Origin of the sequence: Bacteroides sp. D22 (genome assembly GCF_000163675.1) — a bacterium.
In the GTDB taxonomy this organism is placed as follows: Bacteria; Bacteroidota; Bacteroidia; order Bacteroidales; family Bacteroidaceae; genus Bacteroides; species Bacteroides xylanisolvens.
Genome location: NZ_GG774797.1, coordinates 1 through 47,639 on the forward strand (window position 1 = coordinate 1; position 47,639 = coordinate 47,639).

At 42.8% G+C, this 47,639-nt stretch carries 35 protein-coding genes, 2 tRNA genes, 1 rRNA gene and 1 pseudogene; 32 read left to right on the forward strand and 7 right to left on the reverse strand.

The genetic code is table 11. From position 1 onward, the window contains the following. Positions 1–173: 173 nt before the first annotated feature. The 6 genes from rrf (at position 174) to der (ending at position 4,691) form a co-directional block, all read left to right on the forward strand. Positions 174–284, forward strand: a 5S ribosomal RNA gene (gene rrf / locus HMPREF0106_RS21385). Between the two features lie 205 nt (positions 285–489). Further along, positions 490–1,068: a YceD family protein gene (locus HMPREF0106_RS21380; RefSeq protein ID WP_004313594.1), complete on the forward strand. Its 579-nt coding sequence runs from the start codon at positions 490–492 to the stop codon at positions 1,066–1,068. A gap of 12 nt (positions 1,069–1,080) precedes the next feature. After that, the gene (rpmF, locus tag HMPREF0106_RS21375) at positions 1,081–1,266 is read left to right on the forward strand and encodes a 50S ribosomal protein L32 (RefSeq protein ID WP_004296852.1); all 186 of its coding nucleotides are present in this window, start codon (positions 1,081–1,083) and stop codon (positions 1,264–1,266) included. 87 nt (positions 1,267–1,353) lie between these two features. Further along, positions 1,354–2,361, forward strand: a complete 1,008-nt coding sequence (locus HMPREF0106_RS21370) for a beta-ketoacyl-ACP synthase III (RefSeq protein ID WP_004308623.1) — start codon at positions 1,354–1,356, stop codon at positions 2,359–2,361. Positions 2,362–2,447: 86 nt separating this feature from the next. Then, positions 2,448–3,329: a GTPase Era gene (gene era, locus HMPREF0106_RS21365; RefSeq protein ID WP_009038955.1), complete on the forward strand. Its 882-nt coding sequence runs from the start codon at positions 2,448–2,450 to the stop codon at positions 3,327–3,329. Between the two features lie 48 nt (positions 3,330–3,377). Continuing rightward, on the forward strand, positions 3,378–4,691 hold the full coding sequence (gene der, locus HMPREF0106_RS21360) for a ribosome biogenesis GTPase Der (RefSeq protein ID WP_004308625.1): 1,314 nt from the start codon (positions 3,378–3,380) through the stop codon (positions 4,689–4,691). Between the two features lie 138 nt (positions 4,692–4,829). Here der and lptB read toward each other — a convergent pair whose 3' ends face one another. Beyond that, positions 4,830–5,591 (reverse strand): LPS export ABC transporter ATP-binding protein, encoded by a 762-nt coding sequence (gene lptB / locus HMPREF0106_RS21355; RefSeq protein ID WP_004308626.1) that lies wholly within the window; start codon positions 5,589–5,591, stop codon positions 4,830–4,832. A gap of 75 nt (positions 5,592–5,666) precedes the next feature. Here lptB and HMPREF0106_RS21350 point away from each other — a divergent pair, with 75 nt between their 5' ends. Together HMPREF0106_RS21350 and HMPREF0106_RS21345 are read left to right on the forward strand one after the other, a co-directional pair. After that, positions 5,667–6,410 (forward strand): MlaE family ABC transporter permease, encoded by a 744-nt coding sequence (locus HMPREF0106_RS21350; protein ID WP_004308627.1) that lies wholly within the window; start codon positions 5,667–5,669, stop codon positions 6,408–6,410. Continuing rightward, positions 6,407–7,177, forward strand: a complete 771-nt coding sequence (locus HMPREF0106_RS21345; protein ID WP_004308628.1) for an ABC transporter ATP-binding protein — start codon at positions 6,407–6,409, stop codon at positions 7,175–7,177. Before HMPREF0106_RS21350 ends, HMPREF0106_RS21345 begins: the two co-directional genes overlap by 4 nt. Before the next feature lie 65 nt (positions 7,178–7,242). Here HMPREF0106_RS21345 and HMPREF0106_RS21340 read toward each other — a convergent pair whose 3' ends face one another. Beyond that, positions 7,243–7,488 (reverse strand): RNA recognition motif domain-containing protein, encoded by a 246-nt coding sequence (locus HMPREF0106_RS21340; protein WP_004297160.1) that lies wholly within the window; start codon positions 7,486–7,488, stop codon positions 7,243–7,245. Positions 7,489–8,162: 674 nt separating this feature from the next. Between HMPREF0106_RS21340 and tig the strand changes: the two genes are divergently transcribed. The 12 genes from tig (at position 8,163) to HMPREF0106_RS21280 (ending at position 24,781) form a co-directional block, all read left to right on the forward strand. Next, on the forward strand, positions 8,163–9,518 hold the full coding sequence (gene tig, locus HMPREF0106_RS21335; RefSeq protein ID WP_009038956.1) for a trigger factor: 1,356 nt from the start codon (positions 8,163–8,165) through the stop codon (positions 9,516–9,518). Between the two features lie 143 nt (positions 9,519–9,661). Beyond that, positions 9,662–10,324, forward strand: coding sequence for an ATP-dependent Clp endopeptidase proteolytic subunit ClpP (clpP, locus tag HMPREF0106_RS21330; protein WP_004297164.1), 663 nt, complete (start codon positions 9,662–9,664; stop codon positions 10,322–10,324). Positions 10,325–10,326: 2 nt separating this feature from the next. Further along, positions 10,327–11,571, forward strand: coding sequence for an ATP-dependent Clp protease ATP-binding subunit ClpX (clpX, locus tag HMPREF0106_RS21325; RefSeq protein WP_008641838.1), 1,245 nt, complete (start codon positions 10,327–10,329; stop codon positions 11,569–11,571). A gap of 167 nt (positions 11,572–11,738) precedes the next feature. Further along, positions 11,739–13,919, forward strand: a complete 2,181-nt coding sequence (recQ, locus tag HMPREF0106_RS21320) for a DNA helicase RecQ (RefSeq protein WP_009038957.1) — start codon at positions 11,739–11,741, stop codon at positions 13,917–13,919. Between the two features lie 86 nt (positions 13,920–14,005). Further along, positions 14,006–15,484 carry an IMP dehydrogenase gene (gene guaB / locus HMPREF0106_RS21315; RefSeq protein ID WP_009038958.1) on the forward strand — a complete coding sequence of 493 codons (1,479 nt, stop codon included), beginning with the start codon at positions 14,006–14,008 and terminating at the stop codon, positions 15,482–15,484. 142 nt (positions 15,485–15,626) lie between these two features. Continuing rightward, positions 15,627–17,171, forward strand: coding sequence for a peptidylprolyl isomerase (locus HMPREF0106_RS21310; RefSeq protein ID WP_083787882.1), 1,545 nt, complete (start codon positions 15,627–15,629; stop codon positions 17,169–17,171). Between the two features lie 54 nt (positions 17,172–17,225). Beyond that, positions 17,226–18,071 carry a hypothetical protein gene (locus tag HMPREF0106_RS21305; protein ID WP_009038960.1) on the forward strand — a complete coding sequence of 282 codons (846 nt, stop codon included), beginning with the start codon at positions 17,226–17,228 and terminating at the stop codon, positions 18,069–18,071. Positions 18,072–18,080: 9 nt separating this feature from the next. Next, positions 18,081–19,463 (forward strand): peptidylprolyl isomerase, encoded by a 1,383-nt coding sequence (locus tag HMPREF0106_RS21300; RefSeq protein WP_008641845.1) that lies wholly within the window; start codon positions 18,081–18,083, stop codon positions 19,461–19,463. 22 nt (positions 19,464–19,485) lie between these two features. After that, complete coding sequence (locus HMPREF0106_RS21295; protein WP_009038961.1) at positions 19,486–21,270, forward strand: OstA-like protein; 1,785 nt, start codon at positions 19,486–19,488, stop codon at positions 21,268–21,270. Position 21,271: 1 nt separating this feature from the next. Continuing rightward, entirely contained in the window at positions 21,272–21,571 is a 300-nt protein-coding gene (locus HMPREF0106_RS21290) for a hypothetical protein (RefSeq protein WP_009038962.1), read from the forward strand. A gap of 17 nt (positions 21,572–21,588) precedes the next feature. Further along, positions 21,589–23,490, forward strand: a complete 1,902-nt coding sequence (gene mutL / locus HMPREF0106_RS21285) for a DNA mismatch repair endonuclease MutL (RefSeq protein WP_009038963.1) — start codon at positions 21,589–21,591, stop codon at positions 23,488–23,490. Between the two features lie 103 nt (positions 23,491–23,593). Then, positions 23,594–24,781 carry an OmpA family protein gene (locus HMPREF0106_RS21280; RefSeq protein WP_004314384.1) on the forward strand — a complete coding sequence of 396 codons (1,188 nt, stop codon included), beginning with the start codon at positions 23,594–23,596 and terminating at the stop codon, positions 24,779–24,781. A 162-nt stretch (positions 24,782–24,943) separates the two neighbouring features. Here HMPREF0106_RS21280 and HMPREF0106_RS21275 read toward each other — a convergent pair whose 3' ends face one another. From HMPREF0106_RS21275 to HMPREF0106_RS21265, 3 genes and pseudogenes are all read right to left on the reverse strand, one after another. Then, positions 24,944–25,183, reverse strand: a complete 240-nt coding sequence (locus HMPREF0106_RS21275; RefSeq protein ID WP_083787879.1) for a DNA-binding protein — start codon at positions 25,181–25,183, stop codon at positions 24,944–24,946. Positions 25,184–25,341: 158 nt separating this feature from the next. Further along, positions 25,342–26,047: pseudogene (locus HMPREF0106_RS28195) on the reverse strand (hypothetical protein). Between the two features lie 37 nt (positions 26,048–26,084). Continuing rightward, on the reverse strand, positions 26,085–26,543 hold the full coding sequence (locus HMPREF0106_RS21265) for a hypothetical protein (protein ID WP_009038965.1): 459 nt from the start codon (positions 26,541–26,543) through the stop codon (positions 26,085–26,087). 281 nt (positions 26,544–26,824) lie between these two features. Here HMPREF0106_RS21265 and HMPREF0106_RS21260 point away from each other — a divergent pair, with 281 nt between their 5' ends. Beyond that, positions 26,825–29,248, forward strand: coding sequence for a DUF2339 domain-containing protein (locus HMPREF0106_RS21260; RefSeq protein ID WP_032850994.1), 2,424 nt, complete (start codon positions 26,825–26,827; stop codon positions 29,246–29,248). Positions 29,249–29,342: 94 nt separating this feature from the next. Here HMPREF0106_RS21260 and trpS read toward each other — a convergent pair whose 3' ends face one another. After that, the gene (gene trpS, locus HMPREF0106_RS21255) at positions 29,343–30,437 is read right to left on the reverse strand and encodes a tryptophan--tRNA ligase (RefSeq protein ID WP_009038967.1); all 1,095 of its coding nucleotides are present in this window, start codon (positions 30,435–30,437) and stop codon (positions 29,343–29,345) included. A gap of 426 nt (positions 30,438–30,863) precedes the next feature. Here trpS and carB point away from each other — a divergent pair, with 426 nt between their 5' ends. The 11 genes from carB to HMPREF0106_RS21200 all read left to right on the forward strand — a co-directional run bounded on the left by carB (position 30,864) and on the right by HMPREF0106_RS21200 (position 47,105). Further along, positions 30,864–34,085 carry a carbamoyl-phosphate synthase (glutamine-hydrolyzing) large subunit gene (gene carB, locus HMPREF0106_RS21250; protein ID WP_009038968.1) on the forward strand — a complete coding sequence of 1,074 codons (3,222 nt, stop codon included), beginning with the start codon at positions 30,864–30,866 and terminating at the stop codon, positions 34,083–34,085. A 243-nt stretch (positions 34,086–34,328) separates the two neighbouring features. Then, a complete protein-coding gene (yaaA, locus tag HMPREF0106_RS21245; RefSeq protein WP_009038969.1) occupies positions 34,329–35,102 on the forward strand; it encodes a peroxide stress protein YaaA in 774 nt (257 codons plus the stop codon). Positions 35,103–35,105: 3 nt separating this feature from the next. Then, positions 35,106–35,660: a sugar O-acetyltransferase gene (locus HMPREF0106_RS21240; protein WP_008641864.1), complete on the forward strand. Its 555-nt coding sequence runs from the start codon at positions 35,106–35,108 to the stop codon at positions 35,658–35,660. Positions 35,661–35,972: 312 nt separating this feature from the next. Then, positions 35,973–36,047 (forward strand) — tRNA-Val (locus HMPREF0106_RS21235). A 34-nt stretch (positions 36,048–36,081) separates the two neighbouring features. Further along, positions 36,082–36,156 (forward strand) — tRNA-Val (locus HMPREF0106_RS21230). Positions 36,157–36,298: 142 nt separating this feature from the next. After that, positions 36,299–37,645, forward strand: coding sequence for an adenylosuccinate lyase (gene purB, locus HMPREF0106_RS21225; protein WP_008020410.1), 1,347 nt, complete (start codon positions 36,299–36,301; stop codon positions 37,643–37,645). 74 nt (positions 37,646–37,719) lie between these two features. Then, a complete protein-coding gene (locus HMPREF0106_RS21220) occupies positions 37,720–39,207 on the forward strand; it encodes a pseudouridine synthase (RefSeq protein WP_009038971.1) in 1,488 nt (495 codons plus the stop codon). A gap of 105 nt (positions 39,208–39,312) precedes the next feature. Further along, on the forward strand, positions 39,313–40,716 hold the full coding sequence (asnS, locus tag HMPREF0106_RS21215) for an asparagine--tRNA ligase (protein WP_009038972.1): 1,404 nt from the start codon (positions 39,313–39,315) through the stop codon (positions 40,714–40,716). A 138-nt stretch (positions 40,717–40,854) separates the two neighbouring features. Continuing rightward, on the forward strand, positions 40,855–41,346 hold the full coding sequence (locus tag HMPREF0106_RS21210) for a DUF4488 domain-containing protein (protein WP_004305582.1): 492 nt from the start codon (positions 40,855–40,857) through the stop codon (positions 41,344–41,346). Between the two features lie 257 nt (positions 41,347–41,603). Continuing rightward, positions 41,604–42,812, forward strand: coding sequence for a glycoside hydrolase family 88 protein (locus HMPREF0106_RS21205; RefSeq protein ID WP_009038973.1), 1,209 nt, complete (start codon positions 41,604–41,606; stop codon positions 42,810–42,812). 195 nt (positions 42,813–43,007) lie between these two features. Further along, the gene (locus tag HMPREF0106_RS21200) at positions 43,008–47,105 is read left to right on the forward strand and encodes a hybrid sensor histidine kinase/response regulator transcription factor (RefSeq protein ID WP_009038974.1); all 4,098 of its coding nucleotides are present in this window, start codon (positions 43,008–43,010) and stop codon (positions 47,103–47,105) included. Between the two features lie 308 nt (positions 47,106–47,413). Here the strand turns inward: HMPREF0106_RS21200 and HMPREF0106_RS25620 are convergent. Then, positions 47,414–47,639 (reverse strand): transposase domain-containing protein (locus HMPREF0106_RS25620; protein WP_198138543.1); only part of this gene is annotated, 226 nt, incomplete at its 5' end.

Here is a 47,639-nt window from a genome sequence, read left to right on the forward strand (position 1 = left end):
AAGGTGGTAACATCAAAGCCGAGCATTACTAATTGCCCGTTCACTTTCTTTCAAATATGTACCGGTTGGGTATATACGTTTAGCGGATTACTGATACGGAAACTGGAAACAGGGAACAGAAACATACTAGTAATGAACTTGAGATTTTACTTTTCATCATGTCATAACCTTATTCAGGTGGTTATAGCACGAGGGTTCCACCTCTTCCCATTCCGAACAGAGAAGTTAAGCCTCGTCACGCCGATGGTACTGCGTAACAGTGGGAGAGTAGGTAGCCGCCGTTTTAAAGAAGCCTCGCTTGTCTATTGACGGGCGAGGCTTTCTGTTTTTTATTACTTTGGTATTTATACCGCCCTTTTTAGCAGATACAAACCTCATAATACCTATTAAAAAAGTGAATATTTACTGATAATTTGTATGTTATGAGGATATTTATTTGTATCTTTGTCGCCCGAATTGTAAGCTAACGATTTAAAAAAGAGAGAAGCTTTGGGAAAATTTGATAAATACAAAATTGACTTGAAAGGTATGCAAGCAGACTCTGCTAAGTATGAGTTTGTATTGGATAACCTTTACTTCGCTCACATTGATGGTCCTGAAGTTCAGAAAGGAAAGGTCAATGTTACATTGACTGTGAAAAGAACCTCTCGTGCTTTCGAGCTGAGTTTCCAAACTGACGGAATGGTATGGGTACCATGCGACCGTTGTCTGGATGATATGGAGCTACCTATCAGTTCTTCTGATAAACTGATGGTAAAGTTTGGTCATGAATATGCAGAAGAAGGTGACAACCTGATTGTGATTCCCGAGGAAGAAGGGGAAATCAACGTTGCATGGTTCATGTATGAATTTGTTGCGCTGTCTATTCCGATGAAGCATGTACATGCTCCCGGTAAGTGTAATAAAGCGGTAACTAGTAAATTGAACAAGCATTTGAAAACAAATGCGAATGAGGATAGCGATGATACTTTCGACACAGGTGGAGATGACATCGTAATTGAGGAAGAAGTGGAGGAACAAATTGATCCTCGCTGGAATGAATTAAAAAAAATATTAGATAATAATTAAAGTTTTAAGAAAATGGCACATCCTAAGAGAAGACAATCAAGTACGAGACAAGCGAAGAGAAGAACTCATGATAAGGCAGTAGCTCCTACATTGGCTATTTGTCCGAATTGCGGCGAATGGCACGTTTACCACACTGTATGTGGTGCTTGTGGCTATTACAGAGGTAAGCTCGCTATTGAGAAAGAAGCAGCTGTATAATTAGTACAGTTATACTGAAAACAGCCTGAGGGTAAAGCTCTCCGGCTGCTTTAAGTATTATAGTATTGCTAATTTAAAATAGGTTTGATGGAAAAAATAAATGCAGTAATCACAGGAGTCGGCGGGTACGTTCCCGATTATATCTTAACTAACGACGAGATATCGAAAATGGTGGATACCAACGACGAATGGATTATGACTCGTATCGGAGTAAAGGAGAGACATATTCTGAATGAGGAAGGATTAGGTAGTTCATACATGGCACGCAAAGCTGCCAAACAGTTGATGAAGAAAACTGGTGCTAATCCTGATGACATTGATTTGGTTGTTGTCGCTACCACTACTCCTGACTATCACTTCCCTTCTACAGCTTCTATTCTTTGTGATAAACTCGGACTGAAGAATGCATTTGCTTTCGATTTGCAAGCTGCTTGTAGCGGTTTCCTGTATTTAATGGAGACAGCTGCTAATTTCATCCGTTCGGGAAGATATAAGAAAATTATCATTGTCGGTGCCGATAAGATGTCGTCAATGGTTAACTATACAGATCGTGCTACATGCCCTATCTTTGGTGACGGTGCTGCTGCCTTTATGGTGGAACCGACTACGGAAGATTACGGAATCATGGATTCGATACTGAGAACTGATGGCAAAGGATTGCCTTTCCTCCACATGAAAGCTGGTGGTTCGGTTTGTCCTCCGTCTTATTTCACAGTAGACAATAAAATGCACTATTTGCACCAGGAAGGAAGAACAGTGTTTAAATATGCTGTATCCAACATGTCGGATGTATCTGCTGCTATTGCAGAAAAGAATGGTCTGACGAAAGATAATATCAACTGGATTGTTCCGCATCAGGCGAATGTCCGCATTATCGAAGCCGTGGCTCACCGTATGGAGGTGCCAATGGATAAAGTGTTGGTAAATATTGAGCATTACGGTAACACCAGTGCTGCTACTCTTCCTTTGTGTATCTGGGATTATGAAGATAAACTCAAGAAAGGTGATAATATCATTTTCACTGCATTCGGTGCCGGATTTACATGGGGCGCAGTTTACGTGAAATGGGGTTATGACGGAAAAAAGGAATCGTAACGTAAGTTACTGAACTATAACACTCAAAAACGCATCCTATTTCGATTCGATGCGTTTTTTTGTCTCAACCAATAAAATGAAGAGAAATGCATAAAGCAGGTTTTGTAAACATTGTAGGAAATCCGAATGTCGGAAAATCGACATTGATGAATGTCTTGGTGGGTGAACGTATTTCGATCGCTACTTTCAAGGCGCAGACAACTCGTCACCGGATTATGGGAATCTATAATACGGATGAAATGCAGATTGTTTTTTCTGATACTCCGGGAGTATTGAAGCCCAATTATAAACTACAGGAGTCGATGCTGAATTTTTCTACTTCGGCATTGACGGATGCGGATATCTTGCTTTATGTGACTGACGTGGTGGAGACGCCGGATAAGAATAATGAGTTTATGGAGAAGGTACGCCAGATGACGGTGCCTGTGCTCTTGCTCATCAATAAGATAGATCTTACAGATCAGGAAAAACTGGTAAAGCTGGTGGAAGATTGGAAAGAACTGCTTCCCCAAGCCGAAATTATTCCGATTTCTGCTACATCGAAGTTTAATGTGGACTATGTGATGAAGCGAATCAAAGAACTGTTGCCCAATTCTCCTCCTTATTTTGGAAAGGATCAGTGGACGGACAAGCCTGCCCGTTTCTTCGTGAATGAGATTATCCGGGAAAAGATTCTGCTCTACTACGACAAGGAGATTCCTTATTCGGTGGAAGTGGTCGTAGAGGAGTTTAAGGAAGAGCCGAAGAAGATTCATATTCGTGCGGTGATTAACGTGGAACGTGATTCGCAGAAAGGAATTATTATCGGTAAACAGGGCAAGGCGTTGAAGAAGGTAGCTACCGAGGCTCGCCGCGAACTGGAACGTTTCTTTGGAAAGACTATTTTCCTCGAAACGTATGTGAAAGTGGATAAGGATTGGCGTAGTTCGGATAAGGAGCTGCGTAATTTTGGTTATCAGTTAGATTAAGAGTATTCATGCGACTGTGATAGTCGTGAAAAAACAAGGTATTGAACTATGGGTAATTTAGTTGCAATTGTAGGACGCCCGAATGTGGGCAAGTCTACCTTATTTAACCGTCTGACGAAGACTCGTCAGGCTATTGTGAATGAAGAAGCGGGTACAACCCGCGACAGACAATATGGAAAGTCCGAGTGGCTGGGCCGTGAGTTCTCCGTGGTGGATACCGGCGGATGGGTGGTTAATTCGGATGATGTTTTTGAAGAGGAAATCCGCAAGCAGGTATTATTGGCAGTGGATGAAGCGGACGTTATTTTGTTCGTTGTAGATGTGATGAATGGAGTGACCGACCTGGATATGCAGGTAGCGGCTATTCTGCGTCGTGCTAATAGTCCGGTGATTATGGTTGCCAATAAAACGGACAATCATGATTTACAGTATAACGCTCCCGAGTTTTATAAACTGGGATTGGGCGATCCGTATTGTGTTTCTGCCATGACAGGAAGTGGTACGGGTGATTTGATGGATTTGATTGTCAGCAATTTCAAGAAGGAGTCTTCTGAAATCCTAGATGATGATATTCCTCGTTTTGCTGTGGTAGGACGCCCGAATGCAGGAAAATCTTCCATTGTAAACGCGTTTATTGGGGAAGAACGTAATATCGTGACAGAGATTGCAGGAACTACCCGTGACTCGATCTACACTCGTTACAATAAATTCGGATTTGATTTTTACCTGGTAGATACGGCAGGTATCCGTAAGAAAAACAAGGTAAATGAAGACTTGGAATATTATTCGGTGATTCGTTCGATTCGTGCCATCGAAGGTTCGGATGTTTGTATTCTGATGTTGGATGCAACGAGGGGTGTTGAGAGCCAGGACTTGAATATCTTTTCTCTGATTCAGAAGAACCAGAAAGGATTGGTAGTCGTGATTAATAAATGGGACTTGGTGGAAGATAAATCAGTGAAAGTGCAGAAGACATTTGAGGAAGCTGTCCGTTCACGTTTTGCTCCGTTTGTCGATTTCCCGATCATCTTTGCTTCTGCATTGACCAAACAACGTATTCTGAAAGTGCTGGAAGAAGCACGTAATGTATATGAGAACCGGACGACAAAGATTCCGACAGCTCGTTTGAATGAAGAAATGCTTCCGCTGATCGAGGCTTATCCGCCTCCCTCAAATAAAGGTAAGTATATCAAGATTAAATATATCACACAGTTGCCGAATACGCAAGTGCCTTCATTTGTCTATTTTGCCAACTTGCCGCAGTATGTGAAGGATCCGTACAAACGTTTCCTCGAAAATAAGATGCGTGAGAAATGGAATCTGACAGGTACTCCGGTTAATATTTATATTCGACAGAAGTAAAGTTCACCACAGATTAACACAGATTTCCACAGATTAAAAATAAAAAACGGGCTAATCAAATTACAAGTTTTGTATCATTTGATTAGCCCGTATTCTTTATGAAATATCTGCGGAAATCTGTGTTAATCTGTGGTGAATCTATTTCTCCAACTGGAAATCTTTTCTGCGTAAAACGAAGCTGTTACTCAAGTATTTTTCACGCACAATCTGATTCTCCGATAATTCTTCCGGTGTTCCCTGGAAAAGAATCTTTCCTTCGAACAGCAGATAGGCGCGGTCGGTGATACTAAGTGTCTCCTGTACGTTGTGGTCGGTAATCAGGATTCCGATATTCTTGTCTTTCAGCTTCCAAACAATTTGCTGGATATCTTCTACGGCAATCGGGTCTACACCGGCAAAAGGTTCGTCAAGCATGATGAATTTGGGGTCGATGGCAAGACAACGGGCAATCTCCGTACGGCGGCGTTCACCTCCGGACAACTGGTTACCTTTGTTTTTGCGTACCTTTTGCAGACGGAATTCTGCTATCAGGCTTTCGAGTTTCTCCTTTTGATATTCTTTGGGCTTGTTAGTCATTTCCAGTACGGCGGCGATATTATCTTCCACACTCATCTGGCGGAAAACGGAAGCTTCCTGTGCAAGGTAGCCGATTCCCGTTTGCGCTCGTTTGTAAACCGGATATTTGGTAATCTCCAGGTCGTCGAGGAAAATGCGTCCTTCATTCGGAGTAATCAGCCCTACAGTCATATAGAATGAAGTCGTCTTGCCGGCACCGTTCGGTCCCAGCAAACCTACAATCTCACCTTGCTTCACATTGATGGAAACGTGGCTCACAACGGTTCGTTTACCGTACTTCTTAACCAGGTCTTCCGTGCGGAGCACCATCTTGCTTTCTTCCATATTCTAGTTATTTTGCGGCAAATGTAGTAAAAATAAGCTGAAATAATGTACATTTGCAGACAAATAGTGTGAGTTATGATAAAAGCATTGAGAACCGTCGGGAGATATTTCATGCTGATGGGACGGACTTTTTCCCGTCCTGAACGTATGCGTATGTTCTTCCGGCAATACCTTAACGAGTTGGAGCAACTAGGTGTGAACTCCATCGGTATCGTGCTGTTGATTTCGTTTTTCATCGGCGCGGTTATTACCATCCAAATCAAGTTGAATATCGAAAGTCCGTGGATGCCTCGCTGGACAGTGGGGTATGTGACACGTGAAATTATGTTGCTGGAATTTTCTTCCTCTATCATGTGTTTGATTCTTGCGGGAAAAGTAGGGTCGAATATCGCTTCGGAATTAGGAACAATGCGGGTGACGCAGCAGATTGACGCGCTCGAAATTATGGGTATCAATTCGGCAAACTACCTGATTCTGCCTAAGATTACGGCGATGGTAACTGTGATTCCTATTTTAGTGACGTTCAGTATCTTTGCCGGAATTATCGGTGCCTTTTGCACCTGTTGGTTTGCTGGGGTGATGAATGCGGTCGATCTGGAATATGGATTGCAATATATGTTTGTGGAGTGGTTTATTTGGGCCGGTATCATCAAATCCCTCTTTTTTGCGTTTATTATTGCAAGTGTGTCTGCTTTCTTCGGATATACGGTAGATGGTGGATCGATTGCTGTGGGAAAGGCTTCTACGGATGCCGTAGTATCCAGCAGTGTATTGATTCTGTTTGCGGACTTGATATTAACTAAACTTTTGATGGGATGATTGAGATTAAAGGACTTTATAAATCATTTGATGACAAAACGGTATTGAGCGATATCAATGCTAGTTTTGAAAATGGAAAGACGAATTTGATTATCGGTCAGAGTGGCTCCGGTAAGACGGTATTGATGAAGTGTATTGTAGGATTGCTTACTCCGGAGAAGGGGGAAGTCTTATATGACGGACGTAACCTTGTCTTGATGGGGAAGAAGGAGAAAAAGATGCTTCGCAAGGAGATGGGGATGATTTTCCAGAGTGCGGCTCTGTTTGACTCGATGACGGTGTTGGACAATGTGATGTTTCCGTTGAATATGTTTAGCAATGATACTTTGCGTGAGCGTACCAAACGGGCGATGTTCTGCTTGGATCGTGTGAATCTGGGGGAGGCGAAAGATAAGTTTCCGGGAGAAATCAGTGGGGGGATGCAGAAGCGTGTGGCTATTGCACGTGCGATTGCCCTGAATCCGCAATATTTGTTTTGCGATGAACCGAACTCGGGACTCGATCCGAAAACGTCATTGGTGATTGATGATCTGATCCATGATATTACGCAGGAATATAACATGACGACCATTATCAATACGCATGATATGAATTCTGTATTGGGAATTGGCGAGAAAGTGATTTATATTTATGAAGGACATAAAGAGTGGGAAGGGACAAAAGATGATATCTTTACCTCTACCAACGAACGACTGAATAACTTTATCTTTGCTTCAGACTTGCTCCGTAAGGTGAAGGACGTGGAAGTGCAAGGAATGGAAGGGTAATAAAAAAACTTCTGTCATCGGGTGACAGAAGTTTCTTTTTTTCTTAGCTATATTAGCGTCGGCAATTAAGCTCTAGGTCTAGCTTCTTTAACTACCATTGTACGGCCCATGTATTCAGCTCCGTTCAATTCAGCAATAGCTTTTGCAGCTGCAGCGTCGTCTTCCATTTCGATGAAAGCGAATCCTTTGGATTTACCGGTTTCACGGTCCATAACAACTTTAACTGATGATACTGCTCCGTAATCTTCCATCACTTGTTGCAGATCTCCTTCCTTAACACGGTAGTTAAGGTTTCCAACATAAATGTTCATAATGAAAATGATAAAAAATAAATAAATGAATAAAACTCTCTGGATAGATGGTTACTAATAAAAAGATTAAAACGACAGAGAGTTTACAAATGCGTTTCGTAACGGAAGTAAAAACCTTGTAATCAAATCGAGAAACTAATGGTCCATCAATCCGCAGCAAAGAAAAGAATAATTTTTGGATTAACCATCTTTTTGGAAGGTTAATTTGCGGATTATCAGAAAAAAAGTTCTTTCCTTTTCTCTTGAAAGAAAAGAAAGAACCAAAGAAAAGTTGGAGAAAGCCCTCACGCTCGGTATCCTCAAGCGAGCTTGTGGCTACACTCACTAAATCGGGCTTTTCAAGGCTGACTTTTTTCTCCTACTCGCTTCCTTCACTACGCTAAAGGGCAGAAACTCGCTTCGCTCAAACAGTCTGCCCTTCTTAACGCTTTGTTACGGGCGCTCGCTTGACGGAGAAAAAAGTAGGCCGGGGGACCTGCGGCGTGGTCGTTGCTGATGGTTTATTGTTGTTTATATATGAGGAATTGATGAAATAATTAATAAAAGATGTGTGAAAGATGGGTGGCGTTGCAGAAATAAATCTGCAATGTCTTTTGAAATTTGAAAGATTAGCACTAATTTTGCACCCTCTTTGAGTATAGAACAAAGTATAAATCAAATAAATAATTGTCAGAATGAACGTTTCATTACAAAACATTGACAAAGTAAGCGCAGAGCTTACTGTAAAGCTTGAGAAAGCAGATTATCAGGAGAAAGTAGACAAAGAGTTGAAATCACTCCGTCAGAAGGCACAGATTCCGGGATTCCGTAAAGGTATGGTGCCGACAAGTCTTATTAAAAAGATGTATGGTAAATCGGTGATTGCAGAGGTTGTGAATAAGGCATTGCAAGAAGCTGTTTACAATTATATTAAAGATAATAAGGTGAATATGTTGGGCGAGCCGTTGCCTAATGAAGAAAAGCAGCAGAATATTGATTTCGATACAATGGAAGAGTTCGATTTCGTGTTCGATATCGCTTTGGCACCTGAATTTAAAGCAGAAGTAAGCGCTAAAGACAAAGTAGATTATTATTCTATCGAAGTTTCTGAAGAAATGATCGACAACCAGGTGAAGATGTACACTCAACGCACTGGTAAGTATGATAAGGTAGACGCTTACGAAGATAATGATATGTTGAAAGGTCTGCTGGCACAGTTGGACGAAGAAGGCAATACAAAAGAAGGTGGTATTCAGGTAGAAGCTGCTGTGTTGATGCCTGCTTATATGAAGAATGACGATCAGAAAGCTATTTTTGCTAACGCAAAAGTAAATGATGTATTGGTGTTCAATCCGAATGTTGCTTATGACGGACATGCTGCTGAACTGGGTTCTTTGTTGAAGATCGACAAGGAAATCGCGAAAGACGTTAAGTCTGACTTCAGCTTCCAGGTAGAAGAAATCACTCGTTTTGTTCCGGGTGAATTGACACAGGAAGTGTTCGACCAGGCATTTGGCGAAGGTGTTGTGAAGACTGAAGAGGAATTCCGCGCTAAGATTAAAGAAGAAATTGCAGCAAGATTTGTTGCTGACAGCGATTATAAGTTCCTGATCGATATTCGCAAAGTGATGATGGAAAAAGTAGGTAAGTTGGAATTCTCTGACGCTCTGCTGAAACGTATCATGTTGCTGAATAACGAAGAAAAGGGCGAAGAATATGTTGCTGAAAACTATGATAAGAGCATCGAGGAACTGACTTGGCACCTGATTAAGGAACAGTTGGTTGAAGCAAACGAAATCAAAGTAGAACAGGAAGATGTTCTGAAGATGGCTAGAGAAACAACGAAGGCACAGTTTGCTCAATACGGTATGTTGTCTATCCCTGATGATGTGCTTGATAACTATGCACAGGAGATGTTGAAGAAGAAAGAAACTATCAATAATTTGGTAAGTCGTGTGGTAGAAGTGAAGCTGGCTGCTGCTCTGAAAGCGCAGGTTACTTTGGAAAACAAGAACGTTTCAATCGAAGAATTCAATAAGATGTTTGAATAATCATTCGGTTGAATAGAATATAAAGTCACAGAAACACAGAGTTTTTATAAAATTATAACTCTGTGTTTTTTTGTGTCTCTGTATTCTTTTTCGTTTCTTTGTACTTACGTTTATTTTTAATTTATAAGAAAGGAACAATTAACATGGATGATTTTAGAAAATACGCAACCAAGCATTTAGGAATGAATGGCATGGTATTGGATGATGTGATTAAATCGCAGGCCGGGTATTTGAATCCCTATATTCTGGAAGAAAGACAGTTGAACGTTACTCAACTCGACGTTTTCTCCCGTTTGATGATGGACCGCATCATTTTCCTCGGTACACAAGTAGATGACTATACAGCGAATACGCTTCAGGCACAGTTGCTGTATCTGGATTCTGTTGATCCGGGTAAGGATATCTCTATCTATATCAACTCTCCGGGCGGAAGTGTATACGCCGGACTGGGCATTTATGATACGATGCAGTTTATTTCAAGTGATGTTGCTACCATCTGTACAGGTATGGCAGCTTCAATGGCGGCTGTACTGCTTGTTGCCGGTGCTGAAGGCAAACGTTCTGCGTTGCCTCATTCACGTGTGATGATTCACCAGCCGATGGGTGGTGCGCAAGGACAAGCGTCGGACATTGAAATCACAGCTCGTGAGATTCAGAAATTGAAGAAAGAACTTTATACGATCATCGCCGATCATTCGCATACTGATTTCGATAAGGTATGGGCGGACTCTGACCGCGATTACTGGATGACAGCTCAGGAAGCGAAAGAGTACGGTATGATTGATGAGGTATTGATTAAGAAATAAAAATGGCTGATTCAAAGACAAAGAAAAGGTGTAGCTTCTGTGGACGGTCGGAGAATGAAGTCGGATTCCTGATTACGGGAATGAACGGCTATATCTGCGACAGTTGTGCTACCCAGGCTTACGAGATCACTCAGGAAGCATTGGGCGAAGGCAAGAAAAGCGCGGGAGCTACCAAACTCAATTTAAAAGAACTGCCCAAACCGGTAGAAATCAAGAAATTCCTCGACCAGTATGTGATCGGACAGGATGACGCAAAACGCTTCCTTTCCGTATCGGTCTATAACCATTATAAACGTCTGTTGCAAAAAGACAGCGGGGATGATGTGGAGATTGAAAAGTCGAACATTATTATGGTAGGTAGTACCGGAACCGGAAAAACGTTGCTTGCACGTACGATTGCCAAGTTGCTGCACGTGCCGTTTACTATTGTAGACGCTACGGTGCTGACAGAGGCCGGTTATGTAGGCGAAGATATCGAAAGTATTTTAACCCGTTTGCTTCAGGTGGCAGATTATAATGTACCTGAAGCTGAACAGGGTATTGTGTTTATCGACGAGATCGACAAGATTGCCCGCAAAGGAGATAACCCTTCCATCACTCGTGATGTGAGCGGTGAAGGTGTACAGCAGGGATTGCTGAAATTACTCGAAGGCTCTGTTGTGAACGTACCTCCCCAGGGTGGTCGTAAACATCCGGACCAGAAGATGATTCCGGTAAATACCAAAAATATTCTCTTTATCTGTGGCGGCGCTTTCGATGGTATCGAAAAGAAGATCGCCCAACGGTTGAATACACATGTCGTAGGATATACGGCGTCGCAGAAAACAGCGACGGTGGATAAGAATAACATGATGCAGTATATCGCTCCGCAGGATTTGAAGTCATTCGGACTGATTCCCGAAATTATCGGACGTCTTCCGGTACTGACTTATTTGAATCCGCTGGATCGGAATGCGCTTCGTGCTATCCTCACCGAACCGAAAAACTCTATCATCAAGCAGTACATCAAACTGTTTGAAATGGATGGTATCAAGCTCACATTTGAAGATGCTGTCTTCGAATATATCGTCGATAAGGCGGTGGAATATAAGCTGGGTGCCCGTGGATTGCGCTCTATTGTGGAAACAATCATGATGGATGTCATGTTTGAAATCCCTTCAGAGGACAAAAAAGAGTATAAGGTGACGCTGGATTATGCAAAGATGCAACTGGAAAAAGCGAATATGGCACGACTGCAAACTGCTTAAAATCAAAGAGTAAGGCTGCAAAAGATGATCGTAACTGTATTTTCTTGAAAATATTAGTCGCATTTTGCTTGGTAATTACGAAGTTGTTTATAACTTTGTTTGGCTCTCTTGAAGGAGGAAGCCTACTAAAGTTAAACCATGAACTGAATAAAACAACCTAAGTTAAGATGGCAAGGAAGATTAATTTAACAGATGAACTGAAGAAGTGTTTCGGATTTAATAAGTTCAAGGGAAACCAGGAAGCGATCATTAACAACTTGCTCGATGGTAAAGATACCTTTGTACTGATGCCTACCGGTGGCGGGAAATCTTTATGCTATCAGCTACCTTCGCTCTTGATGGAAGGTACGGCAATTGTAATTTCTCCGCTTATTGCGTTGATGAAGAATCAAGTGGATGCAATGCGCAATTTCAGTGAAGAAGATGGCGTCGCCCATTTTATCAATTCTTCATTAAACAAAGGCGCGATAGACCAAGTGAGGTCGGACATCCTTGCCGGAAAGACAAAATTGCTATATGTGGCGCCGGAATCGCTGACGAAAGAAGAAAATGTAGAATTTTTGCGTTCGGTGAAGATTTCATTCTATGCAGTAGACGAAGCTCACTGTATTTCTGAATGGGGACATGACTTCCGACCGGAATACCGGCGGATTCGCCCTATTATCAACGAAATAGGAAAGGCTCCGTTGATTGCATTGACCGCAACAGCGACACCAAAGGTGCAGCATGATATCCAGAAAAATCTGGGAATGGTAGATGCTCAAGTTTTCAAATCGTCGTTCAACCGTCCGAACCTTTATTATGAGGTACGCGCGAAGACCGCTAATATTGACAGGGATATTATCAAGTTTATCAAAAACAATCCGGAAAAATCGGGCATTATCTATTGCCTTAGCCGGAAAAAAGTAGAGGAACTTGCTGAAATCCTTCAGGCAAACGGTATCAATGCGCGTCCTTATCATGCCGGGATGGATTCGTTGGCGAGGACCAAGAATCAGGATGATTTCCTGATGGAAAAAGTGGACGTTATTGTAGCAACTATCGCTTTCGGTATGGGAATCGACAAGCCGGATGTAAGGTTTGTGATTCACTACGATATTCCAAAGAGTCTGGAAGGGTATTACCAGGAGACCGGACGTGCCGGTAGAGATGGCGGTGAAGGTCAGTGCATAACCTTTTATACAAACAAAGACTTGCAGAAACTGGAGAAGTTCATGCAAGGAAAACCTGTGGCAGAGCAGGAAATTGGCAAGCAGCTTCTGTTGGAAACCGCTGCTTATGCCGAATCTTCCGTATGCCGGCGCAAGACGTTGCTGCATTATTTCGGCGAAGAATATACGGAAGAGAATTGTGGAAATTGTGACAACTGTTTAAACCCTAAAAAACAAGTGGAGGCTCAAGAGTTATTGTGTGCCGTGATTGAAGCGATTATCGCGGTGAAAGAAAATTTTAAGGCAGATTATATTATAGACATACTACAAGGTAAAGAAACTTCCGAAGTACAGGCGCATTTGCATGAAGACCTCGAAGTCTTCGGCTCCGGTATGGGCGAAGAGGATAAAACATGGAACGCAGTGATTCGTCAAGCACTGATCGCAGGTTACTTGAGCAAGGATGTGGAACATTACGGACTCCTGAAAGTGACGGAGGAAGGACACAAGTTCTTGAAGAAGCCGAAGTCATTCAAGATTACCGAAGACAACGACTTTGAAGAGGCGGAAGAAGAAGTTCCGGCACGTGGCGGTGGTTCCTGTGCGGTAGACCCTGCTCTTTATTCTATGTTGAAGGACTTGCGGAAGAAACTCTCGAAGAAACTGGAAGTGCCGCCTTATGTGATCTTCCAGGATCCGTCTTTGGAAGCGATGGCTACCATTTATCCGGTGACATTGGATGAGTTGCAGAATATACCGGGCGTAGGAGCCGGAAAAGCAAAACGTTACGGTGAAGAGTTCTGTAAATTAATCAAACGCCACTGTGAAGAGAATGAAATAGAACGTCCTGAAGATTTGCGGGTACGTACGGTTGCTAATAAATCAAAGATGAAAGTAGCTATCATTCAGGCAATTGACCGTAAAGTGGCGTTAGATGATATCGCTCTTTCCAAAGGTATCGAATTTGGTGAACTTCTGGACGAGGTGGAAGCTATCGTCTATTCGGGAACTAAACTGAATATCGATTATTTCCTGGAAGAAATCATGGATGAAGATCACATGCTCGATATCTACGATTATTTCAAGGAATCTACCACTGATAAGATTGATGATGCGCTTGATGAATTAGGCGATGACTTCACTGAAGAGGAAGTTCGCTTGGTACGTATTAAGTTCATCTCTGAAATGGCCAATTAAAAAAGCGAAAAAAATAAGCGTGCAGGTATGCAGTTTTGAATAAAAACCGTATATTTGCACGCAATAATTTTTAAACGCATAGCCCTATGTCATTTATTGCTGATAAGATTGTAATGGATGGGTTAACTTACGACGACGTATTGTTGATCCCCGCTTATTCTGAAGTTTTACCGCGCACTGTCGATCTCTCGACTAAGTTTTCAAAAAACATTGAGTTAAAAATTCCTTTTGTGACGGCTGCCATGGATACGGTTACCGAAGCGAAAATGGCTATTGCCATTGCTCGTGAGGGTGGTATCGGCGTGATTCACAAAAATATGTCTATCGAAGAACAGGCAAGACAAGTTGCTATTGTAAAACGTGCCGAAAATGGTATGATTTATGATCCCGTAACTATTAAAAGAGGTTCTACTGTGCAGGATGCACTGGACATCATGGCGGAATACAAAATCGGTGGTATCCCTGTGGTAGATGATGAAGGTTATTTGGTGGGTATTGTTACCAACAGAGATTTGCGTTTCGAAAGAGACATGGCTAAACATATTGATCTTGTCATGACTCCGAAAGAAAGATTGGTAACTACAAACCAGTCTACTGATCTGGAATCTGCTGCACAGATTCTTCAGAAACATAAGATCGAGAAACTTCCGATTGTCGGAATGGACGGAAAGTTGATCGGCCTTGTCACTTATAAAGATATAACAAAAGCAAAAGATAAACCGATGGCTTGTAAAGATGCCAAAGGTCGTTTGCGTGTAGCTGCCGGTGTAGGTGTGACTGCCGATACGCTGGATCGTATGCAGGCATTGGTAGATGCCGGTGCGGATGCAATTGTAATTGATACGGCTCACGGACACTCTATGTTTGTGATTGAAAAACTGAAAGAAGCTAAGAAACGCTTCCCGAACATTGATATTGTAGTGGGTAATATTGCTACCGGAGAAGCTGCAAAAGCGTTGGTAGAAGCAGGAGCGGATGCAGTGAAAGTCGGTATCGGTCCGGGTTCTATCTGTACCACTCGTGTGGTTGCCGGTGTAGGTGTTCCACAGTTGTCTGCTGTCTATGATGTAGCAAAAGCCTTGAAGGGTACAGGTATTCCTTTGATTGCCGATGGTGGTTTGCGCTATTCGGGCGATGTAGTGAAAGCGTTGGCTGCCGGTGGATATTGTGTAATGATCGGATCGTTGGTTGCCGGAACAGAAGAGTCTCCGGGCGACACAATCATTTTCAATGGACGTAAATTCAAATCCTATCGTGGTATGGGATCGTTGGAAGCGATGGAGAACGGTTCGAAAGACCGTTACTTCCAGAGTGGAACTGCTGATGTGAAGAAGCTTGTTCCGGAAGGAATTGCTGCCCGTGTTCCTTATAAAGGTACACTTTTCGAAGTTATCTATCAGTTGTCAGGTGGTTTGCGTGCAGGTATGGGATACTGCGGTGCTGCCAATATTGATAAACTTCACGATGCTAAGTTTACCCGCATTACCAATGCAGGTGTAATGGAAAGCCATCCGCACGACGTGACGATTACTAGTGAATCGCCTAACTATAGCCGTCCGGAATAATAGATAGATACGGTGAACTATTAACGGTGAACGGTGAACAGGCTGTATTGTCAGCAAGGTGTTCACTGCTCACCGTTTGTTGTTTATCTGTTATTGCCTCTGTGATGTTTGTTGTTTATTGTTTGGAAAATAAAAAATGATGATGAAAAGAAGTCTGTTGTTGGGATGTATTTCTCTCTTTGTTGTCGCGGTCTTTGCGCAAGAAGATCCGGTATTGATGCGTGTTAACGGAAGAGAGGTACTCCGTTCGGAATTTGAAAATGCATACCGCCGTTATGCGGAACGCTCAAATGCCCAGCTTTCACCAAAAGAGTATGCGGCACTTTTCGTTCAATCAAAGTTGAAGGTGGAAGCGGCCAGGGCTGCCGGACTTGATACGACTACAGTTTTCCGTAAACAACACGAGAAGCGTCGGACAGAATTGGTAGAATCTTATCTGATTGACAAACAAGTGATGGATAGTTGTGCCCGTGTCTTGTATCAGAAGATGGGACTGAAAGCACGTAGCGGCCGGGTGCAAGTCATGCAAATTTTTAAACGTTTACCGCAGACGGTTACTTTCCGTCATTTGGAAGAAGAAAAAGTCCGGATGGATTCTATATACCGGGTGATACAGAATCAGCCGGATTTGAATTTTAACCGTTTGGTGGAAATCTATTCGGATGATAAGCAGAGTAGATGGATAGAAGGTCTGGAGACAACGAGTGAATTTGAGGATGTCGCTTTCTCTTTGGCGAAAGGTGCGGTATCACAGCCATTCTTCACTCCTGAAGGGATTCATATTTTGAAAGTGATTGACCGGGAGGAAGCATTTGCGTATGAAAATGTCAGTGGCAGGTTGATAGAGCGGTTACGGCGTAAGGAAATTTTAGACAAAGGCACGGCAGCGATGCTCGACCGATTAAAAAGGTCATGGCAGTATACCCCGAATCAGGCAGCAATGGAAGAGCTGTTGACGAAAGGCCGGACAGAACAAAATCTCTTTATGATTGATGGACAGGCATATACCGGAGCTATGTTCACGCGTTTTGCCTCTTCTCATCCTCAATCTGTCAAACGCCAGTTGGAAGGGTTTATTGCTAAATCATTATTGGATTATGAAAGCCGGAATATAGATAAAAAGCATCCGGAAATTCGTATTGCCTTGCGGGAATCTGACGAAAACTATTTGGTAAAAGAGATCACACGGCAGAAAATAGAGTTGCCTGCCATTAATGACCGGGCCGGATTGGCTACCTATTTCAAATTTCATTCGTCGGATTATCGGTGGGAGAGTCCCCGGTATAGAGGAGTCGTGCTTCATTGTGTTGATAAAAAGACGGCAAAGCAAGCTAAAAAAATGCTGAAAAAAGTGCCGGAAAAAGAGTGGGCGGACCAGCTTCGGCAAACTTTTAATACATCCGGGACGGAAAAGATACAGGTTGAACAAGGTATTTTTGCCGACGGAGACAATAAATATATAGATAAACTGGTTTTTAAGAAGGGTGGTTTCGAACCCGTAATGTCTTATCCTTTTACCATTGTTGTAGGCGAAAAAATGAAAGGACCGGATGATTATCGGGAAGTAATTGAACAGGTGCGAAAGGATTATCGAAGCTATCTTGACACGTGCTGGGCGCGAGAATTGAGGGAGTTTGGTAAGGTTGAAATAAACCAAGAGGTTTTAAAAACAGTTAATAATAACTGATGTAACCGATTATTCACTATCTTCGTACCTTAAATAAGTAGATTTTAGTTGCCAATGCGAATATTAGTCCTCTTACTGATTACCCTTCTTGGTTGTGGAGCGTGCAAGGAACAGCGCGACCACAAAGGAAAGACTCCTTTGGTAGAGGTGGACGGTAACTTTTTATATAAAGAAGATTTGATGTCCGTGCTTCCGGTCGGATTGTCAAAAGATGATAGTATTCTCTTCACCGAACATTATATTCGTAGTTGGGCGGAAGAGATTTTATTATATGAGAAAGCTGCGAACAATATTCCCGATAATGTGGATGTAGACAAACTGGTGGAGAATTATCGGAAAGCGTTGATTATGCATACTTATCAGCAGGAGTTGATAAACCAGAAGCTGTCGAATGATATTTCCGAACAAGAGATCGCAGAATATTACGGGAAAAACAAAGAACTGTTTAAACTGGAAACCCCGTTGATTAAGGGATTGTTTATCAAAGTGCCGTTGACGGCTCCCCAGCTGAATAATGTGCGCAGGTGGTATAAGTCGGAAAAACAGGATGCTGTTGAGAGCCTGGAAAAATATAGTTTGCAGAATGCAGTGAAATACGAATACTTTTATGACAAATGGGTGTCCGTGACTGATGTACTGGATATGATTCCACTGAAAGTAGAGGCACCGGAAGAGTACGTAGACAAACACCGTCAGGTAGAATTGAAAGATACGGCCTATTATTATTTCCTGAATGTGAGCGATTATCGCGGAATTGGTGAAGAGAAACCGTATGAATTTGCCCGTTCGGAAGTGAAAGACTTACTGGTTAATCAGAAACGGGTGAGCTTTATGGAACAGGTAAAGAACGACTTGTATCAGCAAGCAGTAAGTAAGAAGAAGATTATATATAATTATTAAATACAAAGAATGAAGAAGTTTGTGAACTTTAGATTTGTTGTTACCCTTGTCCTGGCAATATTTGCTAATGTGGCAACCTATGCACAAGATAATGTGGTTGATGAAGTAGTTTGGGTAGTAGGTGACGAAGCTATTTTGAAATCAGATGTAGAAGAGGCCCGTATGGATGCCTTGTATAATGGACGCAGATTTGACGGCGATCCTTATTGTGTAATTCCTGAAGAGATTGCTGTGCAGAAGTTGTTCCTGCATCAGGCAAAGTTGGACAGTATCGAGGTTTCCGAAGCGGAAATCATCCAGCGTGTGGATATGATGACCAACATGTACATCCAGCAGATCGGTTCCAGAGAGAAGATGGAGGAGTATTTCAATAAAACTTCCACCCAGATTCGTGAGACGCTGCGTGATAATGCACGTGACGGATTGACCGTTCAGAAGATGCAGCAGAAACTGGTAGGAGAAATCAAAGTGACTCCGGCAGAAGTACGCCGTTATTTTAAAGACCTTCCACAAGATAGTATTCCTTACATTCCGACACAGGTAGAAGTGCAGATCATTACTTTACAACCGAAAATTCCTATCTCGGAGATTGAGGATGTAAAAAAGACGTTGCGTGATTATACGGATCGTGTGACAAAAGGAGAAATTGACTTCTCTACATTGGCGCGTTTGTATTCGGAAGACAAGGCATCTGCCATTAAAGGTGGTGAATGTGGATTCATGGGACGTGGTATGATGGACCCTGCTTATGCGAATGTAGCGTTCAGTTTGCAAGATCCGAAGAAAGTTTCCAAGATTGTGGAGTCGGAATTTGGTTTCCACATTATCCAGTTGATTGAAAAACGTGGTGATCGTGTCAACACTCGCCATATCTTGTTGCGTCCGAAAGTATCGGAAAAAGAACTGACCGAGGCTTGTGCCCGTCTGGATTCTATTGCTGATGATATTCGTGCCAACAAATTTACATTTGATGATGCGGCTGCCGTTATCTCACAGGATAAAGATACTCGTAACAACCATGGTATTATGGTGAACATCAATGAAAATTCAGGTGTGACTACTTCTAAGTTCCAGATGCAGGATCTTCCTCAAGACGTTGCTAAGGTAGTGGATAAGATGAATGTAGGTGAAATTTCCAAAGCCTTTACAATGATTAATGAGAAAGATGGAAAAGAAGTATGTGCTATCGTGAAGTTGAAAGCAAAAATCAACGGCCATAAAGCAACCATTGCAGAAGACTATCAGGACCTGAAAGAAATTGTGATGGAGAAACGCCGTGAAGAGATGTTGCAGAAATGGATTCTGGACAAGCAGAAACATACTTATGTACGCATCAACGAAAACTGGCAGAAGTGTGACTTCAAGTATCCGGGTTGGGTCAAGAAGGACTGATGTAACCTTGCTTTGATTTTATATGCTGAAAACAAATAAGAAAAATAAACAACAAAACAGGCATAGATGGCTCCTTATAGGCTTTCTATGCCTGTTTGGTGTATGTCTTGTAGCACAAGTGAGGCCAACGGGACAGAAACCTGTGACAGGGGATTCAATCAAATCGGCTGCGGATACGTCTAAGTCGGCTCCAAAAGCCAAAACACCGGCCGGCAATAAGAAACAATCGGACAACAAGAAGCAACCGGATAACAAGAAACAACCGGAGAATAAAAAGACCAAAGTTTATCTGCTTCATGCTGATGAAGGTCAGGCGGATAAGTTGGCGCGTCCGGATGTGCAGGTGTTGATTGGTAACGTGAAATTGCGGCATGACAGTATGTATATGTACTGTGACAGTGCACTGATTTTTGAGAAAACCAACTCTGTGGAGGCCTTCAGTAATGTGCGTATGGAACAGGGAGACACTTTGTTCATCTACGGTGATTATCTTTATTATGACGGAATGACGCAAATAGCGCAGCTTCGTGAAAATGTGAAGATGATTAATCGGAACACCACCCTGTTGACAGATAGCTTGAATTACGACCGTCTCTACGACCTCGGATATTATTTCGAGGGAGGAACCTTGATGGATGAAGAGAATGTATTGACTTCCGATTGGGGAGAATACAGTCCTGCAACGAAACAGTCGGTATTCAACCATGATGTGAAGTTGGTAAACCCAAAGTTTGTGTTGACTTCCGATACGTTAAGGTATAATACGGAAAGCAAAATCGCAGTTATTCTCGGACCTTCCAATATCGTCAGTGATAATAATCATATCTATTCGGAACGGGGATTTTATAACACAATGACCGAACAAGCCGAATTGTTGGACCGTTCGGTACTGACCAATCAGGGAAAGAAACTGGTAGGCGACAGTCTGTTCTATGACCGTATCATCGGTTATGGCGAGGCGTTCGATAATGTGAAGATGACAGATTCCATTAATAAGAATATGCTGACGGGTGATTATTGTTTCTATAATGAATTGACAGACTCCGCGTTTGCGACGAAACGTGCTGTGGCAATCGACTACTCGCAAGGGCCTGACAGTCTTTTTATGCATGGCGATACATTGCAGTTGGTGTCTTACAACCTGAATACCGATTCCGTTTTCCGGTTGATGAAAGCTTATCACAAGGTACGTATGTATCGTACGGATGTTCAGGGAGTATGTGACTCACTGGTCTATAATTCGAAGGATTCCTGTATGACCATGTATACCGACCCTATTCTTTGGAATGAAGGGCAGCAACTACTTGGCGAGCAGATCAAGATTTATATGAATGACAGCACGATTGACTGGGCGCATATCATCAACCAGGCGTTGACGGTGGAAATGAAAGATTCTATTCATTATAACCAAGTGTCCGGCAAAGAGATGAAAGCCTATTTCATTAATGGAGATATGCGTCATATTGAAGTGATTGGTAATGTGTTGACCGCTTTCTATCCGGAAGAAAAAGACAGTACGATGACTGGATTTAATTGTCTGGAAGGTAGTGTGCTTCATCTTTATATGAAGGATAAGAAGATGGAAAAAGGACTGTTTATCGGTAAGTCCAACGGAACGATGTATCCGATGGACCAGATACCGCCTGATAAATTGCGTCTTCCCACTTTTGCCTGGTTCGACTATGTCCGTCCGCTGAATAAGGATGATATCTTTAACTGGCGGGGTAAGCGTGCGGGCGATACACTGAAACCGACCACCGACCGGCGACCCAAAACAGAAAAGCGAAACTTAATAAATATGAAGTAGTATGGGAATGTTTAACTCAATGAGAAAGCCCCGTGGCTTTAATCATCAATACATTTATGTAGACGAGCGGAAAGAAAAGCTCGCAAAGATGGAGGAGAACGCCAAACGTGACTTGGGGATGCTTCCGGAAAAGGAATTTAATCCGGAGGATATTCGCGGTAAGTTCATCGAAGGTACTACGCATTTGAAAAAAAGAAAAGCGAGTGGCCGCAAACCGGTCTCTTTCGGAATCATACTGATAATCATTGCTTTCCTTCTTTATCTGTGGCATTATTTGGCGACAGGAAGCTGGAACTTTTAATTATTAATTTACGAAGAATGAGCGATATAATTCATTTGTTACCTGATTCGGTAGCTAACCAGATTGCTGCCGGTGAAGTGATACAACGTCCCGCGTCTGTCATCAAGGAGCTAGTGGAGAATGCGATTGATGCAGATGCACAAAATATACATGTATTGGTGACTGATGCAGGTAAAACCAGCATTCAGGTGATTGATGATGGAAAAGGAATGTCCGAAACGGATGCCCGTCTTTCTTTTGAGCGACATGCCACCTCCAAGATACGTCAAGCGGCAGATCTGTTTGCTTTGCGTACAATGGGATTTCGCGGAGAGGCATTGGCTTCCATCGCTGCAGTGGCACAGGTAGAGTTAAAGACACGTCCGGAATCGGAAGAGTTGGGCACGAGGCTGGTGATTGCAGGTTCTCAAGTGGAAAGTCAGGAAGCTGTGTCCTGTTCTAAAGGAAGTAACTTCTCTGTAAAGAACCTATTCTTTAATGTACCTGCCCGTCGTAAATTTCTAAAGGCTAATTCAACGGAATTGAGTAACATCCTTGCCGAATTTGAACGGATCGCTTTGGTGCATCCGGAGGTTGCCTTTTCGCTTTATAGTAATGATTCGGAGTTATTTAATCTTCCAGTATCACAATTACGTCAACGTATCCTTGCTATTTTCGGTAAGAAGCTCAATCAGCAGTTACTGAATATAGAGGTCAATACTACCATGGTGAAAATCTCCGGATACGTAGCCAAGCCGGAGACTGCCCGTAAGAAAGGGGCACATCAGTATTTCTTTGTCAACGGGCGTTATATGCGTCATCCTTATTTTCATAAGGCAGTCATGGAGGCTTATGAACAGTTGATTCCCACTGGTGAACAGATTTCCTACTTTATCTATTTCGATGTAGATCCGGCTAATATTGACGTGAATATCCATCCGACAAAGACCGAAATCAAGTTTGAAAATGAACAGGCCATCTGGCAGATACTTTCGGCATCCGTGAAGGAGTCGTTGGGTAAATTCAGTGCGATCCCTTCCATCGACTTTGATACGGAAGATATGCCTGACATTCCGGCATTTGAGGAGAAAATATCTTCCGAGCCTCCGAAGATACATTATAATACAGATTATAATCCGTTTAAAGTTTCTGCCGGTGGCGGTGGTGGAGGATCGTACAGCCGTTCGAAAGTGGAATGGGAAGATTTGTACGGAGGGCTGACGAAAGCCAGTAAGATGAATAACCCGCAACCGGAACCCGAAATGGATTGGGAAGACTCTTCTATTGGCGGCCAACCCGCTTTCGTTGAAGAAAAGATGGAGACGGTCACCTCTGCCGCTTCTTCTACTTTGTATGCCAGTGAACCGGTGATAGAGAAAGGAAATCAGCATTTGCAGTTTAAAGGGCGGTTTATCTTGACTTCAGTTAAATCCGGTTTGATGCTAATCGATCAGCACCGAGCACACATACGGGTGCTTTTTGATCGTTATATGGTACAGATTCAACAGAAACAGGGGGTATCACAAGGCGTCCTGTTCCCGGAAATCTTACAGTTGCCGGCTTCGGAAGCAGCTGTACTGCAAAGTATTATGGATGATTTGTCTGCAGTCGGTTTCGATTTGAGTAATCTGGGAGGCGGTAGCTATGCCATTAATGGTATTCCTTCGGGGATTGAAGGGCTGAATCCGGTGGAACTGGTGCGTAATATGCTGCATACGGCGATGGAAAAAGGAAGTGACGTCAAGGAAGAAATCCAAAGTATTCTGGCATTAACATTGGCTCGCGCGGCGGCTATTGTTTACGGACAGGTGTTGAGTAATGAAGAAATGGTAAGCCTTGTAGACAACCTTTTTGCCTGTCCCTCACCGAATTACACCCCTGATGGGAAAACTGTTTTGACAACAATCAAGGAGGAAGACATCGAAAGATTATTCAAATAAAACAAATAATTTCATCTTTTTCTAAAACCTTTTAGTTCGGTTCGTGTTATTTAAATAGTTCAACAAAGAAAAAGATTTAAATAACCACTTAACTATTAGGTATATGAAAAAGATTCTGATGTTGCTGGCATTTGCCGGCGTTGCGTCTGTCGCTTCTGCGCAGCAGACAATGACTGTAACTGAATACGAAGTGATTCAGGTACAAGATAAATATCAAGTAATAACTAATCCTTTCTGGAGTAACTGGTTCTTCTCTGTAGGAGGCGGCGCCCAAGTGCTATATGGAAACAATGACCATATCGGCAAATTCAGAGACCGTGTTGCTCCTACATTTAACGTGTCTGTCGGCAAATGGGTAACTCCTGGATTCGGACTGCGTTTGCAATACAGCGGATTGCAGGCAAAAGGATTCACTACCAGCGAAACTGCTAATTATGTAGTGGGTGGTCCGAGAGAAGACGGTTCTTACAAACAAAGATGGGACTACATGAACTTGCATGGTGATTTGATGATTAACTTGAACGCACTTTTCGGTGGATACAATCCGAACCGCGTATATGAAATTATCCCTTATATAGGTGCCGGTTGGGCTCATGCTTATTCTCGTCCTCACACTAACTCCGCTACTTTCAATGCAGGTATTATCAACCGCTTCCGTTTGTCGAATGCTGTTGACTTGAATCTGGAGTTGAGCGCAACAGGTCTGGAAGGCAAGTTTGACGGAGAACATGGAGGTAGACCCGATTATGATGGTATCTTAGGTGCTACCCTCGGTGTGACTTATTACTTCCCTACTCGCGGATTCCAACGTCCTACTCCACAGATTATCTCTGAACTCGAATTGAATCAGATGCGTAATCAGATGAATGCAATGGCAGCAGCTAATATGCAATTGCAACAGCAGTTGGCAAATGCACAGCAACCGGTAGAAGTAGAAGATACTGAAGAAGTTGTTATCACAGATACTAACATTGCTCCGCGTACCGTATTCTTCAAGATCGGTTCTGATAAATTATCTCCGCAAGAAGAAATGAACTTGTCATATCTTGCCAGCAAGATAAAAGAATCTCCGAATGCTACATACACAATCAACGGATATGCTGACTCTGCAACCGGTACTCCTGCTTTCAATCAGAAGTTAAGTTTGGAACGTGCACAGGTTGTTAAAGACTTGTTAGTTAAGAAGTATGGCATCTCTGCCGATAGACTGAAAGTTGCAGCCGGTGGTGGTGTTGACAAATTCGGTCAACCGATTCTGAACCGTGTAGTATTGGTAGAATCTGCACAGTAATAAAAAGTAAAAAAGCGATTTCAGCATTCAGCGATTCTCTGTAATCGCTTGCTGGAAAGAGATAGCGGCTGAAAGCGAACCTTGAAAAGAGAGGTTCATGCTTTCAGCCGCCTTTTTTATATCTGTTATTTGGGGGTATCTCCTCTGATATTTTGTTTTAGTTTATTTGACAGGCTGATAATCTCTGGACTTTCCATAAAATCCTGGGGCCGGCACATAAATAGGTTGACTGGGAATGCCGATATTCTGCAGCTTGCCTTCCTGACGGAGTCGGCGAATATGAATCATGGCTGTGGAACGTACCATCCCCGTGATGCCTTGAAAGTCGGAACGTTGCATAATCTGATGATCGCTGAAATACTCTCCGTTCAATCGGATTTGTAATCCGATTGCTTTGAGCATCAGGATTTTTAATCCGAACTATATATTAAAGTATAGGTGTATTGCGGATTATAAATCCTGATACTCGGAGAACGGCGGATTGCAAATCCGCCGGGACGCATAATGTTTGGTAACTAGCTAACCTTCCGCTGTTATTTTTTCTAAGTATATGTCCTTCTTTAGCTAAATATCGGCAATGAGACTTTCAAATTAGGATATTTGTCACCCAATTGTTTCAAGAAGTCATTGCCAATGATAATATCCTGTATTGTTTCTTGTGGATCTGTCGGAATCTCCGGGATATTTGTAAATATCAGACAGGAGTAGATAATGAGTTCAACAGGTTTCTCGTCGGTTTGCAATGAAAGTTTGTATGCTTTCACGTTGTTTCCTCTGGCTTGTGCCTGTGCTTGTACTTGTCCCTCCATAGGAATTGCGATGAGACGGGAATTTTCAAGACGCGCCTGATTGAATACAAAATGATTGTCGATTTCTCCATCTGTGTCTGTATCGAATAGGTGCAGATTGTCTCCGCTCAATACCAGATATTTGGGAGTTTGTACGGTATTGAAACGTACAGTTAGTTCCTAAAGTGGCCATTCCTTTCAGCTTATCTTTCATCCCGTCTTTGAGTGCGGATGCTACACCATACTCATTGCTGGCATAATTGAAAGCGTCAATTTTTTCTTCTCCCATAGCTTCTTTCAGGAAAGATAAATCAGAGTTTAAGCAGAGTTTTTTATACTGTTCTGCATTTGCAAATTCAGCTTTGAAATCGGTGTTGTTCACTACTTGTGCCTGTTGCGAGTTTTTGTTTTTCATGTAAAACCAGTATCCTAGATATAGAACAATGAAAATGACCGGAATAAAGGTGTAAATAGACATAGTTTGTACTTTTTAATGTTATTAATAATGGTTTGTTTTATACTTCCACGGGTTTCACTTCTTTCTTTTTTCCAGGAATACATCCCCAAATGATAAGGGCAATTATAAGAAGTCCGACAGCTTTACCACCATAACGGGAATAGAAACCGACCTTGTTCAACTTCTCTCCATCCAAATTATTTTCTTTTAGGATGGTAGCCAGTTGTTCTTCCGTCAGTTCATAGTAAGTGTCTTCCTTTTCGCAATAGCCGACCAGGCGAGGCTCTTTCTCTATGTATAGAGGGAGAAGGTAAGCGATGTTGAACTCCTGATGGAAAGTTGCCAGATCAATGTAGTTTCCATCGTCTGTTTGGTACTCTTCGGTATCAGGCAAATCTGCTACTTTGGTTAATACTTCGTGGTCGCCGAAAGGGATTTTTAAACCACGTGCGGATACTGTTTGGCAAGATAAGAAAAGAATGCCGCCAAGTGCAAATAGAAATTTAAGGTGCTTCATGCTTCTTGTGTTTAAGTGAATAATTTGTGTGATTTTTATTGATATTGTGGCAAAGATAGGAAAAAGAAGAATAAAAGCCGTATAATTGTTTGGAATTTGTAAGCTCTATTCTTTTTTATAAAATGAGGAGATTTTTTTCCTGATTTAGAGGATTTGTATCCTGATTTATGCAATTGATGTAAAATTGCATTGTTGGGATAATCCAAATAATTTAATAACAATTGATTGGAGCTATTAATAATTATCTATATTTGTGCTATAGAACTCAAATCTGGAATATTATGGACGACTTTAATACCGTATATGCACTACTCGTTTTAGTTATGTTATTTATTTTATTGAGTAGGTTGGACAATCGCTTCGGAAAAATAGAGAAAGAGTTGAATGAGATAAAGAAACGGATGGAAGATTATCTCAGGGTTCAGCAAAATTCTGTTGCTGAAGCCTCCAAGCCGAAAGAGGAAATATCAGAAAAAGAAACAAAAGATATTCCTGTGATGCCTCAAGCGGCAGAGCATGTTAAGGCAGTAAAGACCGGACAACGAGAAGAGGCTGTTCAGGGAAAACACGAACCGGTTGTTGAAGCAGTTGTCCGTGAGACATTGGAAAAGACGCCTGAAAAGACGCTTGAAACAAGAATGGAGGAAGTTTGCGTAGAGGCTGTTCGGAAGGAATCCGCTGAATCTTCGACTGTGCCGGTTGTACCGGTTACTCCGGCTACTCCGGTTGTTCCGGTTGCCCCGACTGTTCCGAAACAAAAGAAGCGGGTGAACTATGAAAAATTCATCGGTGAGAACCTTTTCGGAAAGATTGGTATCCTTATATTTGTAATTGGTGTAGGCTTCTTTGTAAAGTATGCCATTGATAAAAACTGGATTAATGAAACCTTCCGTACCGTGCTTGGTTTCTTGACGGGAGTTGTATTGCTGGCTGTTGCCGAACGGTTGCAAAAGAAATACCGAACCTTCAGTTCGCTGCTTGCGGGTGGTGCTTTCGCTGTGTTCTATCTTACAGTTGCCATTGCTTTCCATTATTATCATATTTTCTCGCAGACTATGGCCTTTATCATTCTGATTGGTGTCACAGTGTTTATGTCTATTCTGTCTGTGGTATATAATCGGCGTGAGTTGGCTATCATTTCTCTTGTAGGAGGTTTCCTTGCGCCATTCATAGTGAGTAGCGGGGAAGGAAGTTATTTGGTACTGTTCACTTACGTGAGCATATTAAATCTGGGTATGTTCGGACTTTCCATTTATAAAAAGTGGAGTGAACTTCCAATGATTTCATTTGTCTTTACTTGCCTGATAATGGGAATCTTTCTTTTGTTTAACTATACCTCTAGTTCTACGGTTATTTCGAACCATCTGTTTTGGTTTGCTACTCTGTTCTATTTTATCTTTTTACTTCCGGTGTTCTCTATCCTTCGTGGAGAGAATATGCGGACGATGAGCCGGGGATTAGTATTCGTCATTATAACGAATAATTTTATCTATTTGCTTTCAGGAGCCTTATTCTTGCAGAATATGGGATTGTCTTTCAAAGCAAGCGGCTTGTTGAGCCTGTTTATCGCTCTTGTTAATTTAGGACTGGTTCTTTGGTTGTGGAAGAATAGGAAGGAATATAAATTCCTCGTGCATACCACGTTGGGGCTTGTGCTGACATTTGTCTCCATTACAGTTCCGATTCAACTGGACGGAAACTATATAACCTTGCTTTGGGCATCGGAAATGGTATTGCTGTTGTGGCTCTATGTTAAGTCGAAAATTAGAGTATATGAGTATGCGGCTAAAGTTCTGGTAGGACTCACTTTCGTTTCTTACTTGATGGATGTGTATAGTGTGATGTTTGAACATCATTCCTTGGATACAATTTTTCTGAATAGTTCATTTGCCACCTCTTTGTTTGTGGGATTAGCGACAGGAGCATTTGCTTTATTAATGGAATATTATCATTCCTTCTTCTCTACGGCACGCCGGTTGAAATACAGCTTCTGGAATCCTTTTATGCTTATCGTCTCCGTAATCATTCTTTATTATACATTTATGATGGAATTCAATTTGTATTTTGAAGGGGCGACGAGAAGCGGAGCTATGTTCTTGTTTACAACCATATCCATTTCGAGTGTTTGCTATGCTTTCAGAAAACGATTCCCGATAACGAAACATCTCACTTCTTATATCTTGACTATCGGGGCAAACGTACTTGTATATATTATAAATATATGGGGCGACCAGAGAATATGGACTTCCCCTCCTGTTGTACTACCATGGCTGACAGCTGTGTTCGTAATAGCGAATTTGTATTATGTAGCACGTATGTACTATACATCAATCGGCATAAAATCCCGTTTCACCGTATATCTGAATATTCTTGCCACGCTCCTTTGGCTGACAATGGTACGCTCTTTCCTTTGGCAAGTAGGAGTGGACGATTTCAGTGCCGGGCTGTCACTCTCATTAAGCATTGCCGGGTTCGTCCAAATGGGGTTGGGCATGCGCCTGCATCAGAAACTACTCCGCATGGTGAGCCTTGCGACTTTCGGATTAGTCCTGCTCAAACTCGTCTTTGATGATTTATGGGCTATGCCGACCATTGGCAAGATTATTGTATTTATCATTCTGGGGTTGATATTGCTGATACTTTCATTCCTTTATCAGAAACTAAAGGATGTGTTGTTCAAGAATGACGAGGAAGAAACAAACTGAATCTTTGAAAAATATCCGATAAGAAAGGCTGCCTGTTCTACAAAAGAAGGGCAGCCTTTACCTTATAATTATGTTTATTCCCAGACGAAATCTTTTACTCTTGCGAGAAACGTTTCACCTGCTCTTCGATTAATTCCTTATCATCAAAATAATTAATCTTCATCGCCTTCTTCACGTCAGCCAAAGTCTCGGCAGCCGCAGCCCTTGCCACTTCGCAGCCTTGCTGAAGCATCTCGTAGATAGCAGGGATATCCTTGCTGAACTCCTTGCGACGATTGCGAATCGGTTCCAAAGTCTCCTGCATGATGGAATTTAGGAAACGTTTCACTTTTACGTCGCCCAGTCCGCCGCGTTGATAATGCGCTTTCAGTTCTGCCAGATTCGGATAATCCGGTAAATAACGTTCGAAATGTTCGGGGAGGCAGAAAGCATCCAGGTAAGTAAATACCGTATTACCTTCAATCTTTCCCGGATCTTGTACGCGGAGATGTCCCGGGTCGGTATACATACTCATGATTTTCTTTTGGATTTCTTCCGGTTCTTCCGAAAGGTAGATGCAGTTTCCGAGCGATTTACTCATTTTAGCTTTACCGTCAGTTCCCGGAAGACGCAGACAAGCTGCATTGTCCGGCAACAGGATTTCCGGTTCTACCAATGTCTCACCATATATATAATTGAAACGGCGAACGATTTCACGAGCCTGTTCAAGCATCGGTTCTTGGTCTTCACCCACAGGGACAGTCGTTGCGCGGAATGCTGTAATGTCTGCTGCCTGGCTGATGGGATAAGTGAAGAAACCTACGGGAATACTTGCTTCAAAGTTACGCATCTGGATTTCCGATTTCACAGTCGGGTTACGTTGCAGGCGGGATACGCTGACAAGGTCCATATAATAGAAACTAAGTTCGCATAGTTCCGGTATTTGCGACTGGATGAAAATCGTAGCTTTAGTCGGATCAATACCACAAGCCAGATAATCAAGAGCAACTTCGATTACATTCTGACGCACCTTTTCCGGATTGTCTATATTGTCTGTCAATGCCTGTGAATCGGCTATGAAGATAAACATCTTACTATAATCACCTGCGTTTTGCAGGTCAACTCTGCGTTTCAACGAACCTACATAGTGACCGATATGAAGTCTTCCGGTAGGACGGTCGCCCGTCAATATGATTTTTTCTTTTTCCATATTTATTACCTTATTATATAATGGCGACAAAGATAAGGATAAAAACTGAAAGAAACATCAAAATGCAGTTACTTCATGATTTGTGCCTGTTTAAGATAAGAATGTAATCATTAAAAGCCAATGGAAAAACGATTGTTTCATTAACACGGTAAATTATTTCAGTAAAAAAGTGAACGTATCTTTTTGTCATGTGCAAAATATGTCGTTACTTTGCACAAATTTTGAAGTCAACAATGAATCAACAGGAAATTAGAAGCAAGTATTATTTACATTCGGATGTTTTTCATCCCGAAACGAAAGTCTTCTTCTCTTATTTCCAAAAACAATATTTTAGTTCTTTGGTAATGCGTTAATCCTTTTTTGAGGGTAACGCATTTTTTTTATGAACGAACTTAGAAATAACAACTTATTATAACAACAAAAGAAATGGAAAAGGAAATCAAGAAAGTTCTCGTTTTGGGTTCTGGAGCACTCAAAATCGGACAAGCCGGAGAGTTCGACTACTCAGGCTCACAAGCACTGAAAGCTTTGAAAGAAGAAGGTATCAGCTCAGTATTGGTAAACCCGAACATCGCTACCATTCAGACTTCTGAAGGTATTGCCGATAAAGTGTATTTCCTTCCCGTGAATACTTATTTCGTAGAAGAAATTATCAAGAAAGAACGTCCCGATGGTATCCTTTTGGCATTCGGCGGACAGACTGCATTGAACTGTGGTGCTGAACTTTACACACAAGGTATTCTTGATAAATACGGAGTAAAGGTGCTCGGAACTTCGGTAGAAGCTATCATGTATACAGAAGACCGTGACCTGTTTGTGAAGAAGCTGGACGAGATAGAAATGAAAACTCCGGTCAGCCAGGCAGTAGAAAACATGGAAGATGCCATTGCTGCTGCACGCAGAATTGGTTATCCTGTCATGGTGCGTTCTGCTTATGCACTGGGTGGTCTTGGTAGTGGTATCTGTGCCAATGAGGAAGAATTCCTGAAATTGGCAGAGAGCTCATTTGCTTTCTCCAAACAAATTCTGGTAGAAGAGTCTTTGAAAGGCTGGAAAGAAATCGAATTTGAAGTGATCCGTGACGCTAACGACCATTGCTTCACAGTAGCCAGCATGGAAAACTTCGATCCGCTGGGTATTCATACCGGCGAATCAATTGTAGTAGCTCCCACCTGCTCGCTGGATGATAAAGAACTGGCTTTGTTGAAAGAACTTTCTACCAAATGTATCCGTCACCTCGGTATCGTGGGTGAATGTAACATTCAGTATGCTTTCAACTCTGAAACGGATGACTACCGTGTGATTGAAGTAAATGCCCGTTTGAGCCGTTCTTCTGCATTGGCTTCTAAGGCTACCGGTTATCCGTTGGCATTCGTAGCTGCTAAAGTGGCACTTGGTTACACACTCGACCAGATTGGTGAGATGGGAACCCCGAACTCTGCATACGTAGCTCCGCAACTTGACTACTATATCTGTAAAATCCCTCGTTGGGACTTGACGAAGTTTGCCGGTGTATCCCGTGAAATCGGTTCAAGCATGAAATCAGTAGGTGAAATCATGTCTATCGGTCGCTCTTTCGAAGAAATCATCCAGAAAGGCCTTCGTATGATCGGTCAGGGAATGCACGGTTTCGTAGGTAATGACGAACTGCACTTTGATGATCTTGATAAAGAGCTTTCTCGCCCGACTGACTTGCGTGTTTTCGCCATTGCACAAGCAATGGAAGAAGGGTATACCATCGAACGTATCCACGATCTGACAAAGATCGACCCATGGTTCCTTGGCAAACTGAAAAATATCGTAGACTACAAAGCGAAATTGTCTACCTATAATAAGGTGGAAGATATACCTGCCGATGTAATGCGTGAAGCTAAAGTGTTAGGTTTCTCTGACTTCCAGATTGCCCGTTTCGTACTGAATCCAACCGGAAACATGGAGAAAGAAAACCTGGCAGTGCGTGCTCATCGTAAGTCTATGGGTATCCTCCCGGCTGTAAAACGTATTAATACAGTTGCTTCCGAACATCCGGAACTGACTAACTATCTGTATATGACTTATGCAGTGGAAGGCTACGATGTAAACTATTATAAGAATGAAAAATCAGTAGTTGTACTGGGTTCGGGTGCTTACCGTATCGGTAGCTCTGTAGAATTTGACTGGTGCTCGGTGAATGCAGTTCAGACTGCTCGCAAACTGGGTTACAAGTCTATCATGATTAACTACAACCCTGAAACGGTTTCTACTGACTATGATATGTGCGACCGTCTCTACTTCGACGAACTTTCGTTCGAACGTGTACTTGATGTAATCGACCTCGAACAACCTCGTGGTGTGATCGTCTCGGTAGGCGGACAAATCCCGAACAACTTGGCTATGAAACTTTACCGTCAGTCGGTTCCTGTATTGGGTACTTCTCCGATTTCTATCGACCGTGCTGAAAACCGTAATAAGTTCTCTGCTATGCTCGACCAACTGGGTATCGACCAACCGGCTTGGATGGAACTGACCAGTCTTGAAGAAGTGAAGGGATTTGTAGAAAAAGTAGGCTACCCGGTATTGGTTCGTCCTTCTTACGTCCTTTCAGGAGCAGCAATGAATGTTTGCTATGACGATGAAGAATTGGAGAACTTCCTGAAGATGGCTGCCGAAGTTTCTAAAGAATATCCGGTTGTTGTTTCCCAGTTCCTTGAAAATACGAAAGAGATTGAATTTGATGCCGTTGCACAGAATGGTGAAGTGGTAGAATACGCAATCTCCGAACACGTAGAGTTTGCCGGTGTTCACTCCGGTGATGCTACGTTGGTATTCCCGGCACAGAAGATTTACTTTGCAACAGCTCGTCGCATCAAGAAGATCAGCCGTCAGATTGCTAAAGAACTCAATATCTCCGGTCCGTTCAATATCCAGTTCCTGGCTCGTAACAACGAAGTGAAAGTAATCGAATGTAACTTGCGTGCTTCTCGTAGCTTCCCGTTTGTATCTAAAGTTCTGAAACGTAACTTTATCGAAACTGCTACCCGCATCATGCTGGATGCTCCATACTCACGCCCGGATAAGTCGGCATTCGATATCGACTGGATTGGTGTAAAAGCTTCTCAATTCTCTTTCTCTCGTCTGCACAAGGCTGACCCGGTATTGGGCGTAGACATGTCTTCTACAGGTGAAGTGGGATGTATCGGTGACGATTTCTCTGAAGCATTGCTGAATTCAATGATTGCTACCGGATTCAAAATTCCTGAAAAAGCAGTGATGTTCTCTTCCGGTGCAATGAAGTCGAAAGTAGATTTGCTGGATGCCAGCCGTATGCTGTTTGCTAAGGGCTATCAGATTTACGCAACTGCCGGAACTGCTGCCTTCTTGAACGCTCACGGTGTAGAAACGACTCCAGTTTACTGGCCGGATGAAAAACCGGGTGCAGAGAACAACGTCATGAAGATGATTGCTGACCATAAGTTTGATTTGATCGTTAACATTCCGAAGAATCACAGCAAGCGTGAGTTGACGAACGGTTATCGTATCCGTCGCGGTGCAATCGATCATAACATTCCGTTGATTACCAATGCTCGTTTGGCAAGCGCCTTTATCGAAGCATTCTGCGAATTGAAACTGAATGATATTCAGATTAAGAGCTGGCAGGAATATAAATAAAAACAGCTTTAGCTGTCTATTAGATAAGGAGAACTCTCTCTTTGGCTTGTCCAAAGAGGGAGTTTCTTTTTTATTAGTAAATATAGCACATCAGAGTGTGTTCTATATAGGGAGTGTTTTGTTATTAATAAATGATTAAAGTTAATTATTGGTTGAAACTAAGTAGAATCTGTCTATCCATCAGCAAGAGAAGCGATTTATTTTTTATTTTTGTTTCTTGAAAAGATAAAATCAGATAAAACAATGTTAGTACTTCTATCTTGTGCCAAGACTATGAGTGAGACTTCAAAGGTGAAAGTACCTTTGAAGACAGTTCCACGATTTCAAAAAGAAGCTTCCGGGATTGCTTTGCAGATGTCACAGTTTTCGGTGGATGAACTGGAACGCCTGTTGCGTATAAATGCCAGGATGGCGGTGGAGAATTATAAGCGTTATCAGGCTTTTCATGCAGAAGATACATCGGAACTGCCCGCTTTGCTGGCTTATACCGGAATTGTATTCAAGCGACTGAATGCAAAAGATTTCTCGAAAGAAGAATTTGAATATGCGCAGGAACATCTGCGGTTGACTTCTTTTTGTTATGGGTTGTTGAGGCCTTTAGATGTCATTCGTTCCTACCGCTTGGAAGGAGACGTAGTGTTGCCGGAACCGGGTAATCAGACCATGTTCTCTTATTGGAAATCCCGTCTGACAGATGTTTTCATCGAAGATATAAAGAAAGCGGGAGGCATACTCTGCAATCTGGCCAGCGACGAGATGAAAAGTTTGTTCGATTGGAAACGTGTGGAGAGAGAAGTACGTGTCGTTACTCCCGAATTTCAGGTGTGGAAGAACGGGAAATTAGCTTCGATAGTGATCTATATCAAGATGTCCCGTGGTGAAATGACGCGGTTCATTCTGAAGAACAGAATCGAAAATCCGGAGGATTTGAAAAGCTTCTCCTGGGAAGGATTCGAATTTAACGAATCTCTTTCGGATGAAAAGAAGTTTGTATTTACTAACGGTAAAGAAATATAAAGTATGACGGAAGTAGAAAAGATGCGTAGTAGCCAGTTGGCTGATATGGCTGCGCCGGAATTGCAGGTGCGTTTTGAACATGCCAAGAAGCTGCTGGCGCGTATGCGGGGAATGAGCACTTATGATGCGGGGTATCGGGAATTATTGGAAGAACTGGTACCGGAGATTCCTGAAACTTCAATAATCTGCCCGCCTTTCCATTGCGATCATGGAGACGGAATTAAATTGGGTGAACATGTATTTGTGAATGCCAATTGCACTTTCCTGGATGGAGGATATATCACGATAGGCGCCCATACGCTGGTTGGACCTTGTGTACAGATTTATACACCGCATCATCCGATGGATTATCTGGAAAGAAGAGGCTCTAAGGAATATGCTTATCCGGTGACGATTGGCGAAGACTGCTGGATTGGTGGCGGTGCTATTATCTGTCCCGGCGTGACGATTGGCAATCGCTGTGTGATAGGGGCGGGGAGTGTTGTGACGAAAGATATTCCCGACGACAGTGTGGCAGTCGGGAATCCGGCACGTGTTGTTCGCAAACAGGTTGTTTAACGTTTGACCGGAAAAGTTATTTCCCGGATTTAAGCGTTCCTGCGTTACTATCTTTATTGGGAATTCGTTTTCCTGCAGATTCTATTTTAATTATTAATGATAGAAAAAGAGGCGCGACTATCTTTATTTTGTTCTGTTTATTAGATGAACCGGAAGAAGTGAAAGTGGCAAGAAAAAAGTTTTTATTATTATTTGCTGATAATCAGAGTGTTTCTTTATTTGATGAAAACTTTCTTGAAAAATAATACATGAAATGTTTGCAGAATTCAAAAAATGCCGTACCTTTGCATCGCTTTTGAAACGGAAGTGTACGGGCGTTTAGCTCAGCTGGTTCAGAGCATCTGCCTTACAAGCAGAGGGTCGGCGGTTCGAATCCGTCAACGCCCACACTAAAAACGAAACACTTCCGGCTCATTAACAAGGGCGTTTAGCTCAGCTGGTTCAGAGCATCTGCCTTACAAGCAGAGGGTCGGCGGTTCGAATCCGTCAACGCCCACACCAAAAAGGAAGTCTTACGAAGAAATTCGTGAGACTTTTTTTATTTCTTACCTCTTTTATACAAACTTTCTTTCTCCTTTTATCTTATAACTCAGGAAAAAGAGTTAATTTTGCAGTCTGATAATTATCTAAGAAAACGTATGGAACTTGATGTATTAACGGCCATATCTCCGATTGATGGTCGATATAGAGGCAAAACTAAAGCTTTGGCAGCTTATTTCTCTGAATTTGCACTGATTAAATACCGTGTACAGGTAGAGGTGGAGTATTTTATCACCTTGTGCGAACTTCCTTTGCCGCAATTGAAAGGAATCGATAGTAGCGTGTTTGAAACTTTACGGAATATCTACCGTAACTTCTCCGAAGCAGACGCACAACGCATTAAAGATATCGAAAGTGTAACTAACCACGATGTGAAAGCCGTAGAATATTTCCTGAAAGAAGAGTTTGACAAGATGGGTGGAATGGATGACTATAAAGAGTTTATCCACTTCGGACTGACTTCTCAGGATATTAACAATACGTCTGTTCCTCTTTCTATCAAAGAGGCATTGGATCAGGTTTATTACCCGTTGATTGAAGAGCTGATTGCACAGTTGAAAACCTATGCGACAGAATGGGCCAACATTCCGATGCTTGCCAAAACTCACGGTCAGCCGGCTTCTCCTACCCGTCTGGGTAAAGAAGTGATGGTATTTGTTTACCGTCTCGAACGTCAGTTGGCTATGTTGAAAGCATGTCCGCTTACCGCTAAGTTTGGCGGTGCTACCGGAAACTACAATGCGCATCACGTGGCTTATCCTCAATATGACTGGAAACAATTCGGCAATCGGTTTGTTGCAGAAAAACTGGGACTGGAACGCGAAGAATATACAACGCAGATTTCGAACTATGATAACCTCTCTGCTGTTTTTGATGCTATGAAGCGTATCAATACCATCATGGTGGATATGAATCGTGACTTCTGGCAGTACATCTCTATGGAGTACTTCAAGCAGAAGATCAAAGCCGGAGAAGTAGGTTCGAGCGCCATGCCGCATAAAGTGAATCCGATTGACTTTGAAAATGCAGAAGGTAACCTGGGCATAGCAACGTCTATTCTGGAACATTTGGCTGTGAAGCTTCCTGTTTCCCGTTTGCAGCGGGACTTGACAGACTCAACAGTGTTGCGTAATGTCGGTGTACCTTTCGGTCATATCGTGATTGCTATCCAGAGTTCTTTGAAAGGATTGCGCAAACTGTTATTGAACGAACCGGCTATTTATCGTGATTTGGATAATTGTTGGAGTGTAGTGGCAGAAGCTATTCAGACCATCCTGCGCCGTGAGGCTTATCCGCATCCGTATGAAGCTTTGAAAGCGTTAACCCGCACCAACCAAGCTATTACAGAAAGTTCTATTAAAGAGTTTATCGAAGAATTGAATGTAAGCGAAGATATTAAAAAAGAGTTAAGAGCAATCACTCCCCATACATATACGGGGCTTTAATTGTTTACTTATATAATAAACGTGTTTTTTAAATAGGCCGTGAGGCCAAAGTCTAATTTTATTCGAATAAAAAAATGAGCACAGAAAACGAAGAATGGCGCGAAAATTCTTTCAATGAAGAGAATACAAGTGCCGGCCGTGATGGTAACAGGTCTTACAACAGAGAAGGTGGAGAACGTCCGTATCGCCCTTCTTACAACCGTGAAGGCGGGGATCGTCCGTATCGCCCGCGATTTAATGCCAACAATGAAGGAGGCGAACGCCCGCAGCGTTCGTACGGTGACCGCTCTTATGGCGACCGTCCCCAACGTCCTTCTTACAATCGTGAAGGTGGAGATCGTCCGTATCGTCCTCGCTTCAATAACAATAATGAAGGAGGTGAACGCCCGCAACGTCCTTACAACCGCGAAGGTGGTTCTTATGACCGTCCTCAACGTCCTTCTTACAACCGTGAAGGTGGTGACCGTCCTTACCGTCCCCGCTTCAATAGCGGCGAAGGTGGTGAGCGTCCGTCTTATGGCGACCGTCCTCAACGTCCTTCCTACAACCGTGAAGGTGGCGACCGTCCTTACCGTCCCCGCTTTAATAACGGCGAAGGTGGCGACCGTCCTCAACGTCCTTCTTACAACCGTGAAGGTGGTGACCGTCCGTATCGTCCCCGTTTCAATAACGGCGAAGGTGGCGGCTATCGCAGCAACAACGGCGGTGGAGGTTATCGTCCGAGATATAATAACGACCGTCAAGGAGGATATCGTCCTCGTCCGCGTACCGGCGATTATGATCCGAACGCTAAGTATAGCGTAAAGAAACAGATCGAGTACAAGGAACAGTTCGTTGATCCGAATGAACCGATTCGTCTGAATAAGTTCCTGGCTAACGCAGGTGTTTGCTCCCGTCGTGAGGCTGATGAATTTATCACAGCAGGTGTGGTTTCTGTAAACGGTGAAGTGGTAACGGAATTGGGTACGAAGATCAAACGTTCGGATGTGGTTAAGTTCCACGACGAACCGGTAAGCATCGAACGCAAAGTATACGTATTGCTGAATAAACCGAAAGATACCGTTACTACATCGGATGATCCGCAGGAACGCCGTACAGTAATGGATTTGGTGAAAGGCGCTTGCAACGAACGTATTTATCCGGTAGGACGTCTGGACCGTAACACGACTGGTGTACTGTTACTGACGAATGACGGTGATCTGGCTTCCAAGCTGACACACCCGAAATTCCTGAAGAAGAAAATTTATCATGTTCATCTGGACAAGAACCTGACTAAAGCAGATATGGAGCAGATTGCAGCTGGTATCCAGTTGGAAGATGGTGAAATCCATGCAGATGCAATCAGCTATACAGATGATTTCAAGAAAGACCAGGTAGGTATCGAAATTCACTCCGGTAAGAACCGTATCGTTCGCCGTATTTTCGAATCACTGGGTTATAAAGTAGTAAAACTCGACCGTGTATTCTTCGCCGGACTGACCAAAAAAGGTCTGCGTCGCGGAGACTGGCGTTACCTGTCGGAAGCAGAAGTAAACTACCTCCGCATGGGTTCGTTTGAGTAATAAGTCAATAAATAACAACTTGACAGAGGACGGGGAAAGAAAGCAGGAAAGAATTCATCCTGCATTTGAAACCTCGTCTTCTTGTATCTAAAAAGAAAAAGTTAAATGGAAAAGATTGGTAGAACAAAAATTGTTGATCTGTTGAAGCGCACAGACATTGGCGCTATGGTCAATGTGAAAGGATGGGTTCGCACCCGTAGAGGTAGCAAACAAGTAAACTTTATCGCACTGAATGACGGTTCTACAATAAATAATTTGCAGATCGTAGTAGATTTGGCTAATTTCGATGAAGAGATGCTGAAACTGATTACTACCGGCGCTTGTATCAGCGTGAACGGAGAAATGGTAGAATCAGTGGGTTCCGGTCAGAAAGTGGAAGTACAGGCTCGTGAAATCGAAGTGCTGGGTACTTGCGATAATACATATCCATTACAGAAGAAAGGCCACTCTATGGAATTCTTGCGCGAGATTGCTCACTTGCGTCCGCGTACCAATACATTCGGTGCAGTGTTCCGCATCCGTCACAACATGGCGATTGCTATTCACAAGTTCTTCCATGAAAAGGGCTTCTTCTATTTCCATACGCCGATCATTACGGCTTCCGATTGTGAAGGTGCCGGACAGATGTTCCAGGTGACTACCATGAACCTGTATGACTTGAAGAAAGACGAGAGAGGTTCTATCTCTTATGAAGATGATTTCTTCGGTAAGCAGGCAAGTCTGACTGTTTCCGGTCAGCTGGAAGGTGAGTTGGCAGCTACTGCTTTGGGCGCTATCTACACATTCGGTCCTACGTTCCGTGCCGAAAACTCCAACACTCCCCGCCACTTGGCAGAGTTCTGGATGATTGAGCCGGAAGTGGCTTTCAACGACATTACAGACAACATGGATTTGGCAGAAGAGTTCATCAAATATTGTGTGAAATGGGCGTTGGATAACTGTGCGGATGATGTGAAGTTCCTGAACGATATGTTCGATAAAGGCTTGATTGAACGTCTGCAAGGTGTATTGAAAGATGATTTCGTACGTTTGCCTTATACAGATGGTATCAAGATTCTTGAAGAAGCTGTTGCGAAAGGACATAAGTTCGAATTCCCGGTTTACTGGGGCGTGGACCTGGCTTCCGAACACGAACGTTTCTTAGTGGAAGAACACTTCAAACGTCCGGTGATTCTGATTGACTATCCGAAGGAAATCAAGGCCTTCTATATGAAGCAGAACGAAGACGGTAAGACTGTACGTGCCATGGACGTTCTTTTCCCGAAAATTGGTGAAATTATCGGTGGTTCCGAACGTGAAGCCGACTATAACAAGCTGATGACCCGTATTGAAGAAATGCACATCCCGATGAAGGATATGTGGTGGTATCTGGATACCCGTAAGTTCGGTACTTGTCCTCACTCCGGTTTCGGATTAGGGTTCGAACGTCTGTTATTGTTTGTAACAGGTATGGCGAATATCCGTGACGTGATACCGTTCCCGCGTACACCAAGAAATGCTGATTTCTAATATTTCGGTATATTTATGTAAAACTCGCATAATCTTCAGGTTATGCGAGTTTTTTATGCTCTGAATTGCTGTATTCTCAAAATAAATCTTTATATTTGGAAATACGCATTCGAGAGTGTTAACTAAAATAATACAACAATGAAAAAGCTCTATTTCTTTACCATGCTTTCAATAATGTTGTTAGCGGTAACAGGTGCGACGGCCCAGAAGAAAACCAAATTCAAAGCGGCCGATTTGAAAGGTATTTGGCAGCTCTGCCATTATGTCTCCGAATCTCCCGATGTTCCGGGAGCGTTGAAACCCAGTAATACATTTAAAGTATTGAGTGATGACGGACAAATCGTTAACTTTACCATTATTCCCGGTGCGGATGCGATTATTACTGGATATGGTACTTATAAACAACTCACGGACGATTCTTATAAGGAAAGTATCGAGAAGAACATTCATCTCCCGATGCTGGACAATCAGGACAATATTTTGGAATTTGAGATTAAAGACAATGATTATCTCCATCTGAAATATTTTATCAAGAATGATTTGAATGGAAATGAGTTGAACACTTGGTATTATGAAACTTGGAAGAGGGTGGAAATGCCGGCTAAGTTTCCGGAAGATATTGTGAGATAAAAGAGCGTGTACTTTTTAGTGGAGGCACGGATTTTGCAAAAGGCTGCATAGTTGTTTGGTTATGCCTGACAACAGCTTATTTGGTAAAATCCGTGCCTGTTTTTCTATAAAAGATAAAAACAAAGCACTTTTGGACAAAATCAAAGTCCGTAGAAATAGAAACGAAAATGAAAAAATAGATTTGCAAAGGGTCTGTCCGCGACTTGCTCTAACTTTGTTGCCAGTAATAGAATACAGTAACAAAATAAAGTGGAACAATGAAAAACAAACTTTTACTGGCGGTAGGGAGTATGGCGCTCCTGACTGCTTGCGATGCTTCAAAAGGAAATGAGATGGAATGGTTCGACCATGCAGTGAAAACAGCGGGACATCAGTTGCTCTATATGGCAGAACAATTGAAGAATGAACCGGATACCGCCTGTTTTCCCCGTTCTATCAAAGAAGGAAAGTACAGACTGGAGCACCCCACAGATTGGACGAGTGGTTTCTATCCCGGTTCCATGTGGCTGGCATACGAGTTGACCGGTGATGAGGCCCTCGCAAAAGAGGCGCGTAAATATACGAACCGTCTGCAGGATATGCAATATTATACGGGTAATCACGATTTGGGTTTTATGATGTTTTGCAGTTATGGGCAGGGCATCCGTTTGAAACCGGAGCCAACGGACAGTTTGATTTTGATTCATTCTTCAGAAAGCTTGTGCTCCCGTTTTCGTCCGGAAGTCGGACTGATTCGTTCGTGGGATTTCGGTGAATGGAGCTATCCGGTGATTATTGATAATATGATGAATCTTGAAATGCTGTTCTGGGCTTCGGAGCAAACCAATAATCCGAAATATCGTGAAATAGCCATCTCTCATGCTGACAAAACGTTGAAGAATCACTTCCGGGAGGACATGACCTCTTACCATGTGGTGAGCTATCTGGCAGATAGCGGTGAGGTAGAGTCGAAAGGAACCTTTCAGGGATATGCCGATTCTTCCGCTTGGGCGCGTGGACAGGCTTGGGGAGTGTATGGTTATACCATGTGTTATCGCTTCACCAAGCAACAGAGCTATCTGGATGCCGCTCATAAAATAGCGCGGTTCATTATCGATCACCGTCCGTCCGAAAATGACTATGTACCTTATTGGGATTATGATGCTCCCAATATTCCGAATGAACCGCGGGATGCTTCTGCAGCTGCCGTAACAGCTTCTGCATTGCTAGAGTTGAGTGGTTATGGCGACAAGAAACAAGGGGAAGAATATTTCCGTTATGCGGAGCATATCCTGAAACACTTATCCTCTGATGATTATTTGGCCCAGGAAGGAGAAAATCATGGCTTCATCCTGTTACATTCGGTTGGTAGTTTCCCGCACGACAGTGAAATTGATACTCCGCTCAATTATGCCGATTATTATTATCTGGAAGCCTTGAAACGTTATAAAGATCTGAAAGAAAAATCAGAAAATCCGTCTTACTAACTTGAAGAGAAACCGTAAAAAATTTAAAGTTCAGGGCAACCGTGTCTAAAATATGAATTCATAACTGTCGGACTTTGGCGCGGTTGTCCTGTTTTGAGCCGATACCGGTCCTTTATATGAGTTAAAAAACGGGATTCATTTATCAGATTGAATTGAAAATACTTATCTTTACGATAAATTCTTCAATATTAGCTCATGAAAGACCGGCATTTGCTATTTAAGTACCTATTCGGATTAACCGTTTGCATTTTATTTTTTCCTTTGGCTGTATCGGCCGCCGACAGCTTCATTCATTTTAAGCGATTATCCGTGGATGACGGGTTGTCGCAAAATACTGTGCTCGCTCTGACACAAGATCATAATAATAAGCTTTGGGTAGGCACCATAGACGGACTGAACTGGTATGAAGGTTCCCGCTTCGTTTCGTATTATAAAGCGCCGGATGATACGACCAGTCTGGCAAACAATCATGTCTATTCACTTCATACCGATTCGAAAGGTACGGTATGGGTAGGCACACAGGTCGGTTTATCCCGTTATAATATAGTAGGGAATAATTTCACCAATTATTCTTCACCGGACAATCAGCCGATGCAAGTATTGGCTATCGGAGAACCGGAGGAAGGCGACCGGCTTTTGCTTGCTACCAATATCGGTCTGGTGATTTTTGATAAAAAGACCGGGCGGATGAAAGTGCAGCCGGAACTTGCCGGAAAAACGATCTATTCTGTTTGCCGGATGAATGACGGTTTCCTGTTGGGAACTTCGGAAGGTGTCTATTTCTATTATGTACGCAACGAAAACGTGACCCCGCTTCTTCTCCAATTGAAAGGAGAAACCATCTCCGATATGCTCTATGACGACAAAACCGGCAACTGTTGGCTGGCTTCATTGACAAACGGGGTGTATTGTGTGGATAACAACTTTCAAATAAAACATCATTATAACAAGCAAAATACTCCTGCTTATTTCCTTACGAACTCGGTCAGGACATTGTCCGGAGATGATAAAGGAAGGGTTTGGATAGGAACCATGGAAGGTTTGCTTATCCTTGAACCGGAGACGGAAACGTTCCGGATCTGTCGTTTTTCTCCTGAAGATCCGACTACCTTGGGCCATAATTCCATCCGTTCTATCTTGAAAGATAATCAAGGGGGAATGTGGATCGGTACATTTTACGGCGGGCTTAATTATTATCATCCTCTCGCTCCGGCATTCGGACGCTTGCAACATTCCGCCTGGAGGAATTCGTTAAGTGATAACACAGTGAGTTGTATTGCCGAAGACCCGGATAATGGCAATCTCTGGATTGGCACGAACGACGGCGGATTAAATTATTATAACCGGAAAACCGGAGTCTTTTCATATTACCGGACGGGTACTTCCGCCAACGCTTTAAAGTCGGACAATATAAAATGTATATGGACGGGCAAGGATGGAAGTGTCTATATCGGCACTCATGGAGGGGGAATGAGTCGTCTGCATCACCGGAGTGGCAGGATAGAAACATATTCCTTTCCCCATTCTACTTCCCTGACTAACAGTTGTTACTCCTTATTGGACGGAACGGATGGAACGCTTTGGGTAGGCGGCATGAGCGGGCTTTACCTTTTCGACAAACAGACCGGCGAACTTTCACAGCATCCGTTGGCTAAAAAGCATAAAAAGTTAGAGAATGTATTGATATATACCTTGTTTCGCGATTCAAAAGGAAGAATCTGGATTGGTACGGAAGAGAGCCTGTTTTTGTATGCCGGCGGGAAACTGGAAGAACTGCATCTTTCTTCTTCGGCTTATCTGCATGGGTTGATACAGGCTTTCTGTGTACAGGAGGATAGCCGTCATGAAATCTGGATCGGTTCTTCCACAGGATTATATTGCTATAAGGAAGGAGCACCGACTGCCTGGAAACACTATACGATGAAAGACGGTTTGCCAAACGACTTTATTTATAATATACTGGAAGATGAACGGGGGCGTTTATGGTTGACAACTAACAAGGGACTGGCTTGCTTCAATACGGAGGAGGGTACTTTCCTCAACTATACGAAGCAGGACGGATTGCCTCACGATCAGTTTAACTATTTCGGAGCTTGCAAAGCGCACGATGGTACATTCTTTCTGGGGTCTCTTGGGGGCGTTGCCTATTTCAAGCCATACGAATTGGGTGATAATCCATATTCCCCGGATGCGGTAGTGACAGGAGCCGTTGTCTTAAATCAGGTGATTACGGATATGAAAAGTGAACGGGTACGTTATTATCAGGACGAGCAAGGGCGGATGCTGGGTATGTCGTTCCCTTCCGATCAGAAACTTTTTAATATCCGGTTTGCCGTTATCAACTATTTGGCTGGCAAACGGAACCAGTTCGTTTACAAATTGGAAGGCTTTGAAACCGAGTGGAACTACTCCCGTCATGTTTCCTTTGCACGGGCGAGTTATTCCAATCTCCCGCCCGGTGAGTATGTATTCAAGGTGAAGGCATGTAACAACAATGGAAAGTGGAGCGAGGCGACCACTGAATTTTTTGTGCATATCATTCCGATGTGGTATCAGACCTGGTGGGCAAAGACACTTTTCATCTTCTTTTCTGTAGGGCTTCTCGTCTTTGTGATCTATTTCTTTATTGCCCGTGCCAAAATGAAGATGCAAGTCCGGATCGAACAGATAGAACGAAACAAGATAGAAGAAATCAGTCAGGAGAAAGTACGTTTTTACATGAATATGTCTCATGAGTTGCGTACTCCGTTGAGTCTGATACTGGCTCCGTTGGAGGAACTCTTGGGGCAGAGCAATCTGAAAGGTACTCCGGTACAACAGAAGCTGGATTACGTTTATAAGAACGGTCGTAAGTTGTTGCACATTGTCAACCAGTTGCTGGATTTCCGTAAAGCCGAAGCAGGTGCAATGCCTATTCATGTTGCGCAGGTGGATGTAGAAGAACTGTTGCAAGATGCTTTTGCCCTGTTTAAAGAAAATGCGCAGAAGCGTGCTATCAGCTTTCATATAAAATCCGATCTGGAAGGACGATTGTTTCCGGCGGACCGGACGTATGTAGAGACTATCTTGATGAACCTGTTGTCTAACGCCTTTAAGTTTACACCGGACGGCGGAAGTATTTCGCTTTCCTTATGGACAGAGGGAGATACCTATGGCTTCACGGTAAGAGATAGCGGAATCGGTATGTCTCCGGAACAGCTAACCCACATTTTCGAACGTTTCTATCAGGTAGACGGTCAGCGAAAGGGGACGGGTATCGGGCTGTCATTGGTGAAGATGCTTGTAGAAAAGCATCACGGCACTATTATGGTAGCAAGCGAACCTGCTCAATATACCGAATTTAAAGTCACGCTACCTGCTGATATGGCTGCCTTCACGGAGAAAGAATGTGAATTGCCGGCACATGAAGTCGAAACATCTGCTTCTCTCCGGGAGCTTCCGGTGGCTGATGAATATTTCTCTGGTGATGCGTCGGCTATAGTTGCAGAAGAACTATCGGACGGTGATCAGATAGAAGCCGGCAGTGAGGAAGAGCGTCCTACTATCTTGTTGGTAGATGACAATAAAGAGATGGTGGATTACCTGAAAGATAATTTCCGGCAGAACTATGTGACGCTGACCGCCGGAAACGGCGAAGAAGCATTGGCTATTATGAAAGAGCATCGTGTGGATATTGTTCTTTCCGACGTGATGATGCCGGGTATTGACGGTATCAAACTTTGCCAGCTTATTAAACGAAATCTGCAAACCTGCCACATTCCCGTCTTGCTGTTGTCTGCCAAAGGAAGTGTTGATGCACAGACGGAGGGTATTCAGGCTGGAGCGGATGATTACATTGCCAAACCGTTCTCGATTCATTTATTGAAAGGAAAAATAGCTAATCAACTGAAAGCACGCCAGCGGTTGAAACACTATTATTCGAATACGATTGATATAGATACTGCTAAAATGACTTCGAATAATCTGGATGAGGAATTCATGAGCAAAGCTATTCAGGTAGTAGAAGAAAATATCAGTAATGAAGACTTCACCTCTGATGAGTTGGCAAGTCAGCTTTGTATGAGCCGTTCGTCACTGTATCTCAAGATGAATTCCATATCCGGTGAACCGCCTGCCAACTTTATCCGGCGTATCCGTTTTAATAAGGCGTGTAAATTGTTGCTTGAAGGGCGCTACTCCATTTCGGAGATTAGCGGAATGGTAGGCTTCGGATCTTCTTCTTACTTCTCTACCAGTTTCAAGAAGTATGTCGGTTGTCTGCCATCGGAGTATGTGAAGCAGCATACTAAGTAGTTGTTGCTTGTTCATGCAGGTGCAGAAATGAATGAAAGTTTTTTGTCTACTATAAAGTTGAAAAACATAAAAACATCTGCCACCTGCAACCAAACGCGTGTAATGCACTAATTGACAAATAGTTGGAACGTGGCAGATACTGTGGCAGATAGGTTGCAGATAAAGTATCTGCAACGCGTTATATAATCAAAGAAAAAGCCTTGATTCCTTTATGCAAAGCTATGGGATAATTGGGTAAGCACTCATTGTATGGCTGTCCCTTTTTCTATACTCTGTAGTGGAGTATATAGCATCTCTTTATCCAATAATTAGTATTCTTTATTATTGTTGATAGGTAATAGTGACATGTAATTTGTTTCTCCTGCCGTTAATTTAGTTAAAATTTCCGCTATATATTTCACCGGCCTTAATCCATTCATCTTACATGTTTCAATAATTGAGTATAACATAGAAGCATTCTTTGCCCCTAGTTCCGATCCGCAAAACAGATAATTCTTTCTTCCCATACAAATAGGGCGTTCATCATCCTCTCGG

Coding starts and splice junctions, on each gene's coding strand:
- rpmF (WP_004296852.1), top strand. CDS start 1,081: ATGGCACATCCTAAGAGAAGACAATCAAGTACGAGACAAGCGAAGAGA.
- HMPREF0106_RS21370 (WP_004308623.1), top strand. CDS start 1,354: ATGGAAAAAATAAATGCAGTAATCACAGGAGTCGGCGGGTACGTTCCC.
- era (WP_009038955.1), top strand. CDS start 2,448: ATGCATAAAGCAGGTTTTGTAAACATTGTAGGAAATCCGAATGTCGGA.
- der (WP_004308625.1), top strand. CDS start 3,378: ATGGGTAATTTAGTTGCAATTGTAGGACGCCCGAATGTGGGCAAGTCT.
- lptB (WP_004308626.1), bottom strand. CDS start 5,591: ATGGAAGAAAGCAAGATGGTGCTCCGCACGGAAGACCTGGTTAAGAAG.
- HMPREF0106_RS21350 (WP_004308627.1), top strand. CDS start 5,667: ATGATAAAAGCATTGAGAACCGTCGGGAGATATTTCATGCTGATGGGA.
- HMPREF0106_RS21345 (WP_004308628.1), top strand. CDS start 6,407: ATGATTGAGATTAAAGGACTTTATAAATCATTTGATGACAAAACGGTA.
- HMPREF0106_RS21340 (WP_004297160.1), bottom strand. CDS start 7,488: ATGAACATTTATGTTGGAAACCTTAACTACCGTGTTAAGGAAGGAGAT.
- tig (WP_009038956.1), top strand. CDS start 8,163: ATGAACGTTTCATTACAAAACATTGACAAAGTAAGCGCAGAGCTTACT.
- clpP (WP_004297164.1), top strand. CDS start 9,662: ATGGATGATTTTAGAAAATACGCAACCAAGCATTTAGGAATGAATGGC.
- clpX (WP_008641838.1), top strand. CDS start 10,327: ATGGCTGATTCAAAGACAAAGAAAAGGTGTAGCTTCTGTGGACGGTCG.
- recQ (WP_009038957.1), top strand. CDS start 11,739: ATGGCAAGGAAGATTAATTTAACAGATGAACTGAAGAAGTGTTTCGGA.
- guaB (WP_009038958.1), top strand. CDS start 14,006: ATGTCATTTATTGCTGATAAGATTGTAATGGATGGGTTAACTTACGAC.
- HMPREF0106_RS21310 (WP_083787882.1), top strand. CDS start 15,627: ATGAAAAGAAGTCTGTTGTTGGGATGTATTTCTCTCTTTGTTGTCGCG.
- HMPREF0106_RS21305 (WP_009038960.1), top strand. CDS start 17,226: ATGCGAATATTAGTCCTCTTACTGATTACCCTTCTTGGTTGTGGAGCG.
- HMPREF0106_RS21300 (WP_008641845.1), top strand. CDS start 18,081: ATGAAGAAGTTTGTGAACTTTAGATTTGTTGTTACCCTTGTCCTGGCA.
- HMPREF0106_RS21295 (WP_009038961.1), top strand. CDS start 19,486: ATGCTGAAAACAAATAAGAAAAATAAACAACAAAACAGGCATAGATGG.
- HMPREF0106_RS21290 (WP_009038962.1), top strand. CDS start 21,272: ATGGGAATGTTTAACTCAATGAGAAAGCCCCGTGGCTTTAATCATCAA.
- mutL (WP_009038963.1), top strand. CDS start 21,589: ATGAGCGATATAATTCATTTGTTACCTGATTCGGTAGCTAACCAGATT.
- HMPREF0106_RS21280 (WP_004314384.1), top strand. CDS start 23,594: ATGAAAAAGATTCTGATGTTGCTGGCATTTGCCGGCGTTGCGTCTGTC.
- HMPREF0106_RS21275 (WP_083787879.1), bottom strand. CDS start 25,183: ATGCTCAAAGCAATCGGATTACAAATCCGATTGAACGGAGAGTATTTC.
- HMPREF0106_RS21265 (WP_009038965.1), bottom strand. CDS start 26,543: ATGAAGCACCTTAAATTTCTATTTGCACTTGGCGGCATTCTTTTCTTA.
- HMPREF0106_RS21260 (WP_032850994.1), top strand. CDS start 26,825: ATGGACGACTTTAATACCGTATATGCACTACTCGTTTTAGTTATGTTA.
- trpS (WP_009038967.1), bottom strand. CDS start 30,437: ATGGAAAAAGAAAAAATCATATTGACGGGCGACCGTCCTACCGGAAGA.
- carB (WP_009038968.1), top strand. CDS start 30,864: ATGGAAAAGGAAATCAAGAAAGTTCTCGTTTTGGGTTCTGGAGCACTC.
- yaaA (WP_009038969.1), top strand. CDS start 34,329: ATGTTAGTACTTCTATCTTGTGCCAAGACTATGAGTGAGACTTCAAAG.
- HMPREF0106_RS21240 (WP_008641864.1), top strand. CDS start 35,106: ATGACGGAAGTAGAAAAGATGCGTAGTAGCCAGTTGGCTGATATGGCT.
- purB (WP_008020410.1), top strand. CDS start 36,299: ATGGAACTTGATGTATTAACGGCCATATCTCCGATTGATGGTCGATAT.
- HMPREF0106_RS21220 (WP_009038971.1), top strand. CDS start 37,720: ATGAGCACAGAAAACGAAGAATGGCGCGAAAATTCTTTCAATGAAGAG.
- asnS (WP_009038972.1), top strand. CDS start 39,313: ATGGAAAAGATTGGTAGAACAAAAATTGTTGATCTGTTGAAGCGCACA.
- HMPREF0106_RS21210 (WP_004305582.1), top strand. CDS start 40,855: ATGAAAAAGCTCTATTTCTTTACCATGCTTTCAATAATGTTGTTAGCG.
- HMPREF0106_RS21205 (WP_009038973.1), top strand. CDS start 41,604: ATGAAAAACAAACTTTTACTGGCGGTAGGGAGTATGGCGCTCCTGACT.
- HMPREF0106_RS21200 (WP_009038974.1), top strand. CDS start 43,008: ATGAAAGACCGGCATTTGCTATTTAAGTACCTATTCGGATTAACCGTT.